Source organism: Corynebacterium guangdongense (genome assembly GCF_030408915.1).
Taxonomy (GTDB): Bacteria; Actinomycetota; Actinomycetes; order Mycobacteriales; family Mycobacteriaceae; genus Corynebacterium; species Corynebacterium guangdongense.
On record NZ_CP047654.1, the window covers coordinates 2210787 to 2267764 of the forward strand.

52 protein-coding genes and 2 tRNA genes (2 of these 54 cut by a window edge) are annotated in these 56978 nt (G+C 68.2%); 33 read left to right on the forward strand and 21 right to left on the reverse strand.

What is annotated here, in order from left to right; all coding sequences use genetic code 11:
- The 3 genes in view from CGUA_RS10390 to CGUA_RS10400 are tightly spaced (at most 19 nt apart) and all read left to right on the forward strand, a layout consistent with a single transcriptional unit that may run on beyond the window.
- Positions 1-604: the 3' portion of an IclR family transcriptional regulator domain-containing protein gene (locus CGUA_RS10390; protein ID WP_290195415.1), read on the forward strand. Its footprint begins 110 nt before the window's first position; 604 of the gene's 714 nt are visible here — the last part of the coding sequence; its start codon lies off the left edge, out of view; its stop codon occupies positions 602-604.
- 19 nt (positions 605-623) lie between these two features.
- Positions 624-1844, forward strand: coding sequence for an acetyl-CoA C-acetyltransferase (locus CGUA_RS10395; RefSeq protein ID WP_290195418.1), 1221 nt, complete (start codon positions 624-626; stop codon positions 1842-1844).
- 2 nt (positions 1845-1846) lie between these two features.
- Positions 1847-2617 carry an alpha/beta fold hydrolase gene (locus tag CGUA_RS10400; RefSeq protein WP_290195420.1) on the forward strand — a complete coding sequence of 257 codons (771 nt, stop codon included), beginning with the start codon at positions 1847-1849 and terminating at the stop codon, positions 2615-2617.
- A 109-nt stretch (positions 2618-2726) separates the two neighbouring features.
- Here CGUA_RS10400 and CGUA_RS10405 read toward each other — a convergent pair whose 3' ends face one another.
- Positions 2727-4193 (reverse strand): aldehyde dehydrogenase family protein, encoded by a 1467-nt coding sequence (locus CGUA_RS10405; RefSeq protein ID WP_290195423.1) that lies wholly within the window; start codon positions 4191-4193, stop codon positions 2727-2729.
- Positions 4194-4301: 108 nt separating this feature from the next.
- Here CGUA_RS10405 and CGUA_RS10410 point away from each other — a divergent pair, with 108 nt between their 5' ends.
- From CGUA_RS10410 to CGUA_RS10455, 10 genes are all read left to right on the forward strand, one after another.
- A complete protein-coding gene (locus tag CGUA_RS10410) occupies positions 4302-6335 on the forward strand; it encodes a LuxR C-terminal-related transcriptional regulator (protein WP_290195425.1) in 2034 nt (677 codons plus the stop codon).
- A 2-nt stretch (positions 6336-6337) separates the two neighbouring features.
- A complete protein-coding gene (locus CGUA_RS10415; protein ID WP_290195427.1) occupies positions 6338-7174 on the forward strand; it encodes an IclR family transcriptional regulator in 837 nt (278 codons plus the stop codon).
- A gap of 158 nt (positions 7175-7332) precedes the next feature.
- Entirely contained in the window at positions 7333-8640 is a 1308-nt protein-coding gene (locus tag CGUA_RS10420; protein ID WP_290195429.1) for a cytochrome P450, read from the forward strand.
- Positions 8641-8652: 12 nt separating this feature from the next.
- Entirely contained in the window at positions 8653-9741 is a 1089-nt protein-coding gene (locus CGUA_RS10425; RefSeq protein ID WP_290195432.1) for a PEP/pyruvate-binding domain-containing protein, read from the forward strand.
- Between the two features lie 29 nt (positions 9742-9770).
- Positions 9771-11633, forward strand: coding sequence for a PEP-utilizing enzyme (locus CGUA_RS10430; RefSeq protein ID WP_290195434.1), 1863 nt, complete (start codon positions 9771-9773; stop codon positions 11631-11633).
- Positions 11634-11657: 24 nt separating this feature from the next.
- Entirely contained in the window at positions 11658-12404 is a 747-nt protein-coding gene (locus CGUA_RS10435; protein ID WP_290195436.1) for an SDR family NAD(P)-dependent oxidoreductase, read from the forward strand.
- A 21-nt stretch (positions 12405-12425) separates the two neighbouring features.
- On the forward strand, positions 12426-12746 hold the full coding sequence (locus CGUA_RS10440; RefSeq protein ID WP_290195438.1) for a 2Fe-2S iron-sulfur cluster-binding protein: 321 nt from the start codon (positions 12426-12428) through the stop codon (positions 12744-12746).
- Positions 12747-12771: 25 nt separating this feature from the next.
- Positions 12772-14040 (forward strand): NAD(P)/FAD-dependent oxidoreductase, encoded by a 1269-nt coding sequence (locus tag CGUA_RS10445; RefSeq protein ID WP_290195440.1) that lies wholly within the window; start codon positions 12772-12774, stop codon positions 14038-14040.
- A complete protein-coding gene (locus CGUA_RS10450; RefSeq protein WP_290195443.1) occupies positions 14037-14780 on the forward strand; it encodes an HD domain-containing protein in 744 nt (247 codons plus the stop codon). Before CGUA_RS10445 ends, CGUA_RS10450 begins: the two co-directional genes overlap by 4 nt.
- On the forward strand, positions 14777-16276 hold the full coding sequence (locus CGUA_RS10455; RefSeq protein ID WP_290195444.1) for an aldehyde dehydrogenase family protein: 1500 nt from the start codon (positions 14777-14779) through the stop codon (positions 16274-16276). Before CGUA_RS10450 ends, CGUA_RS10455 begins: the two co-directional genes overlap by 4 nt.
- A 346-nt stretch (positions 16277-16622) precedes the next feature.
- On the opposite strand, the gene CGUA_RS10460 is transcribed toward CGUA_RS10455, so the two are convergent.
- From CGUA_RS10460 to pcaH, 6 genes are read right to left on the reverse strand one after another with little or no spacing between them, the layout of a single operon-like run.
- Positions 16623-17942 (reverse strand): MFS transporter, encoded by a 1320-nt coding sequence (locus CGUA_RS10460; RefSeq protein WP_290195447.1) that lies wholly within the window; start codon positions 17940-17942, stop codon positions 16623-16625.
- Positions 17943-17948: 6 nt separating this feature from the next.
- On the reverse strand, positions 17949-19139 hold the full coding sequence (locus CGUA_RS10465; protein WP_290195449.1) for a 4-hydroxybenzoate 3-monooxygenase: 1191 nt from the start codon (positions 19137-19139) through the stop codon (positions 17949-17951).
- Between the two features lie 27 nt (positions 19140-19166).
- Positions 19167-19562: a 4-carboxymuconolactone decarboxylase gene (gene pcaC / locus CGUA_RS10470; RefSeq protein ID WP_290195451.1), complete on the reverse strand. Its 396-nt coding sequence runs from the start codon at positions 19560-19562 to the stop codon at positions 19167-19169.
- The gene (locus CGUA_RS10475) at positions 19559-20698 is read right to left on the reverse strand and encodes a lyase family protein (RefSeq protein WP_290195454.1); all 1140 of its coding nucleotides are present in this window, start codon (positions 20696-20698) and stop codon (positions 19559-19561) included. The genes pcaC and CGUA_RS10475 overlap by 4 nt, the downstream gene beginning before the upstream one ends.
- A gap of 11 nt (positions 20699-20709) precedes the next feature.
- Positions 20710-21339 (reverse strand): protocatechuate 3,4-dioxygenase subunit alpha, encoded by a 630-nt coding sequence (gene pcaG, locus CGUA_RS10480; RefSeq protein ID WP_290195456.1) that lies wholly within the window; start codon positions 21337-21339, stop codon positions 20710-20712.
- A gap of 21 nt (positions 21340-21360) precedes the next feature.
- The gene (gene pcaH, locus CGUA_RS10485) at positions 21361-22086 is read right to left on the reverse strand and encodes a protocatechuate 3,4-dioxygenase subunit beta (protein WP_290195458.1); all 726 of its coding nucleotides are present in this window, start codon (positions 22084-22086) and stop codon (positions 21361-21363) included.
- 327 nt (positions 22087-22413) lie between these two features.
- Between pcaH and CGUA_RS10490 the strand changes: the two genes are divergently transcribed.
- Positions 22414-23835 carry an MFS transporter gene (locus CGUA_RS10490; protein WP_290195460.1) on the forward strand — a complete coding sequence of 474 codons (1422 nt, stop codon included), beginning with the start codon at positions 22414-22416 and terminating at the stop codon, positions 23833-23835.
- Positions 23836-23875: 40 nt separating this feature from the next.
- On the opposite strand, the gene CGUA_RS10495 is transcribed toward CGUA_RS10490, so the two are convergent.
- The 4 genes from CGUA_RS10495 to catA form a co-directional block, all read right to left on the reverse strand.
- Entirely contained in the window at positions 23876-24319 is a 444-nt protein-coding gene (locus CGUA_RS10495) for a hypothetical protein (RefSeq protein ID WP_290195462.1), read from the reverse strand.
- Between the two features lie 120 nt (positions 24320-24439).
- On the reverse strand, positions 24440-24733 hold the full coding sequence (catC, locus tag CGUA_RS10500; RefSeq protein ID WP_290195464.1) for a muconolactone Delta-isomerase: 294 nt from the start codon (positions 24731-24733) through the stop codon (positions 24440-24442).
- Between the two features lie 17 nt (positions 24734-24750).
- The gene (locus tag CGUA_RS10505; RefSeq protein ID WP_290195466.1) at positions 24751-25872 is read right to left on the reverse strand and encodes a muconate/chloromuconate family cycloisomerase; all 1122 of its coding nucleotides are present in this window, start codon (positions 25870-25872) and stop codon (positions 24751-24753) included.
- Positions 25873-25962: 90 nt separating this feature from the next.
- Positions 25963-26856, reverse strand: coding sequence for a catechol 1,2-dioxygenase (catA, locus tag CGUA_RS10510; protein ID WP_290195468.1), 894 nt, complete (start codon positions 26854-26856; stop codon positions 25963-25965).
- 582 nt (positions 26857-27438) lie between these two features.
- Between catA and benA the strand changes: the two genes are divergently transcribed.
- The 11 genes from benA to CGUA_RS10565 all read left to right on the forward strand — a co-directional run bounded on the left by benA (position 27439) and on the right by CGUA_RS10565 (position 41296).
- A complete protein-coding gene (gene benA / locus CGUA_RS10515; RefSeq protein WP_290195470.1) occupies positions 27439-28956 on the forward strand; it encodes a benzoate 1,2-dioxygenase large subunit in 1518 nt (505 codons plus the stop codon).
- 33 nt (positions 28957-28989) lie between these two features.
- Positions 28990-29511 carry a benzoate 1,2-dioxygenase small subunit gene (benB, locus tag CGUA_RS10520; protein ID WP_290195472.1) on the forward strand — a complete coding sequence of 174 codons (522 nt, stop codon included), beginning with the start codon at positions 28990-28992 and terminating at the stop codon, positions 29509-29511.
- Between the two features lie 47 nt (positions 29512-29558).
- Entirely contained in the window at positions 29559-31139 is a 1581-nt protein-coding gene (benC, locus tag CGUA_RS10525) for a benzoate 1,2-dioxygenase electron transfer component BenC (RefSeq protein ID WP_290195474.1), read from the forward strand.
- A gap of 5 nt (positions 31140-31144) precedes the next feature.
- The gene (locus tag CGUA_RS10530) at positions 31145-32014 is read left to right on the forward strand and encodes a 1,6-dihydroxycyclohexa-2,4-diene-1-carboxylate dehydrogenase (RefSeq protein WP_290195476.1); all 870 of its coding nucleotides are present in this window, start codon (positions 31145-31147) and stop codon (positions 32012-32014) included.
- A gap of 30 nt (positions 32015-32044) precedes the next feature.
- Complete coding sequence (locus CGUA_RS10535; protein WP_290195478.1) at positions 32045-34696, forward strand: LuxR family transcriptional regulator; 2652 nt, start codon at positions 32045-32047, stop codon at positions 34694-34696.
- A 69-nt stretch (positions 34697-34765) separates the two neighbouring features.
- On the forward strand, positions 34766-35512 hold the full coding sequence (locus CGUA_RS10540; protein WP_290195480.1) for a GntR family transcriptional regulator: 747 nt from the start codon (positions 34766-34768) through the stop codon (positions 35510-35512).
- A 283-nt stretch (positions 35513-35795) separates the two neighbouring features.
- On the forward strand, positions 35796-36779 hold the full coding sequence (locus CGUA_RS10545) for a phosphotriesterase family protein (RefSeq protein WP_290195481.1): 984 nt from the start codon (positions 35796-35798) through the stop codon (positions 36777-36779).
- Positions 36779-37729 carry a phosphotriesterase family protein gene (locus tag CGUA_RS10550; protein ID WP_290195483.1) on the forward strand — a complete coding sequence of 317 codons (951 nt, stop codon included), beginning with the start codon at positions 36779-36781 and terminating at the stop codon, positions 37727-37729. Before CGUA_RS10545 ends, CGUA_RS10550 begins: the two co-directional genes overlap by 1 nt.
- A gap of 15 nt (positions 37730-37744) precedes the next feature.
- On the forward strand, positions 37745-38878 hold the full coding sequence (locus tag CGUA_RS10555; RefSeq protein WP_290195484.1) for an FAD-dependent oxidoreductase: 1134 nt from the start codon (positions 37745-37747) through the stop codon (positions 38876-38878).
- A gap of 56 nt (positions 38879-38934) precedes the next feature.
- Positions 38935-39873 carry an alpha/beta hydrolase gene (locus CGUA_RS10560; RefSeq protein WP_290195486.1) on the forward strand — a complete coding sequence of 313 codons (939 nt, stop codon included), beginning with the start codon at positions 38935-38937 and terminating at the stop codon, positions 39871-39873.
- A gap of 136 nt (positions 39874-40009) precedes the next feature.
- Positions 40010-41296, forward strand: coding sequence for an MFS transporter (locus tag CGUA_RS10565; RefSeq protein WP_290195488.1), 1287 nt, complete (start codon positions 40010-40012; stop codon positions 41294-41296).
- Here the strand turns inward: CGUA_RS10565 and CGUA_RS10570 are convergent.
- Together CGUA_RS10570 and CGUA_RS10575 are read right to left on the reverse strand one after the other, a co-directional pair.
- Entirely contained in the window at positions 41293-42522 is a 1230-nt protein-coding gene (locus CGUA_RS10570) for an MFS transporter (protein WP_290195490.1), read from the reverse strand. The genes CGUA_RS10565 and CGUA_RS10570 overlap by 4 nt on opposite strands.
- A 21-nt stretch (positions 42523-42543) precedes the next feature.
- A complete protein-coding gene (locus CGUA_RS10575; RefSeq protein ID WP_374725044.1) occupies positions 42544-43518 on the reverse strand; it encodes an MBL fold metallo-hydrolase in 975 nt (324 codons plus the stop codon).
- A 196-nt stretch (positions 43519-43714) separates the two neighbouring features.
- Between CGUA_RS10575 and CGUA_RS10580 the strand changes: the two genes are divergently transcribed.
- The 5 genes from CGUA_RS10580 to CGUA_RS10600 all read left to right on the forward strand — a co-directional run bounded on the left by CGUA_RS10580 (position 43715) and on the right by CGUA_RS10600 (position 48919).
- Entirely contained in the window at positions 43715-44554 is an 840-nt protein-coding gene (locus CGUA_RS10580) for a CPBP family intramembrane glutamic endopeptidase (RefSeq protein WP_290195493.1), read from the forward strand.
- 63 nt (positions 44555-44617) lie between these two features.
- Positions 44618-46357 carry a CocE/NonD family hydrolase gene (locus CGUA_RS10585; protein ID WP_290195494.1) on the forward strand — a complete coding sequence of 580 codons (1740 nt, stop codon included), beginning with the start codon at positions 44618-44620 and terminating at the stop codon, positions 46355-46357.
- Between the two features lie 18 nt (positions 46358-46375).
- The gene (locus CGUA_RS10590) at positions 46376-46903 is read left to right on the forward strand and encodes a protein-L-isoaspartate O-methyltransferase family protein (protein ID WP_290195497.1); all 528 of its coding nucleotides are present in this window, start codon (positions 46376-46378) and stop codon (positions 46901-46903) included.
- A 155-nt stretch (positions 46904-47058) separates the two neighbouring features.
- The gene (locus tag CGUA_RS10595) at positions 47059-48408 is read left to right on the forward strand and encodes an MFS transporter (RefSeq protein ID WP_290195499.1); all 1350 of its coding nucleotides are present in this window, start codon (positions 47059-47061) and stop codon (positions 48406-48408) included.
- Positions 48409-48577: 169 nt separating this feature from the next.
- Positions 48578-48919 carry a nuclear transport factor 2 family protein gene (locus tag CGUA_RS10600; RefSeq protein ID WP_290195501.1) on the forward strand — a complete coding sequence of 114 codons (342 nt, stop codon included), beginning with the start codon at positions 48578-48580 and terminating at the stop codon, positions 48917-48919.
- A 59-nt stretch (positions 48920-48978) separates the two neighbouring features.
- On the opposite strand, the gene CGUA_RS10605 is transcribed toward CGUA_RS10600, so the two are convergent.
- The gene (locus CGUA_RS10605) at positions 48979-49602 is read right to left on the reverse strand and encodes an ATP-dependent Clp protease proteolytic subunit (RefSeq protein ID WP_290198376.1); all 624 of its coding nucleotides are present in this window, start codon (positions 49600-49602) and stop codon (positions 48979-48981) included.
- A gap of 24 nt (positions 49603-49626) precedes the next feature.
- A complete protein-coding gene (locus tag CGUA_RS10610; RefSeq protein WP_290195502.1) occupies positions 49627-50226 on the reverse strand; it encodes an ATP-dependent Clp protease proteolytic subunit in 600 nt (199 codons plus the stop codon).
- Between the two features lie 202 nt (positions 50227-50428).
- Between CGUA_RS10610 and CGUA_RS10615 the strand changes: the two genes are divergently transcribed.
- Positions 50429-51379, forward strand: coding sequence for a zinc-binding dehydrogenase (locus CGUA_RS10615; RefSeq protein WP_290195505.1), 951 nt, complete (start codon positions 50429-50431; stop codon positions 51377-51379).
- A gap of 82 nt (positions 51380-51461) precedes the next feature.
- Here the strand turns inward: CGUA_RS10615 and tig are convergent, their stop codons facing one another.
- The 3 genes from tig to CGUA_RS10630 all read right to left on the reverse strand — a co-directional run bounded on the left by tig (position 51462) and on the right by CGUA_RS10630 (position 53221).
- The gene (gene tig / locus CGUA_RS10620) at positions 51462-52850 is read right to left on the reverse strand and encodes a trigger factor (protein ID WP_290195507.1); all 1389 of its coding nucleotides are present in this window, start codon (positions 52848-52850) and stop codon (positions 51462-51464) included.
- Positions 52851-52913: 63 nt separating this feature from the next.
- A tRNA-Pro gene (locus CGUA_RS10625) sits at positions 52914-52987 on the reverse strand.
- A 159-nt stretch (positions 52988-53146) separates the two neighbouring features.
- Positions 53147-53221 (reverse strand) — tRNA-Gly (locus CGUA_RS10630).
- 192 nt (positions 53222-53413) lie between these two features.
- Between CGUA_RS10630 and CGUA_RS10635 the strand changes: the two genes are divergently transcribed.
- Positions 53414-54250: a DUF1542 domain-containing protein gene (locus tag CGUA_RS10635; protein ID WP_290195509.1), complete on the forward strand. Its 837-nt coding sequence runs from the start codon at positions 53414-53416 to the stop codon at positions 54248-54250.
- Positions 54251-54325: 75 nt separating this feature from the next.
- Here CGUA_RS10635 and CGUA_RS10640 read toward each other — a convergent pair whose 3' ends face one another.
- From CGUA_RS10640 to CGUA_RS10650, 3 genes are all read right to left on the reverse strand, one after another.
- Positions 54326-54802: a ribose-5-phosphate isomerase gene (locus CGUA_RS10640; RefSeq protein WP_290195511.1), complete on the reverse strand. Its 477-nt coding sequence runs from the start codon at positions 54800-54802 to the stop codon at positions 54326-54328.
- Positions 54803-54833: 31 nt separating this feature from the next.
- Positions 54834-55112 carry a hypothetical protein gene (locus tag CGUA_RS10645; protein ID WP_290195513.1) on the reverse strand — a complete coding sequence of 93 codons (279 nt, stop codon included), beginning with the start codon at positions 55110-55112 and terminating at the stop codon, positions 54834-54836.
- A gap of 95 nt (positions 55113-55207) precedes the next feature.
- Positions 55208-55822 carry a mycothiol-dependent nitroreductase Rv2466c family protein gene (locus tag CGUA_RS10650; protein ID WP_290195515.1) on the reverse strand — a complete coding sequence of 205 codons (615 nt, stop codon included), beginning with the start codon at positions 55820-55822 and terminating at the stop codon, positions 55208-55210.
- 98 nt (positions 55823-55920) lie between these two features.
- On the opposite strand from CGUA_RS10650, the gene pepN reads away from it, so the two are divergent.
- Positions 55921-56978: the 5' portion of an aminopeptidase N gene (gene pepN / locus CGUA_RS10655; protein ID WP_290195518.1), read on the forward strand. Its footprint extends 1483 nt past the window's final position; only the first 1058 of its 2541 coding nucleotides appear in the window; it begins with the start codon at positions 55921-55923; the stop codon falls past the right edge of the window.

Sequence of the window (56978 nt, forward strand, 5' to 3'; positions counted from 1 at the left end):
CGCCGGCGCCAGCGGTCTGGCCCGGGCCACCGTCCGCCGCCTCCTGCTGACGCTGGTGGACCTCGGTTACGCCGCCACCGACGGCTCGACCTTCTGGCTGACCCCGAGCATCCTGGAGCTGGGCTTCGCCTACGTCTCCTCGCTCCAGCTGCCGGAGATCGCCCAGCCCCACCTGGAGCAGCTCTCCCGCGTGGTCGGCGAGTCCTCGTCGATGTCCATCCTCGACGGCGAGGATATCGTGTACGTCGCCCGCGTGCCGGTCACCCGCATCATGAGCCTGACCATCACGGTCGGCACGCGGCTGCCCGCGGAACCCACGGCGATGGGCCGGGTGCTGCTCGCCGGGCTTGACGACGCCCCCGCCGACCCCCTCCTGGCCGAGATCCGACGGCAGGGCTACGCCGTCGTCGACCAGGAGTTGGAGTCGGGGCTGCGCGCGGTCGCCGCCCCGGTCCTCGACGCCACGGGGGCGACGGTCGCGGCGGTCAACATCGCCACCTCCGCCTCCTCTTACACCCTCACCGAACTGCACGAACGGGTCGCCCCCGCGGTCGTCGAAACGGCCCGGCTCATCAGCCACGACCTCAAGACCACCACCAAGTAACAAGTAAAGGAACATCATCATGACCAGCCCCACCGACATCGTCCTGTGCTCCCCGCTGCGCACCCCCGTCGGCCGTTACGGCGGCGCCCTGACCGCCGTCCCGGTTCAGGATCTGGCCAGCACCGTGGTCAAGGCCCTCATCGAGCGCACCGGCCTGAACCCGACCGACGTCGATGACCTCATCCTCGGCCAGGCGTCCCCGAACGGCGCCGCCCCGGCCCTGGGTCGCGTCGTCGCCCTCGACGCCGGCCTCGGCGAGAGCGTCCCGGGCATGCAGCTCGACCGTCGCTGCGGTTCCGGCCTGCAGGCCATCGCCACCGCCGCCGCCCACATCTCCTCGGGCGCGGCCGATCTCATCATCGCCGGTGGCGCCGAAGCCATGTCGCGCACCGAATACACCGTCGACGCCGACGTCCGCTGGGGCAAGAAGGGCGGCAACATGGTCTTCCGCGACCGTCTCGCCGAGGCCCGCGAGACCGCCGGCGGCAAGAACCATCCGATCCCTGGCGGCATGATCGAGACCGCGGAGAACCTGCGCCGCGACTACTCCATCGAGCGCGAGGCCCAGGACCAGATGGCCTACGAGTCCCACATGCGCGCCGTCGCCGCCCAGGAGAAGGGCCTTTTCGACGCCGAGATCGTCCCGGTCGTCGTGCCGAACCGCAAGGGCGACGTCATCGTCGACAAGGACGAGCATCCGCGTGCGGACACCACCGTCGAGAAGCTCTCGACCCTGCGTCCGATCATGGGCCGCCAGGACGACGAGGCCACCGTCACCGCCGGCAACGCCTCCGGCCAGAACGACGGCGCCGCAGCATGCATCGTCACCACCCGCGCCCGCGCGGAGGAGCTGGGCCTGACCCCGGCGGTCACCCTGCGGGGCTGGGCGGTCGCCGGCGTCGCCCCGGAGCGCATGGGCATCGGGCCGGTCAAGGCCACCGAGAAGCTGTTCAAGCGCCTGGATCTGACCTTCGACGACATCGACCTCATCGAGCTCAACGAGGCCTTCGCCGCCCAGGCCCTGGCCTGCCTCAAGGAGTGGGGCATCTCCGCCGACGACGAGCGGCTCAACCCTGTGGGCTCGGGTATTTCCATGGGCCACCCGGTCGGCGCCACCGGCGCACGTATGGTGGTCACCGCAGCCCACGAGCTCGCCCGTACCGACAAGAACCGCGCACTGGTCACCATGTGCATCGGCGGCGGCCAGGGCCTGGCCGCCGTGATCGAGAAGGAGAACTAGAGATGATTCTGCACCACGTCGAATACCCGTCCCGCGGGGAGGACACCGGCGTCCCGGTCGTCTTCCTCGGCTCCATCGCCTCCACGACGAACATGTGGCTGCCGCAGCTCGACGCCCTGTCCGCGAACCACCGGGTGATCGCCCTCGACCACCCGGGCCACGGCCGCTCCGGCAAGCCGGATCTGCCGGCCGGCGAGGCCACGGTCTCCGACCTGGCGGACAACGTCCTCAAGACGCTGACCCACCTGGGCGTCCAGGAGTTCGCCGTCGTCGGCCTGTCGATGGGCGGCGCCATCGCCCAGTACCTGGCGGCGACCAGCTCCCGCGTGACCCGGGCCGCGTTCCTGTGCACGGCCACCGCCTTCGGCGGCAAGGAGAAGTGGGCCGAGCGCGCCCAGCTCACCCGGGCCAAGGGCACCGAGGCGATGGCCGACGCCGTCGTCAGCCTGTGGCTGTCCGAGGACTACGCCACCACACACCCGGCCACCCGCGACTGGTACCGCTCCATGATCCGCCGCACCAGCGGCGAGGGCTACGCCCACGGCGCCGACGCGCTGGGCTGCTGGGACTTCGCCTCCCGCCTGCACCGCATCACCTGCCCGGTGCTGACGCTGGCCGGGGCCGACGACAAGTCCACTCCCCCGGAGGTCGTCCACGCCATCGCCGAGAAGGTCTCCGGCCCGGCCACGACGGTCACCGTTCCGGGCGGCCACGTGCCGACCCTCGAGTCCGCTGACGCGGTCAACGAGGCGCTCGCCGAGTTCCTGGCGTAGACGCACCACGCCTCCGGCCCGCACAGCTGTGCGGGCCGGAGGCGTTTTCCTGTCCGGCCGCAACCCGCACGCCTGGACCGAAAGACCGGCCGTGCGGGTGTCGTCCGGGCTAGAAGGGGAACTTGTTGAACCCGTCGGTCACGCTGACCCAGTGGTCGGTGGTGAACTCCTCGATGGCCCACTCGCCGTTAAAGCGGCCGACCCCGGAGTTCTTCTCCCCGCCGAACATGACGTGCGCCTCGTCGTTGACGGTGATGTCGTTGACGTGGGTCATGCCGGCCTCGACACGGCGGGCGAAACGCACGCCGCGGGTGAGGTCGCGGGTGAACACGGCCGAGGAAAGGCCGAACTCGGTGTCGTTGGCCAGTTCGAGGGCGTGCTCCTCGTCGTTGGCCCGGGCGATGCCCACGACGGGGCCGAAGATTTCCTCGCGGAAGAGCTCCATGTCCGGGGTGACGTCGGCGAAAACGTGCGGCGGGATGACGCGGCCCTCGATCGGGTTGGCGACGATCTCGCGGGCGCCCTCGGCGCGCGCCCTCTCGATCTTGGCGGACACGGATTCCAGCTGGCTGTCGTTGACGACGGGGCCGACGATGGTGGCGTCGTCAAGCTGGCTCCCGTAGGTGACCCCGCGCACCCGCTCGCCGTAGCGCTCGACGAACTCGTCGTAGACGTCGGTGTGGACGATGATGCGGTTGATGGACATGCAGATCTGGCCCTGGTGGAGGAACTTGCCCATGGTGGCCGCGCCGACGGCGAGGTCGAGGTCGGCGTCGTCGAGCACGACCATCGGGGCGTTGCCGCCGAGCTCCAGGGCGACCTGCTTGATGTGCTCGCCGCCCAGCGCCTTGGCGCCGATCTGCCTGCCGACGGGCGTGGAACCGGTGAAGGAGATGAGCGAGGGAACCTCGGATTCGACGAAGTGGTCGCCGATCTCGGAACCGGCGCCGACGACGACGCCGAGCACGCCGGACGGCAGGCCGGCCGCCTCAAAGATGTGGGCCAGCAGCGTGCCTCCGGTGATCGGGGTGTCACTGGCGGGCTTGAGCACCACGGCGTTGCCGCAGGCCAGCGCGGGCGCGACCGAGCGCATCGACAGGGTGAAGGGGAAGTTCCAGGGGCTGATGACGCCCACGACGCCGCGCGGCTCACGGAAGACGAAGTTCGTCTTGCCCGGGGTGTTGGAGGGGTGGATGCCGCCGTGGATTCGGGTCGGGAAAGTGGCCGCCTCCTTCAGCGAGCCCAGCACCAGGCCGACCTCGACGTTGGCCTTGATCCCCGAGGAGCCGGACTCCGCGCGGATCAGCGCGACGATGGCGTCACGGTTCTCGGTGATGAACTGCGCGGCCTGCTCCATCACCTCGGAGCGCTTCCGCGGGGGCAGCGCCGCCCACTCGACCTGGGCCTTCGCCGCGGCCGCGTAGGCGTCGTCGACGTCCTCCTTGGACGCCTGGCGGATGGTGACGATGTCGGCGTCGTCGAAGGGGTTGCGGTCGGTGGCGACACGCTCGGAGCGCCCCTCCCGCCATCCCTCGATGAAGATCTTGTCGGACACCAGATGGGAGTAGTCGGTCATGGCCGGGACCCTTTCAGATTGTGACGTAGACGAGCCCCATCTTGCCCACGAGATAACCCCCACACAACGGCCGCCCGCCCGGTCACCCCCGCTGCTAGGTTCACTAGCATGCGCCACCGCCTCATCAGCCGGATCACCCACAGCATCACGGCCCGCGAACCCGGGGAGGGGCACCTGGTCCTCATCCTCGCGGACACCGCCGCCGACCCGGCCGCATTCCTCAGCGAACTCAGCCATTCCCTCTCCTCAGAGAAGGTCCACCGGATCAGCTTCCTCGCCGCCAACCGGGAACAGCCCGGTTCCCTGAGCACGCTTCTCGACGCCTCCCCCGACTCCCGCCGCAGTGACGTCCTGCTCATCGACGACCTGCACTTCGCCGACGAGGAGTCGGTGCGCGTCCTGCTCACCGCCGTCACCCAGGGGCCGCGGCCGCGCAAGACAGTCGTGGCGACCATCGCCCACGATCCCGGCATCAGCGCGGCCACACTCATCCACCTGCCGCCGATGACCCTGGCCGAGACGGCCGCGTACGTGCGCGACCACCACGGTTTCTCCCTGCCGGCGGCCACCGCCGAGTCCGTCCACCGCGCGTCCTCGGGCTCCCGGCGCGGGGTCGACGCCCTCATCGCCCAGCGGCCCACGGACCAGTGGCTCAGCGACACCGCCCCCACCGGGGACTCCCTGCGCGTCGCCGCCGAGCACGCCGCCGCCGGCCGTTTCGACGCCGCGTCCGTCTACCTGGCGGACGCGCCCGCCCCCGGGGAGGCGCCCGGGGTGCGTGAGGCCTTGTCGACCTACCTGGCCCTCTACGCCGGCAACCGGCGACAGGCCCTCGACTATGTCCGGGAGACGGCCCAGCGTGAGTCCACCGCCGCGCTCCTGGTGCGCAGCGCCATGATCCACCTCGCCGACTGGCGGCTGGAGGAGGCGGCGACGCTGGCCGGGCGGGCCCGGGGGCTGGCCGTACCCGGTGCCGCCGACGCCGACGAGGCGCTCGTCCTCTCCGAGTTCGCCCGGACCGCGCTCGGCGCCCACCAGGGGCGGCCGTTCCCGGATCTGGACACGGCCACCCCGGTGGGCGCCCAGCGCCACCGCCTCTTTCGGGGCTGGACGGCGCTGGCGCAGGACGATCCGCTACGCGCCCGGGAGGATCTGCGCATCCTCTCCACGGACACCCCGGTGCTGCGGCTGTGGCAGGACGCGTGGTTGGCCCGCACCCTCTACGTTCTCGGTGACCTGGCCGGCGCCGCCGAGGCGGTCGAGCGGGGCCTGTCTTCCGCCGAGGTTCGCGGCGTCGAGCTGCTCACCCCGCTGCTGCTGTGGACCGGGGCGCAGACGGCGTCGATGCGCGGCGACGACGCGCTGACCCGCTACTACCTGGCCCGTGCCGTCCTGCCCGACGACTCTTTCCTCCTGCAGACCCTGCCCGCGGCCATGGGCCGGATGATCGTGACGGCCTCGACCACCGACCAGTCGCTGGCGCTGCGCGCCGGCGACCATCTCAGCTCCGTCGCCTCCTCGGCGAACATCGGCCAGCCCGGCTACTGGGTGTGGGAGGACATCTACGCGCAGACGCTGCTGCGGGCCGGGCGCATCGAGGAAGCCGACGAGGTCATCGGCGTGGCCGAGGTTGCCCAGCGGGGCGCGGGCCTGGCCTCGGTCCACGCCCGCACGGCGATGGTGCGCGCCGGCATCCAGCTGCAGCGCGGCGACAAGACCCGGGGGTTCCGCACCTTCGAGGACGCCATCGACTCGCTGCGTGACCTGTCCATGCCGACGTACCTGGCCCGCGTGCTCTTCCAGTTCGGCCAGGCGCTGCGCCGCTACGGCCGGCGTTCGCAGGCGGACGAGATCTTCGCCTGGGCCGCAGAGACCTACCAGACCATCGGCGCCCCGGCCCGGGTGCGGGAGTGCCGGGCCGAGCGCCGGGTCAGCGGCGTCGGCGGGCATGCCCTGACCCGCACCGGGCTGACCCCGCAGGAGGAGCAGATCGTGCGCCTGGTCGTCGACGGCGCGACCAACCGGACCATCGCCACCGAGCTGACGCTGTCGACCAAGACCGTCGAGTACCACCTGACCAGCGTGTACCGGAAGCTCGGGGTGCAGGGACGGCAGGAACTCAAAGCAAGGATCGGGGGCTAGGGGTGGCGGGCAACAACCGGACCCCGGGGCGCTCGGTGATCAGCAAGGTCTCCGCGGTGCTGCGCAGCTTCGAACTGGCGAAGCACCCGCAGACCCTGGGCGGCATAGCCGAGTCCGCCGATCTCCCGCTCAGCTCGGCGCACCGCATCGTCTCCGAACTGGTCGACGAGGAGATCCTGTCCAAGATGAGCGACGGGCGCTACACCATCAACCTGCGCCTGTGGAGCCTGAGCCAGTCGGTGGGCCAGCAGATCAGGACCGCGGCGCACCCCTTCGTGCAGGACCTCTACTCGCTGACCGGGCACACCTCCCACCTGGCGGTGCGCTACGGGCGCGACAGCCTCTACGTCATCCGCCTCTACGGTTCCCAGCGCGTCCCGCGCACCTCCTGGGCCGGCAGCCGGCAGCCGCTGCACTCCACCGCCGTGGGCAAGGTGCTGCTGGCCTACTCCAGCACGTGGATGTGGGACGCCTACATCGACGGCGGCATGGAGGCCTTCACGCCGCTGACCATCCAGCGGCCCGAGCGGCTGAAGGAGGAGCTGCGTGCGGTGCGCGCCCACGGCTGGGCCACCACGCACCAGGAGCAGCGGCTGGGCACCTCCTCGATCGCGGTGCCGGTCTTCCACCAGGGCGACATCGGGGCGGCGATCGGCGTGGTGGCGCCGGCGGACGCGTACAGGGAGCTCCGGCGCCACGTGCCCGCCATGCAGCAGCTGGCGCTCAAGATCGAGGCGGCGACGAACCACATTCCTCTGGAAACGCTCATTTCCTTCTATCCGGACGGCCCGGAGGACCCGGATCACGAGCACAACGGCAGCTCAGAGTACCCCTACTAATCCACTTCCACTGAGTGGAAGTTACGGGTCGCCTTTGGGCCGTCCGGCACGCACCATGTACCCCAGGTCACACAGTGACAGGCATCACCCGCACGAGCATCGATGGTCCCGGTCTCGCCCGGCCACAGGCTCACAGCAACCTGGAGGAGCACCACCCCATGAGCGCCACGACCCAGACCCAGACTGACAGCACCACCCAGCAGACCACCGGCGGCTGCCCCTTCGGCCACGGCGCCGAGGCCGCCACCGACCACCACGGCTATGAGCCGTTCAACCAGAAGAACCCCTTCCCGGCCTACGCCGAGCTCCGCAAGGAGGAGCCGGTCATGTTCGACGAGCGCATCGGCTACTGGGTCGTCTCCCGCTACGACGACATCAAGGAGGTCTTCGGCGACTGGGAGACCTTCTCCTCCGAGAACGCCCAGGCGCCGGTCCGGGAGCGCGGGCCGCAGGCCACCAAGATCATGAAGGACGGCGGCTTCACCGCCTACTCCGGCCTCTCCGCCCGCGTTCCCCCGGAGCACACCCGCATCCGCGAGATCGCCCAGAAGGCCTTCACCCCGCGCCGCTACAAGGCGCTGGAGCCGGACATCCGCGCCGGCGTCGTCGAGCGGCTGGAAACCATGCTCGCCCGCCGGGAGCGCACCGGCGACATCTTCACGGACCTGGCCTACGACATCCCCACCATCACCATCCTCACGCTGATGGGCGCCGACACCGCCAAGATCGACACCTTCAAGCAGTGGAGCGACTCCCGCGCCGCGATGACCTGGGGGGATCTCTCCGACGAGGAGCAGATCCCGCACGCCCACAACCTGGTCGCCTACTGGCAGGAATGCCAGCGCCTGGTCGCCGACGCCAAGGCCAACGGCGGGGACAACCTCACCGCCGACCTGGTCCGCTTCCAGGCCGAGGGCGGCGAGATCTCCGACCACGAGATCGCCTCCCTGCTCTACTCCCTGCTCTTCGCCGGCCACGAGACCACCACGACCCTGATCTCCAACACCTTCCGCGTCCTGCTGGCGCACCGGGATCAGTGGCAGGCCATCGTCGAGGACCCGAAGAAGATCCCCGCCGCCGTCGACGAGACGCTGCGCTACTCCGGCTCCATCGTCGGCTGGCGTCGCAAAGCGCTCAAGGACACCACCGTCGGCGGCGTGGAGATCAAGGCCGGCGACGGACTGCTCCTGCTCATGGGCTCCGCCAACCGCGACGAGGACCGCTTCGACGACGGCGAGTCCTTCGACATCACCCGCACCAACGCCCGCGAGCACCTCTCCTTCGGCTACGGCATCCACTACTGCCTCGGCAACATGCTCGCCAAGCTGCAGGCCAAGATCTGCCTCGAGGAGGCCGTGAAGCTGGCCCCGAGCCTGCGGCTGCGCGGCGACGGCCACGACATCGACTTCCGCGAGAACCTCTCTTTCCGCGTCCCCACCTCCGTCCCGGTCACCTGGGACAACTAGAAGGAGCGAACAATGACTGAGCACAACCCGTACATCCAGACCTTCGACGACCCGCGCGAGCCGCTGCTCGAGGACCTCGGCGGCAAGGGCGCGTCCCTGGTCTCGATGACCGCCGCCGGCATGCCGGTCCCCCCGGGCTTCGTGGTCACCACGAAGAACTACCTCGACTTCATCGAGGGCTCCGGCATCAGCGCCAAGATCGACGAGCACCTGGCCACCATCGACCCGGACGACGTCGCCGCCATCGACGTGCTGGCCGGCAAGATCCGCGACGCGCTGCTCAACCGCCCGATCGCCGAGACCCAGCGCATCGTGCTCAAGGAGGCCTACGAGGACCTCATGGCCCGCTGCGGCGGCGGGGACGTCCCCGTGGCCGTGCGCTCCTCCGCCACCGCCGAGGACCTGCCGGAGGCCTCCTTCGCCGGCCAGCAGGACACCTACCTCTGGGTCACCGGCTACGAGGACGTCCGCGAGCACATCCGCATGTGCTGGGCCTCGTTGTTCACCACCCGCGCCATCACCTACCGCCTGAAGAACAACATCCCCACCGACGGCCTCGGCATGGCCGTGGTGGTGCAGAAGATGGTCAACGCGCGCGTCGCCGGCGTGGCGATGACCCTGAACCCGAACAACGGCGACCGCTCCAAGATCGCCGTGGACTCCTCCTGGGGCGTCGGCGAGATGGTCGTCTCCGGCGAGGTCACCCCGGATCACATCCTCCTGGACAAGATCACCCTGCAGGTCGTCACCGAGCACCTCGGGGACAAGCACGCCGAACTCGTCCCTGACGCGGAGGCCGGCACGCTGGTCCAGCGCGAGGTCGAGCCGGAACGCGCGCAGCGACGCTCGCTCACCGACGCCGAGCTCGAGGCCGTCGCCCGGATGGCCAAGCGCGCCGAGAAGCACTACAAGAGCCCGCAGGACATCGAGTGGGCGCTCGACGCCGACCTGCCCGACGGCGAGAACCTCCTACTGCTGCAGTCGCGCCCGGAGACGGTCCACTCCAACCTCACCCAGGAACCCGAGAAGGCCACACCCGCCTCCCCCGCCGGCGGCGCCTTCGACCTCTCCTCCCTCACCTCCGCCTTCCTTCCCAGCTAGTCCCCTCCCCCTCCTCAAGGAGTCCCCTCATGACCACCACCGCCACCCCCTCCCACGTCAAGGCCGGCACCCGCACCTCCTTCCCCAAGCCCTCCGACATCCCGGTCCCCGCCGGCGCCGAGAACTGGCGGGAGCTCTACCCCTACTACCTCGTGCCGCAGCCGGGGATGGAAGAGAAGGACGACGAGAAGTTCTGGTTCTGCGAGTACCAGCACTGGCCGAGCGTCGTGAAGCCCTTCGAGACCATCGGCGTGGAGTACGCCGACAAGTGCCTGGGCCAGTACAACGCCCGCCACCTCATGGTCCCGACCGCCAAGGGCATCGAGTTCCGCATCCACCAGGGCTTCGTCTACAACTCCCCCATCGCCGTCCCGGACGAGGAGGTCGCCGCCCGCGTCCCCGAGTTCCAGGCCCGCCTGGCCCACTACTTCCAGAACTGGGAGCCGATGCTCGCCGACTGGAAGAAGAAGGTCCGCGCCACCATCGACGAGCTCGAGTCCCTCGAGTTCCAGCCGCTGCCCGAGATCGTCCCCATGGCGGACATCACCTCCGGCAAGGGGATGGACGGCTCCGAGGTCCTGCTGGAGAACTACGACCGCCTGATCAACCTGGCGTACCGCAACTGGCAGTACCACTTCGAGTTCCTCAACCTCGGCTACATCGCCTACCTGGACTTCTTCAACTTCTGCAAGGAGGTCTTCCCGGACATCCCCGACCAGTCCATCGCGACGATGGTCCAGGGCGTGGACATGGAGCTGTTCAAACCGGACGACGAGCTCAAGGAACTGGCGCTGCTGGCCGTCGAGCTTGGCCTGCAGCCGCACTTCGCCAACCCGGACGACGCCGAGGCCACCCTCGCCGCCATCGCCGGCGCCGACGGCGGCGAGCGCTGGCTCGCCCGCTGGGAGGAGGCCAAGGACCCGTGGTTCAACTTCACCACCGGCAACGGCTTCTACGGTCACGACCGCTACTGGATCGACCACCTCGACATCCCGCTGAACTTCATCCAGGACTACATCCGCCGCCTGGACGACGGCCAGATCATCAAACGCCCGACCGAGGAGCTCGTCGCCGAGCGCGACCGCATCATCGAGGAATACCGCGAGCTGCTCAGCGCCGAGAACGCGGCCACCTTCGACGCCAAGCGCGGTCTGGCGGCCACCGCCTACCCCTACGTCGAGAACCACAACTTCTACATCGAGCACTGGACCATGGGCGTGTTCTGGCGCAAGGTGCGCGAGCTCTCCCGGCTCTTCCACTCCCTGGGTTTCTGGCCGGAGGAGGACGACCTGCTCTACCTCCAGCGCAACGAGGTCCGGGACGCGATCTTCGACTACGTCACCGCCCACGGCATCGGCTCCCCGGACGGCCCGGTCGGCCCCGTCTACTGGCCGAAGGTCGTCGAGCGCCGCAAGGGCATCGTCGCGGCGCTGAAGACCGCTCGCCCGCAGCCGGCCCTGAACACCCCGCCGGCGTCGATCACCGAGCCCTTCACCCGCATGCTCTGGGGCATCACCACCGAGCAGGTCGAGTCCTGGCTGGGCGCCGACGACACGGACGACAGCGGAACGCTCAAGGGCATGGCCGCCTCCGCCGGCGTCGTCGAGGGTGTCGCCCGCGTCATCTTCGACGCCGACCAGCTCAATGAGATTCAGCCGGGCGACATCCTCGTCGCCCCGGTCACCGCCCCGTCCTGGGGCCCGGTGTTCGGCAGGCTCGGCGCCGCGGTCACCGACATCGGCGGAATGATGAGCCACGCCGCCATCGTCTGCCGCGAGTACGCCCTGCCCGCCGTCACCGGCACCGGCAGCGCCTCCAGCGTCATCAAAACCGGCATGCGCCTGCGCGTCGACGGCACCGCGGGCACCGTCGAAATCCTCGAGACCGTCTAACCCACCGAAAGGACCCACGACACCATGTCGACCCCACGCACCGTCCTCGTCACCGGCGCCGCCGGAGGGCTGGGCAAGGCCTTCGCCGAAGGTTTCGCCTCCCGCGGTGACCGAGTCGCCGTCGCCGACATCAACATCGACGGCGCCGCCGCCACCGCCCGCGAGCTTTCCGACGCCGGCCACGAGGCCGCCGCGTTCCAGGTCGACGTGACCGATCCGGACTCCACCGCCGCCCTGGCGAAGTCCGTGGCCGAGTTCGGCGGCGGCACCATCGACGTCCTGGTCAACAACGCCGCCATCTACGCCACCGTCACCCGCTCCCCGCTGGAGGAGATCGACCCGGCCGAGTGGGACCAGGTCATGGCCGTCAACCTCAAGGGCCCCTGGCTGGTCACCCGCGCGCTCAGCCCCTGGCTGGCCACCGGCGGCCGCGTGGTCAACCTCTCCTCCGCCACCGTGTTCTCCGGCTCGGCGCACTGGGCGCACTACGTCGCGTCCAAGGGCGGGGTCATCGCCCTGACCCGCGTCATGGCCAAGGAGCTCGGCGCCCGGGGGATCACCGTCAACGCCATCGCGCCGGGCTTCACCCTCACCGAGGCCAGCTACGGCCTCATGGACGACGCCGAGAGCTACGGCGTCGACCGCGGCTCCATCAAGCGGGCCAGCCAGCCGCAGGACATCGTCGGCGCGGCACTCTTCCTCGCCGGCGAGGACGCCGGCTACGTCACCGGCCAGACCCTCGTCGTCGACGGCGGCCGACAGTTCATCTAACCCCCACAAGGAGAAGAAACAATGCCCCAGGTCCACTTCAGCAACGCTTCCGGCGCCACCCGCACCATCGACGCCAACGTCGGCGACTCCGTCATGGAGACCGCCGTGCGCAACGGCGTGTCCGAGATCGTCGCCGAGTGCGGCGGCTCGCTGTCCTGCGCCACCTGCCACGTCTTCGTCGATGAATCCCAGCTCGACGCCCTCCCGCCCATGTCCGACATGGAGGACGAGATGCTCTACGGCACCGCCGTCGACCGCCAGGAGAACTCCCGCCTGTCCTGCCAGATCACGGTCACCGAGGACACCGACCTGCGCGTGACCACCCCAGAGACCCAGGTCTAGGCCCGGGACCAGAAAGGAGCGCGCCATGTTAGCCCCCACCCAATCCACCGGAATGCTCGTCATCGGCGCCAGCCAGGCCGGCGTGCAGCTGGCGATCTCCCTGCGCGGCGTCGGCTACGACGAGCACATCACCCTGATCAGCGACGAGGACCACCGCCCCTACCAGCGCCCGGCCCTGTCCAAGGAGTACCTCCAGGGCACCCACGACAAGGAGCGCCTCATCTTCCGGACGCCGGAGTACTGGGAGGAGAACAACATCACCGTGCGCCAGGGCGTGCGCATCGTCCACCTCGACAAGAACGAGGACGGCTCCGGCGTGGCGGTGACGTCCACGGGCGAGAACATCGCTTATCGACGCCTGGCGCTCGCCGTCGGCGCGCGGGCCCGCCGCCTGGAGATTCCCGGCGCGGACCTGCCGGGCGTGCTCTACCTGCGCAACGCCGACGACGCCCTCGCCCTGCGGGCGACGGTCGATCACATCCGGGACGTCGTCGTCATCGGCGGCGGATTCATCGGCCTGGAGGCCGCGGCGTCCCTGAAGAAAATGGGCAAGAACGTCACCGTCGTCGAGGCCGGGCCGCGTCTGATCGGCCGCGCCGTCGGCGAGGAGACCGCCGACTACTTCCTCGACGCGCACCGCACACGCGGGATCAACGTCCTGCTCAACTCCGCCGTCAGCGAGCTGCGCTCCGAGCGCGGCCGCGTCTCTGAGGCCGTCCTCTCCGACGGCACGTCCATCCCCGCTCAACTGGTGCTCATCGGCATCGGGGTCATCCCCAACACCGAGCTCGCCGAGCAGATGGGCCTGGAAGTCAACAACGGCATCGTCGTCGACCGCCATGCCCTGGCCTCCGACGGCACCACCGTCGCCGTCGGTGACGTCGCCAACCAGCCCAACCCCCTGGCCCCCGACGAGCGCATCCGCCTCGAGAGCGTCAACAACGCCATCGAGCACGCCAAGGTCGCCGCCTACTCCCTGGTCGGCCAGCGCGAGGACTACGCCGGCATCCCCTGGTTCTGGTCGAACCAGGACAACCTCAAACTGCAGATCGCCGGCCTGTCGAACAATCACGACCAGACCGTCCTGCGCCGGGGCGACGACCCCGACAGGTACACGCTGCTCTACTACCGCGAGGGCCAGATCATCGCGGCGGACTGCGTGAACAACCCGCTCGATTTCATGGCCGTGCGCAACGCGCTGGCCAAAAACCAGAACATCCCGGCCGAGCAGGCCGGGGACCCGACGATCGCGCTCAAGAGCATCGCTGTTGAACTGGAGGCCGCATCATCATGACCAACAACCCCCCAGCGCCCGCCTGGGCCCCGGCGCCCACCGCCGAGGAGCAGCGCGCCGACCCCCGCGCCATCGGCTTCGCGCAGCGCTACCCCGCCCGGCCCATCCCCACCGAGCACGAGGTCGACACCGGCCCCATCTGCCTGACGCCCGCCAGCGGCCTCGACGAGCTGTGGCGATCGATCGTCCCGGAGACCCGGACCCGCGCCAACGACCTGCACCTGCCGATGGTCGTCGCCTACGCCGAACGCCTCTGCGCGGCCTACCCGCAGGCCGACCGCGAACTGGTGCTGGTCGCCGTGGCCCTGCACGACACCGGCTGGGCCCACGTCGACGAGTCCCGCATCATCTCCGAGGGTTTCAGCGGCGACTGGCGCAAGGCCAACATCCGCTACGAGCACGAGGCCGAGGGAGTCAACGTCGCGCGCCGGGTCCTGCCCGGCCTGGGCTACGACGAGGAGTTCGTCGAGAAGGTCTGCGAGATCATCGACGGCCACGACACCCGCCCCGTCGCCTATTCGCTCGAGGACGCCCTGGTCCGCGACTGCGACCGCCTGTGGCGCTTCGACCGCGCCGGCATCGCGATGTCGACCTCCTGGTTCGGCATGCCGGCCAGCGACTACGTCGACCGCCTGGCCCGCGAGATCATCCCCGAGCTCATCACCGACGCCGCCCACCGGATCGCCGAGGCCGACCTCGAGCGTTCCCGCCGACTCTTCCGCACGGAGGTCATCCGATGACACAGACACTCAGCGACGCCCGCGCGCGTCGACAGGCCCTGAACCTGCCCTACACCCACGTCAACGACTTCTTCATCGGCGGCAAGTGGGTCCCCGCCCGCGGCGAGGAACGCCGCGACGTCACCGACCCGGCGACCAACGAGGTCTGGGGCTCGGTCCCGTCGATCACCACGCCCGAGCTTGACGACGCCGTCGCCGCCGCCCGCTCCGCCCTGCCGGAGTGGTCCGCGCTCAGCGGCGCCCAGCGCGCGGAGTACCTGCTGCGCATCGCCGACGAGATCGAGGCGCGCGCCGACGTGCTCGCGGCGACCAACACCCGCGAGAACGGCTCCCCCATCTCCGAGACCCGCGGCGCCGCGGCCAACGCCGCCGGGATCTTCCGCTACTTCGCCACGCTCGCCTCCTGGCTCGACGCCGAGGACGTGCGCCCCTTCCCCGCCGGCGGCGCGGAGTCCCTGGTGGAGAAGGACCCGATCGGGGTCTGCGGACTGATCGCACCGTGGAACTTCCCGATCAACCTGGTCGTGATCAAGCTGGCCCCGGCGCTGCTGGCGGGCTCCACGGTGGTGATCAAGCCCGCCTCCCCGACCCCGCTGTCCATCCGCTTCATCATCGAGGCCGTCGCCGCCGCCGGCGTCCCGGCGGGCGTGGTCAACCTCATCACCGGCCCGGGCAGCTCGGGTGACGCGCTGGTGCGCCACCCGGACGTGAACAAGATCGCCTTCACCGGCTCCACCCCGGTGGGCCGCACGATCGCCGCCGCCTGCGGCGAGCTGCTGCGTCCGGTCACCCTCGAGCTCGGCGGCAAGTCCTCGGCCATCGTGCTTCCCGACGCCGACCTTGACGCCATGAGCTCCGTGCTCATCCGCTCCTGCATGCGCAACACCGGCCAGACCTGCTACATCTCCACCCGCATCCTCGCCCCGGCCTCACGTTACGAGGAGATCGTGCAGATGGTCGGCGACACCATCGTCGCCGCGCCCCAGGGCGACCCGCTCGACGAGACCACCGTCTTCGGCCCCGTCGCCACCCGCGCCCAGTACGACACGGTCATGGGCTATCTGGAATCGGCGCGGGAGGAAGGCGCCCGCATCGTCACCGGCGGGGGACGCGCCTCCGGCTTTACGGACGGGGAGTTCATCGAGCCCACGGTGCTCGCCGACGTCACCCCCGAGATGACCGTCGCCCGCGAGGAGATCTTCGGGCCCGTCATCACCATCCTGCGCTACGACGACTCCGACGGCACCGCCGACGAGGCGATCGCGCTGGCCAACAACACCGAGTTCGGCCTCGGGGGCCTGGTGTTCGGGGCGGACGAGGACACCGCTCTGGACGTGGCCAAGCGGGTGGACTCCGGCTCCGTCGGCATCAACTTCTTCGGCTCCAACCACGCCGCCCCCTTCGGCGGGCGCCACGACTCCGGCATGGGCGTCGAGTACGGCATCGAGGGCCTGAGCGCCTACCTGTCGTACAAGTCGATTCACCGGAAAGTGTAATTCCCGCCCCCGAGCAGCTCCCCGACCATGTGGTCGGGGAGTTTTCGCATGTGCGGGCGCGGCGGCTGCCCCGCCTGCCCCCTCTTCCCCGTGACACCCGCGTTCGCGGCCCCGGTGCCGGGCCGGTTCACCGCTCTGCCGGAGGAGCTCCCGCTGGCGGGTCCTCCCGGCCGTGTCCTCATCGCACGCAACCCCCGGAACCCAGGGTGACAACCCCAGGGTCAGTGGTGACCCACGGATTCAGGGTCCAAAATAGCCTGACCCTGGGGTTGTCACCCTGGGTTCTGGAAAATGCGCGACCGCCTCCCCGTCGGCGCAGGACGGGAAGGCGGTCGTCGTGGGGAGGTCAGGATATCGGGGCCGGGGCGGGCTCCGCGATCGAGACACGACCGGACTTCGCATTCAGGGAGCGGGTCCCGGCGAAAAGCACCGCACCCAGGAATCCGACCGCCGCGTAGGCGAAGAATCCCCACGGGTGCGCCATGCCCAGCGAGAGCAGCACGCCACCGATCAGCGGACCGGAGATGGCACCCAGGCGGCCGACGCCGGCGGCGCCGCCCATGGCCGTGGCACGCAGCGCCGAGGGGTGGTTGGCGCCGACGAAGCCGTAGACCAGGTTCTGCGCCGAGAAGACGAAGATGCCGGTCATGAAGACGACACCGTAGAGGGCGAGAATCGGCATCTTGATCGCCATGAGCGCCAGGAAGACGCCGGAGAGCACGAACCACAGGATGCCGGTGGAACGCGGGTTGGTGCGGTCCGAGATGCCGCCGGCGATGACCAGGCCGACGACGGCGCCGGCGTTGAGCACGAGCAGGAAGCCGATGGCGTTGCCCATGTCGTAGTCGGCGGCACGCATGATCTGCGGCAGCCAGGTGTTGAGGCCGTAGACCAGGAGCAGGCCCATGAAGGAGGTGGCCCAGATGAACAGGGTGTTGCGGCGGTACTTCGGTGCGAGCAGCGCGGAGTAGCCCTTCTTCTTCTCGTCGGCGGCGGAGCGGTCGACGGCGTCGTCGAGCTCGATGCCGTACTCGGCGGCGATCCGGCGGGCCTTCCCGGTCTCGCCCTGGGACAGCAGGTACTGCGGGGACTCCGGCAGGAGGAAGTACATGACCGGGGTGATGACCAGGCCGGCGACGCCGCCGGCGATGAACAGCGAGTGCCAGCCGAAGGGCTGGATCATGACCAGGCCGAGTAGCGCGGTCAGGACGGCGCCGACGTGGTAACCGGAGGTCGTCAGGGTGGCCGAGGAGCCCGCCTTCCGGCGGCCGCGGAATTCCGTGACCATGGAGATCGCCGTCGGCATGCAGCCGCCGAGGCCGACGCCGGCGAGGAAGCGCAGGATGAGGAACAGGGTGACGTTGTCCACCCAGCCCAGGGCGATGGTCAGGACGGAGAAGCCGAACACGGAGCCGATCATCACCCAGCGGCGGCCGACCAGGTCGGTCAGACGGCCGATGGACAGGGCGCCGATCATCATGCCGAACAGGCCGGCGGTGGAGATCTGGGTTCCCTCGGCGGCGGTCAGTTCCCACTTGGGGTCCTCCATCATGGAGGGCAGGACGACGCCGAGGACGACCATGTCGAAGCCGTCGAGAAGCACGGCGACCCAGCACAGCGCCGCGACGATGAGCGGGCTCCTGGTGGCGAGAGTGGTGGTGTTCACGGCGGCTTAGATCTCGAATTTCGGCAGGTCGAGGCCGACGTACTGCTCGGCCTGGTAGCGGCGGCCGGCCTCGGAGGAGAGCATGGCCTCCAGCTCGGCGAGGCGGCGGCGGTGCTGGAAGTAGCCCTGCGAGGGGACGGAGTGGAGCATGGAGCTCATCCAGTAGGAGAAGTGCTGGGCGCGCCAGATGCGCGGGACGGCGAGCTCGGAGTACTTGGTGAGCAGGTCGTCGTTGCCTTTGGTCAGGGCGCGGGCCAGGCCCGGGGCGAGGACGGCGACGTCGGCGACAGCGAGGTTGAGGCCCTTGGCGCCGGTCGGGGGGACGGTGTGGGCGGAGTCGCCGGCCAGGAAGAGGCGGCCGCGCTGCATCGGGTCGGTGACGGCGGAGCGGAACTTCAGGACGGACTTGTCGAAGATTTCGCCCTCCTGCACGGCCAGGCCGTTGCCGTCGACGCGGGTGTGCAGCTGCTCCCAGATGCGTTCGTCGGACCACTGCTCGACGGTGTCGTTGGGGTCGCACTGCAGGTAGTAGCGCTGGACGTCCTTGGTGCGGGTGGAGATGAGCGCGAAGCCCTCCTCGTGGGTGGCGTAGATCAGCTCCTTCTGGGTCTGCGGGCCGTTGACGAGGATGCCGAACCAGGCGTACTCGTACTCGTGGCGGGCGCGGACGGCGCCGTCGAGCTCGAGGATGGGTGCGCGGTAGGGGGACTTCGAGCCGTCGGCGGCGATGATGTAGTCCGCGGTCATGGTCTCGTGGGTGCCGTCGGCGTTGGTGTAGTTGATGACGACCTTGTCGCCGTCCCAACCCTCGGCGTCGTCGACGCTGGTCTCGAAGAGGATGGTGCCGCCGTCGGCGAGTCGGCGGGCGATGAAGTCCTTGAGGTACTCGTGCTGCGGCCAGACCGCCATCTGGTGGCCGGTCAGGGCCTTGAGGTCGATGCGGGTGCGGGCGCCGTTGATGGAGATGTCGATGGCGTCGTCGATGTCGGCATCGCGGTCCATGCGCTCACCGACGCCGGTCTCGCGCATCATGTTGATCACGCCCTGCTCGAGCACGCCGGCGCGGACGGTCTCCTCCACCTCGGCACGGGAGCGGCTCTCGAAGACGACGGACTCCACGCCGTACTGGTGGAGCAAGTGGGACAGGGTCAGGCCCGCGGGGCCGGCGCCGACGATGGCGACTGGGGTGTGGGTCATGCTGACTATTCTCCTTGAGTGCGGGGGTTACTTCGAGTGCTTGTCGACGGCGGCGTCGAGGAGCTTGAAGGCGTGGTTGGAATTCGGGACGCCCGCATAGATGGCGGTGTGCAGCAGCACCTCGCCGATCGTCTCGGGGTCGACGCCGGCGCGGACGGCGGCGTTGATGTGCATGTCGAGCTCGCCGTCGTTGCCCACGGCGGTCAGGACCGCGATGGTGAGCAGGCGGCGCTCGGTGTGGTCCAGTCCCTCGCGGTTCCAGACGTCGCCCCAGGCGGTGCGGGTGATGAAGTCCTGGAACTTCTCCGTCACCGGTGACTTCTTCGCTTCGGCGGCGTCGACGTGGGTGTCGCCGAGCACGGCACGGCGGTTGCGCATGCCGGTCTCGAACGCCGCTGCGCGGCCGTCTTCGTACAAACTCATGATTCTCCTTGCTGAAGGGTCGCGTCGATGATGGCCTCGGCCTGGCCGGTGTCGGCGGTGGCCGCGTCGTGCCCGCTGAGCGTCATGTTGCGGGCCATGGCCTCGGCGTCGACGACGATGCCGTCGAGGCTGGCGTGCAGCCGCGAGGTCGCGGATGCGGTGAGGCTGAGCAGGTCGCGGAGGGTCTGCCACTCCGCGTGCCAGGAGCCGATGCCCCGCTGGGAGCGCGAGTCCAGGCTGTCGAGCATGGTGGCGGCCAGGGCCGGGGTGCGGCGGGCGTAGCCGTCGCAGGCGATGGCGGCCGCCGGGTTCGCCTTGTGGGGCATGGAGGAGGAGCCGCCCGGGGTGGCCTCGCGCAGCTCCCCGACCTCGGTCGCGGAGTGGACGACCACGTCGCCGGCGATCTTGCGCATCGCCCCGGCCAGGCGCGCCGCCGCCAGGGCGACCGCGACGAAGGGCTGGCGGTCGGTGTGCCAGACCAGGGGCCGGTCGGCGAGGCCGAGTTCGGTGGCGAGGGCGTCGTGAAGCGCGATGCCCTCGTTCCCCACCGCCCTGAGGTTGCCGGCGGCGCCGGCGTACTGCACCGGCAGCGCCCCGACGGCGTCGGCCAGCGCCGCGTGGGCGGTGGCCACCCCCTGCCACCAGCCGGCGGCGATGAGCCCGAAGGTGGTGGGCTCGGCTTGCTGGCCCAGGGTGCGGGCCATGACCGGGGTGGAGCGGTGGGCGTCGGCAAGCCCGGTGAGCTGGTCCTCGACTGCGGCGACCAGACTGGCGAGCTGCCCCCAGGCACGGAGAAGAACCAGCGAGAGCGCGGAGTCGATGACGTCCTGGCTGGTCGCCCCGAGATGGACCGCAGCCGGGTCATCCGCGGCCCGCTTCAGTTCCCGGGCCAGCGGAATCGCCGGGTTGGCCCCGGCCGCCGAGTCGCGGGCGAGGCGGGGTACGTCGACGTCCTCGCGGAGGCGGTCGACCGCCCTGAGCGCGCTGTCGCGCTGTGCCTCGGTGACCAGGCCGACGGTGCAGGCGGACCGGGCGATGGCGTCCTCGACGTCCAGGAGCGCGGCCACCCAGGCCTCGTCGGACAGTTCGGCGGCGACGGCTTCGCCGGGGCCGCCGGCGGCGAGTTGGTCGTACATGTCCCCCACCCCTACAGCTGGAAGAACGGGGTCTCGGAGGCCGGATCCTCGTGCTGGACGTTGACGGTCAGGCGGTAGCCGGCGTCGGTCTGCTCGGCGACGAGCAGGTGGCGGCGGGACTCGCCCACCGACGCCAGGACCGGGTCGGCGGCGTTGGCCTCGAGTTCTTCCGGGAAGTAGAGGCGGGTGTAGAGGCGCTCCAGCATGCCGCGGGCGAAGACGCTCAGGTTGAGGTGGGGGGCCTGGCCGTCGAAGGCGCCGGGCAGCAGGGTGGTGAAGCGCGCCGTGCCGGTCTCGTCGGCCATGGCGCGGCCGAGACCGCGGAAGCCCTCGACGGTGGCGGCGGCGCCGGTGCGCGGATCGTTGGGCGCATTGAAGGTGCCGTCGGGGCGGGCCTGCCAGATCTCCACCATGGCGTCGGCGATGGGGGTGCCGTCGCCGTCGATGACCTGGACGGCGACCTCGACCGCGCCCTCCTCGGCGGGGTCGGCGATCTTGTCGGAATCCTCGAGGGTCAGTCCGATGTGGACGTAGGGGCCGACGGTCTGGGAGGGGGTGATGCCGGGCCGGGCCTCGTCCTGGTCGTTGATGGCGGAGACCTCGTAGCGGAATTCGCCGGTCTTACCGGTGTCGATGTGCATGATGCTTACTCCTTCAGAGTCTTATTCGAACGGGGTCTGCTCGCGTCCACGCAGGACGATGTCGAATTTGTAGCCGACCGCGAAGTTCGGGCGGGTCTCGTCGTAGTCGAAGACCGCGATCATGCGCTCGCGGGCGCCCTCCGGAACCGAGTTGTAGATCGGGTCCTGGAAGAAGAAGGGGTCGTTCGGAAAATACATCTGGGTGACCAGCCGCTCGCTGAACTGACGTCCGTACAGCGAGAAGTGGATGTGGGCGGGGCGCCAGGCGTTGTGGTGGTTGCCCCAGGGGTAGGCGCCCGGCATGACGGTGTAGAAGCCGTACTTGCCGTCCTTGTCGGTCAGCGTGCGGGCCACGCCGTTGAAGTGCGGGTCCAGCGGGGCCGGCCAGGAGTCGTTCTTGTGTCGGTAGCGGCCGGCGGAGTTGGCCTGCCACACTTCCAGCAGGGTCTCGGGGACGGGCTTGCCGTCCCAGCCGAGGACGCGGCCGTGGACGTAGATGCGCTGGCCGATCGCCTCGCCGCCGTTGGCCTGGGTCATGTCGTTGTCGACGTCACCGAAGTCGCGCTCGCCGAAGACCGGCCCGGTGAGCTCGCCGAGGCGTTCGGGCATCATGATGAGCTCGTTGGTGGGGTTGCGCTTGATCGTCGTGCGGTAGTCGGGGAAGTGCAGCGGGGACCACTGGCCCTCGGTGGGGGCGGTGAACGGGTCGTGGGCGCCGCCGTCCTGGCCCGGGAGATAAAGCGACATGATCTGGTGTCCCTTCGGTGTCGGTTCATGAAACCCACTGAGACGCGAACCACAGTGAGTGATGGGGTTCACGATATGGATTCCCCGTGACTGATAGCAATGACCGGGCCCTTCCACGTCGATCCACCGCCCCGGCCAGCATGTTTGAACCCAGGGTTTAGTTAGGGGGGTAGACCAGGGTCGGGTGGCGCGGGCCCTGGCCCCTAGCCCCCTAAACTTCTCGACCCCCTAGTCGAGGCTAGGAGATCACCTGATTACGTAACCCGGGCCAGCGGGTTGTATTGCACATCACAACCCGTGCATCAGAGCAGAACAGGACACCCCCGCATGAGCACCGCAACCAGCACCTCCGCCGACACCACGTGGCAGTCGCCCCGGCACCGCCGCACCGTCTACATGATCCTCGCGATCGTCGGCATCTCCATTCTCTTCGACGGTTACGACCTCGTCGTCTATGGCGCCGTGCTCTCCGACCTCCTCGACAACCCCCACCACATCGGCCAGCTCTCCCCGGCCGTCGCCGGCACCCTGGGTTCCTGGGCCATGATCGGCGTCATGATCGGGGCCCTCTCCGCCGGCGCCGTCGGCGACCGCCTCGGTCGACGCAAGGTGATGATCACCGCAATCATCTGGTTCTCCCTCGGCATGGCGGCCACCGCCATGGCGACCTCCATCCTCGCCTTCGGCGCGCTGCGCTTCGCCACCGGACTGGGCGTGGGCATGATCGTCGCCACCGGCGGCGCCATCATCGCCGAGTTTGCTCCGGCGGGACGCCGCAACCTCTTCAACGCCATCGTCTACTCCGGCGTCCCGGCCGGCGGCGTCATGGCCACCGTCCTCGCCCTGCTGCTTCACGACGCCATCGGCTGGCGCGGCCTCTTCCTCATCGGCGGTTCCCCCCTCCTCTTCCTGCTGCCGCTGGCCTTCTTCGCCCTGCCGGAGTCCCCGCGCTGGCTGATGAGCCGTGGCCGCACGGCCGAGGCCGCCGCCGAGTGCGCCCGCTTCGGCCTGCCGGAGTCCCAGTTCCTGGCCGAGCCGAAGGTCATTGAGGACAGCGCCCGCGGCGTCGAGCCGACCGCCCAGGAAAAGACCGGCTTCGCCGCCATCTTCTCCAACAAGTACCTGCGCGGCACCCTGCTCATCGGCATCATGAGCTTCATCGGTCTGCTGGCCACCTACGGACTGAACACCTGGCTGCCGACCATCCGCGAGGCCGCCGGCGCAACCCCGGACTCCGCCCTCTACTCCCTCCTGGCGCTCAACGGCTCCGCGGTCGTCGGCGGCCTGATCGCCTCCTGGTTCGCCGACCGAATCGGCGCCAAGAAGGTCATCACCACCACCTTCGTCATGGCCGCCATCTCCCTGACGCTGCTGCCCTTCACCACCAACATGGCGATGGTCTACCTGCTCACCGGCGTCACCGGCATCGGCATCATCGGCACCCAGGTCCTGACCTACGGCCTGTCCTCCAACTTCTACGGCACCTCCGCCCGCGCCGCCGGCGTCGCCTGGTGCGCCGGCTTCGGTCGCATCGGTGGCATCGCGGGCCCCGCCCTCGGCGGCCTCATCATCGGCATGGGCCTGGCCGGCGCCGACGCCCTGTTCCTCTTCGCCGGCGCCGCGGTGGTCGGCGCCATCGCCACCGCGCTCATCCCGCGTTCCCCGGCTGAGACACGCATCATTGAGACTGTCCCCGCCGCGCAGGAGCCGGCCATGGCCCGCCCTGCGCCGGTCGCCGAGCGCAGTTAACTCCGCTCCCGCGTCAGGGCCGTCCCCACGGGGCGGCCCGTCAGCCGTTTTCCGGCCGGCAGAGCAGCACCTGGTCGATCAGTTCCCGGGGCGCCCCTTCCGCCCGCAGGATCGACTCGTCATAACAGACGTACCCGGTGGCGCTGGAGCGGCCGTCGTGCGGATGCTGGCGCCACCGTTCCCCCTCGAGGCGGTACAGGAGCACGTGATCTGTCTGGGCCTGGCCCGCCCGCGCCCAGCCCCCGGCGCAGAACAACACCACGGGCTCAGTGAAGTCGGCGACAAATGCCGCGGGCTGGCAGGGGTCCGTCGCCGGGGCCGTGCCGGGGCTGGCCGGCCCGGTGACGCTAACGGTGACGGTCAGCGTCGAGGACTCGGCTTCGGTGAGCGTGGGGGTCGTCGGGGTCTGCGCGCCTCCGCCGCAGGCGCCGAGCAGCACCGCCGCCCCACTCGCCAGCACGGCGGCCGCGCGTCGGGAACGCATCGCATCCTCCCCTCCGTCAGTGACCTGTGTCACCGATTCTACGCCGCCACCCCGAAAGAGCCGTCCCCGCCGTCTCCGGGACAGGGCCCGGGAACGGCGGGGACGGCGGGAACGAGTCGACTAGCCCTTCAGGTAGTAGTCCAGCGCGTTCGGATGCTTGGCCAGCGGGGTGACCTTGACGTCCATGTAGGCGAACATGGGGAAGCCGGCGAAGATCGCGTGCAGCTCGTCGTGGTCGCTGACGTCGTAGACGGAGTAGTTGGCGTATTCGCCGACCACGCGCCAGATGGCCTTCATGATGCCCCGCTCCTGCAGGTCAGCGGAATAGGCCTTTTCACGCTTCTGGAAGTCGGCCATGACCTCCGGATCCATGTCGACGGGGAAATTGACGTCCATGCGGGCAAGAAACAGCATGTGTGACTCCTTGGTAATTAGTCGCGGGTGAAGAAGTTGACCTTGTCCCAGTCCGGCTCCAGGCCGGTGCCCGGGCCTTCCGGAACAATGACCTTGCCGTCCCGGTAGACGATGTCCTCGGTAACGTAGGTTTCCTTGAGCAGCAGCGGGCCGAAGAGCTCGGTGCCGTAGGTGACCGCCGGGGTCGACGCCGCGAAGTGCAGCGACGCGGCGGTGCCGAACGGGCCTTCCAGAGAGGTGGCGCCGTGGCAGGCCAGGCCGGCGGCCTCGGCGATGGCGGCGGTCTTCTTCGACTCGATGAGACCGCCGAGCTTCGTGGTCTTGATGGCGATGACGTCGGCGGCCTGCTTCTTGGCGACGGCCAGCGCATCGGCCGGAGAGCAGACCGACTCGTCGGCCATGACCGGGACGCCGATGCGGCTGGTGATTTCGCGCAGGGTGTCGAGATCGTCGGCCGGGGTGGGCTGCTCAAAGAGCTGGATGCCGGCGTCGGCGAGCTTCGGCAGCCAGGTCAGGGAGGTGAGGCGGTCCCAGCGGGCGTTGATGTCGATCCGGTAGGACAGGTCCACGTCGGTGTTCGCGATGAGGTCGGCGATGCGGCCGGTGTCGACCTTCGGGTCGCCGGACCCCATCTTGAGCTTGAAGGCGCGGGTGCCCATCATTTCCTGGCGCTCGTTGACCTCGGCGATGGCCTCCTCCAGCGGCAGCACGCCGAGCGCCCAGACGCAGTCGAGCTCGGAGCGGAACTGGCCGCCGAGCAGGTGCGCGAGGGGGACGTCGAGGGCGCGGGCCCAGGCGTCGTGAAGCGCGATCTCCAGCGCCGCCTTGGCGAAGCGCATGTTGGCCACACTGCGCTCCCAGTCGGCGACGATGCCGGACAGCTCGGTGACCTCCCTACCGAGGGTGGCGGGCGTCAGATGCTTGTCGACGATGACCTTCATAGTGTCCGCGGACTCGCCGCCCCACCACGGCCCGCCCGGGACCACACCCTCGCCGTAGCCGGTCACGCCGCCTTCGAGGGTGACACTGACCAGCAGAATGGGCTGCGAGGTGGCGGTGTAGGTGGCGAAACCGTGGGGACGGAACAGGGGAACGTCCAGCACGCGGGTGTCGATGGACGCGATGCGTAAATCGCTCATAATTCTTTTCCTTAACTATTGGGACATACACACCAGAACCCCGCCCCCGCTCAGGCAGCGGTGACGGGGTGGGCGTGGACGAACTAGAGCCTAGTCTTCCTTGTCCAGCTTGAAGTCGTAGACGACCTCGTTGTTGCCGGTCTCCTCGTTCTTCTTCGGATCCAGGATGAGCTCCGGCTTGACGGCGGTCGCCACGTCGGTCTCGACCCACTCGCCGCCCTTGAAGTAGAGCTGGGTGGTGATCAGACGGTAGCCCGGTGCGGTGACCTTGAGGTGCAGGTGGGCCGGACGCCACGGGTGGCCGTCGTAGGACTTGATGAACCAACCGGTCGGGCCGTCAGACGGGATCTGGTACGGCTCCGGCTGGATGGTCTTGACCGCGTACTCGCCGTTCTCGTTCGGGACGATGGTCGCGCGCAGGTTCCACTCCGGGATGCCCGGGGCGAACTGGGAGTACAGGCCGTCATCGTCGGCGTGCCACAGCTCGACGGTGGCGCCCTCGATGGCGTTGCCCTCCAGGTCGGTGACGCGGCCCTGGAAGATCAGCGGGGTGACCTCGCGGTCCTGGTCGCGCATCGGCATCTCGGCGTCCCAGGCGATCTTCGGGGAGTTCGGGATGTAGTACGGGCCCTCGATGGAGCCCTTGGTGCCGGAGTACTCGTGGCGGTTGTAGTTGGCCTCTTCGATGTCGTGCTCGACGAAGACGTCCAGCCACAGCGGCCACTCGCCGTACTCGCCGACGCTGATGAGCCAGGACTTGAGGACGTTGTACTCCTCGTAGGTGATCTGGTGCTTGTTGATGATGTCGCGGAAGGCGGCGAAGAGATCATCGTAGATCGCGCGGGCGCGCTCCGGGGTGGTGTCGGCGCTGACCTGTGCGGTCTTGAAGCGGTCGGTTGCTGCGTTGCCGGAACCCTTGGCGGTCGCCTCGCCCTCCTGGGCGGCGAGTCCGGTGTTGTAAGCCTCGGTGGTGGTCTCGGTCATGGACCTGCTCCTTAACTATTGTTCTACGGTGACGGTGATCGGTTCGCGCCGATCAACTCCGTGAAGTGTGGAAGTTGTGCCGTGTCCCGACGTCACCGCCGGGAACTCCAGGCGCCGCCCGCCCTGCCGAGTGGCGCGATGCTTGGATTGAATAGAGTGTGGCGCAGCACACTGGTGCATGCAAGACCGGCACCCTGCGACCGTGCCCACCCCCTTTCGGGGCCGGATTCCGGCCATTCCCACATCCGCGCCGGTCACCGCCCCCAACCCTCACCCCACTTAGGCGACCCTCACTACGTAGACACCCTGATTCAAGCCTAGGGATTACCCTAGGAGGACTCCGACCCCCTTCGACTCCCCCTAGGCCCTCCCGGACCTTCCCTAGGTGACGGAAATAACCCTCGGCACCTGCGCAAACCTTTATTTACCTGCAAAAAGCCGTTAAATCGAACCGGTAACCCCTAGGCCAGCGCTAGGGTAAACCCTGATACCTAAACGCCGGGGAGCGTGTCAGCATGGGTCATCACTCACTTCTGGTGAGCACGATCACCTAAGTATCCCCTTCCGCGAATGGAGCACTCTATGTCCACGCCTACGGCTGACACCCGCGAACTTCTCTCCCGCGCTCTCGAGAACCGCCCCGAGGAGGGCATCGTCCGCGTCAACCGCGAAGTTTTCACCGACCAGGAGCTCTTCGACCTGGAGATGAAGTACATCTTCGAGGGCAACTGGATCTTCCTCGCCCACGAGTCCCAGATCCCCAACGTCGGCGACTACTTCACCACCAACATCGGTCGCCAGCCGGTCATGATCACCCGCTCCAAGGACGGCAACCTCAACTGCCTGATCAACTCCTGCTCCCACCGTGGCGCCATGCTGTGCCGCAAGAAGACGGACAACCGCACCACCCTGACCTGCCCGTTCCACGGTTGGACCTTCTCCAACGACGGCTCCCTGCTCAAGGCCAAGGACGAGGCCAACGGCGCGTACCCGGAGAACTTCAACACCAACGGCTCCCACAACCTGCGTCGCGTCCCGAAGTTCGAGTCCTACCGCGGTTTCCTCTTCGGTTCCCTCAACGCCGACGTCGAGCCGCTCGAGGACTTCCTGGGTGACACCCGCGTCGTCATCGACATGCTCATCGACCAGTCCCCGGAGGGCCTCGAGGTCCTGCGCGGCGCGTCCACCTACACCTACGACGGCAACTGGAAGCTGCAGGCCGAGAACGGCGCCGACGGCTACCACGTCTCCTCCGTCCACTGGAACTACGCCGCCACCACCTCACGCCGCGGCACCGGTGAGTCCGCCAACGAGACCAAGGCCATGGACGCCGGCTCCTGGGGCGAGCAGGAGGGCGGCTACTTCTCCTACCCGAACGGCCACCTGCTGCTGTGGCAGGAGTGGGGCAACCCGGAGGACCGTCCGGTCTACGACCGCCTCGACGAGCTCAAGGAGCTGCACGGCGAGGAGCGCGCCAACTTCATGGTGGGCGTCTCCCGCAACCTCTGTCTGTACCCGAACGTGTACATCATGGACCAGTTCTCCACCCAGATCCGTCGTCTGGAGCCGGTCAGCGTCGACAAGACCGAGGTGACGATCTACTGCATCGCGCCGAAGGGTGAGTCCGCGGAGAACCGCGCGGCACGTATCCGCCAGTACGAGGACTTCTTCAACGCCACCGGCATGGCGACCCCGGATGACCTGGAGGAGTTCCGCTCCTGCCAGAAGACCTACCAGGCCTCCGCCTTCCCGTGGAACGACATGACCCGTGGCCTGGGCCACCAGATCAACGGCGTCAGCGAGCGCGCGAAGGCCCTGGGCATGAACGAGGTGCTCTCCTCCGGCGTCCGCACCGAGGACGAGGGTCTCTACCCGATTCAGCACGGCTACTGGGAGTCCGTGATGGAGAAGGCCGTCGACCAGGAGGACGCGGACCTTGCGGCCCGCACCCACAAGCATGTCCGTGACGAGGCGCAGTCCACCGCCGTCACCCAGGAGCACGCCGTGGCGAAGGCCGAGGCCAAGGCAGCGACCGCGTCGGCGTCGGCAGGCGGAGAGGGCGAGTCGGGCGGCCGTCGTCGCCGTCGTCGCGCCAAGTAACCCCACCACCCTCACACAGGAAGAGAGACCCCCATGACCACCTCACTCAACCGTGCCGGCGCCATCACCCGCGACGAGGTCGCCGACTTCATCTTCAAGGAGAACCGCCTTCTCGACGACCGCAAGTTCGAGGAGTGGCTCGAGTGCTACCGCGAGGACGCCGAGTACTGGATGCCGGCCTGGGACGTCGATGACGAGCTCACCGTCGATCCGCAGAACGAGATCTCGTTGATCTACTACCCCTCCCGCGCCGGCCTGGCCGACCGCGTCTTCCGCATCCGCACCGAGCGTTCGGCCGCGACCTCCATCCCGGAGCCACGCACCAACCACCATTCCACCAACATCGAGATCATCTCCCGCGACGAGGAGACGAACCAGGTCGAGGTCCGCTACAACTGGATTTCCTACTACTTCCGGTACAACACGACCGACCACTACTTCGGCACCACCTGGCTGACCCTGGACCTCTCCGGCGATGAGCCGCTGATCGCCAAGAAGAAGATCGTGCTGAAGAACGACTACATCCACCACGTCGTCGATATCTACATGGTCTAGCCGCACCAGGCAGACCAGCGCTCACGAGAACCGGGAAGGACCCCTTAATGACAACAGCAGCCGAGACCCAGCGCGTCGCCCTCTCCTTCGAGGACGGCATCACCCGCTTCATCGAGGTCGAGGAAGACCAGACCATCGTCGATGCCGCGTACAAGGCACGCATCAACATCCCCTTCGACTGCCGTGACGGCGCCTGCGGAACTTGCAAGGCCTTCTGCGAGTCGGGCGAATACGAGGAGGGCGACTACATTGATGAGGCCCTGACCGACGCCGAGGCCGACGAGGGATACATCCTCTGCTGTCAGACCTACCCGCTCTCCGAGATGCTGGTCAACGTGCCGATCACCTCGGCCGCGGCCAAGACCGGCGCGGCGACCCTGATCGGCACCATCACCGAGCTCGAGCAGCTCAGCCCGTCCACGATCCGCTTCGCGGTGGAGATCAAGGACCGCGAGTCCCTGACCTACCTGCCGGGCCAGTACATGAACATCGCCCCGCCGAACGCGGACTTCCACCGCTCCTACTCCTTCTCCTCCGGCCCCTCGGACGACATCGTCACCTTCCTGGTCAAGTACACCCCGGGCGGCCTCATGACCACCTACCTCACCGAGCAGGCCAAGGTCGGCGACGAGCTCAACCTGACCGGCCCGATGGGCTCGTTCTTCCTGCGTGAGCCGAACTCCCCCCTCCTGCTGCTCGCCGGCGGCACCGGCCTGGCCCCGATCCTGGCCATCCTGGAGCGCCTGGCGGAACTGGAGGACTACGACAAGCCGGTCCGGCTGGTCTTCGGCGCCACCAAGAACCACGACATCGTCGAGGTCGAGCGTCTGAACTCCTACAAGGACAAGCTCAAGGACTTCGACTGGTTCACCGTCGTCTCCGACCCGGCGGAGGAGCACGAGCGCAAGGGCTACGTCACCGATCACCTCGATCCGGACGAGCACCTGCACAACGGCGACGCCGACGTCTACCTCTGCGGCCCGCCGCCGATGGTCGAGGCGGTGCGCACCTACCTGGGCGCGCTGGACAACCCGCCGACGAACTTCTACTACGAGAAGTTCACCCCGCAGGGCACCGGCGACGGCGGCACCGAGAAGGTCACCGTCACCCGCGAGTCCGACGAGACCTCGCGCACCCTCACCGTCGAGTCCTCCCAGGTCGAGTCCGGCCAGGTCCACAGCCGCGTCGCCGACTCCGAAGCCCAGTTCCAGGCGCTCAACGCCCTCGAGGTCGGCGTGGCCTCGCTGGTCATCGACCTTCTCGATGAGGAGGATTTCGAGGAGATGACCCGTCTGGCCGAGGAGGCCAACCGGCACATCGACGGGTCCGTCATCGCCGACGCCGACGGTTTCATCACCGCGAACACCGCCTTCCATGAGTTCCTCTTCCGCCGCAGCGGCAACGAGGCGATGCTCCAGGCCTACCGTTCCCTGCGTACCGAGGAAGTCATGGTCCGCGACCTGCAGGACGGTTCCCAGATTGAGCCGGAGATCCCCTCCGACCACCTGAAGTTCATCGAAGCCCTGCGCTCCCGCGACATGGCCGCCGTCCGCGAGGTCGTCGGCCACCACACCGAGATCGCCGTTTCCACGATGAGCACCGCCATCCGCGCGCAGTCCGGGGAGTAGCGACGATGGTGGAAGCAGCAGACAAGAACATCTTCGGCAGCATGCCCACCGGGCAGGGCATCGAGGACCTGGCGACTCCCCCGTCGCTGGTCACCCCGGGGCGCTTCAAGGGCGTGCGCGTCCTGATCACCGGCGCGGCCCAGGGCATCGGCCTGGCCGTGGCCCACCGCATCGCGCACGAGAGCGGCTCCATCTTCCTCGTGGACCGTTCCGAGCACGTCCACGCCGTCGCGGACAAGTTCTGCGAGGTCACCTGTGGCGGGGTGGGCTCGGCGACCGCCGACCTCGAGACCTGGGAGGGCGCCGAGTCCATGGTCGCCGCGTGCCACGAGGCGCTCGACGGTTTCGACGTCGCCATCAACGTGGTCGGCGGGACCATCTGGGCCAAGCCCTTCGAGCACTACGCTCCGGCCGAGATCGAGGCCGAGGTGCGCCGCTCGCTGTTCACCACCCTGTGGTCGGTGCGCGCGCAGCTTCCCTCCCTGGTTGACCAGGGCGGCGGCACCATCGTCAACGTCTCCTCCGTCGCCACCCGCGGCGTCAACCGCATCCCCTACGCCGCGTCCAAGGGCGGGGTCAACGCCCTGACCGCGGCCCTGGCCAAGGAGGCCGCCCCGAAGAACGTGCGCGTGGTGGCCACGGCACCGGGCGGCACCCTGGCGCCTGAGCGCCAGATCAAGCGTGGCCCGGGACCGGAGGGCGAGCAGGAAAAGAAGTGGTACCAGGAGATCGTCGATCAGACGATCGAGTCCTCCGAATTCAAGCGCTACGGGACTCTTGAGGAGCAGGCCGCCCCGATCGTGTTCCTCGCCTCCCGCGAGGCCGGCTACATCACCGGATCGGTGCTGCCAGTCGCGGGCGGAGACCAGGGTTAACCCCGGGGACTGACCAGGTATTCTGCGTTCATGCCCACTTTCCGGACCCCCCCGTTCGCCTCGCGTTCACTCACCTCCACGGCGCACCGTCTCATCGGCGCCATCGAGGAACTGAAGGCGGGGCGCGGGGGGCTTTTCGTCGTCACGGGTTCCAACGGGTCCGGGAAGACCGAGCTGGCCGATGAGATCACCCGCCATCTCAACGGCTGGACCGTCGCCCAGTCGACGGCGCTGTCCTGGCACGTCCACTCCGACAACCGCGTCATCACCCACCTGCGCCGCCAGATCGGCGGTTCCGATCTGCGGAGCATGACCGACCGCCCCAACACCTCGGTGGTGATGATCGTCGACGACGCCCACTGGTGCGACGGCGCGTCGCTGCGCAAGCTCGTGGAGATGGTCACCTCGATGACCGCCGGGCGCCTGGCCGTCGTGCTCATGGCGGCCGACGGGGAGGACGGCGTGGGCGAACCGAGCATGTCCCAGCTGCGGGCGCTCTCGCACGCGTCGCTGGGCCTGGCGCCGTTCACGGTCGACGACATCCGCGCCTTCGGACTGTCCCACGCCGGCATTCCGCTCGGCCCCCACACCGCCCGCTCGATTCAGCTCATCAGCGGCGGGCGGCCCGGCCGGGTCCGGGAGGTGCTCGACACCGTGCCGCGCGAGCACTGGTTCGAGGAGCACCCGACGGTGCCGGTGCCGAAGGTGTGGCTGACCTCCTTCGACCGCCGGGTCACCGATCCTGAGCTCATCCCGGCGCTGCAGGCCGCGGCCGTCGCCCCGCCCTTCTACCACAACCCGCCCGCGCTGGTCCTGCATCTGCTCGACGGCGACTCCGACCCGCTGGAGAAGGCCTTCGAGGCCGGCTTCCTGCGCCGGCGCACCACCAACAACGACGAGTCCATCGTCTTTCCGAACCGCACCGACCGCGCCGTGGTCCTCGCCCGGATGAGCCCGGTCCGGCACAACCGGCTGCACCGCGCGGCCGCCGAGTTCTACCGGGGCCAGGGCGACGAGACCCGGGCCCTGCTTTACGACGCCCGCGGGCTGCCCGGCCCGGACGAGCACGTCGCCGCCGCCCTGGCCACCCACGGCGACGCCAGCGGCAAGGAGGGCCGCTGGGGGGACGCGGCCGAGAACTACTTCCACGCGGCCCGGATCTCGCCGGATCCGGCGGTGCGCAACCAGCGCCAGCTCGCCAGCATCGAGGCGCTGATCGCGGCCTCCAACAACCCGCTGGCCCGCCAGTACGCCGAGGCCTTCAGCGGTGATTCCGGCACCCCGGCCGTCGACGTCATGCTCGGTTATCTGGCGCTGCAGGAGGGCCGTCGTAATGAGGCGACCGAGCACCTGGATCGGGCCTGGCGCCGCCTCGGCGACGCCGACGACGCCATGCTGCGCTCCCGCATCGCGTCCCGGCTGATGCTGCTGGCGGTCGCGGAGTGGAAGCCGGAGCGCATCATCCACTGGTTCCGGGAGGCCACCCGGGAGCCGGTCGACGGGGCCCCGCACCTGGTCGAGACCTACTCCATGGCGCAGCTGGGCCACGCCGCCACCGCGGCCTCCCCGGCCACCTCCAGCCACCCGACCGACATTCCGCTGCCGCTGGTGCGCCGTCATGACATGGTCAACGGGTGGCTGGCGATGATCACCGACGACCTGGCCGGCGCCCGCAACCTGCTCGGTCGGCCGACGTCGAGCGAGGGCTCGGAGCGCATCAACACCTGGATCGACGCCTGGCTGGCGCAGACCCATCTGCTCATGGGCGAGCTCTCCCAGGCGCTCACGGTGGCCGAGCGCGGCCTCTCCCGCGTGGAGAACTTCCACCTCGACCTGCTCGAACCGCTGCTGCTGCGCACGTGCATCCACGTCTGTCACCTCACCGGGGAGACCGCGCGGGCGCTGGAGTACCAGAACCGGCTGACGGTCTCCTCCGAGTCCTTCATGGTGCAGCGCATCCCCAGCGCCATCGCCCGCCTGGAGGCGGCGGTCTACGTCAATGATCCGGAGGCCACCAACCGCGCCGGCGCGGATCTGACCGCGCTGGCCGCCCACCACGACTTCAGCCAGCCGGGGTTCTGGCCGTGGATGGATCTGTGGATCAACCACCTCATTCAGAGCGACCGCGCCGACGAGGCGGAACCGCTCCTGGAGGCCGCCGAGGCCCGCGTCGCGAACTCCGGCATCGCCAGCCTGCAGGCCCGCCTCATGGCCTCGCGGGGACGCCTGCTCATCCAGCGCGGGGACCTGGACGGCGGCATCAGGCTTTTCGACGCCGCTCTCGCCCACATTTCCAACACCTCCCTGCCCCTGCTCCACGCGTCACTGCTCTACGACTACGGCCGCATCATCCGGAGGGCGGGCCGACGCGCGCACGCCGACGCCCTGCTGGCCCAGGCCGAGGAGCGTTTCGCCTCGATGAACGCCAGCGCCTTCGTGGAGCACGCCCGGCGCGAGCGCCGCGCCGGCGGCGTGGGCGTGCACACCCCGCAGCCCGAAGGCGTGCTCACCGCCCAGGAGCACGAGATCGCGCTGCTGGTGGCCGGGGGCGCGACCAACCAGGAGGCCGCGCAGCGGCTCTTCCTCTCCGCCAAGACCATCGAGTACCACCTCACCCGCGTGTACCGGAAGCTCGGCATCCGCAAGCGCGCGGAACTGGCCACGGCGCTCGCCAGGATCTGACGCGGGGAGGGCTTCTCGGCTTATGCTCGTTGGATGGCAGACAGGAAACGGAAAGGCGCGGCCGGCGACATGACTTCTGCGCAGGAGCTGAGCCCCTCCTCCGGCACGCCCTTGTACCGGCAGATCAAGGAGATCCTGCGCCAGGAGATCCTCTCCGGCGTCGCCTCCCCCGACCGGCCGTTGACCGAGGCGAAGCTGCTGGAACGTTTCGGGGTGTCCCGGGCCCCCATCCGGCAGGCTCTCGGTGAGCTCGCCGACGAAGGCTACGTCTACCGCAAGCAGGGCCGCGGCACCTTCCCGGTGGAGTCGCCGCAGATTCAGCGGCCCGCGGGGGTGCGCGCCGGCGGTCTGCAGCGCTTCCTCTCGAGCCAGGGGTTGAAGGCGTCGTCCTCGGTCCGCAATGTCGCCCGGGTCGAGCCACCCGCCCGTATCCGGGCGCGGTTGTCGCTGGCCAACGGCGAGGAACTGCTGCACTTTGAGCGACTCATCTTCGTCGACGGTGTTCCCCTGGCGCTCGCCACGATGTACATGGTCACCCCGCCGGGCTTCTCCCCCTCCGCCCCCGAGCTGGAGGCGGCCGGCGCGGCGTTTGAGCTGCTGGAGACGTCCCACGGCATCCGGCTGGAGAGCGCGGAACACGAGGCCTGGGCAACGACCGCCACCGCCGGGCAGGCCGCCGATCTCGACGTCGGGGAAGGCGACGCGCTGTTCGCCCTCGAGACCGTCTTCTACACCACCGGCGGTGTTCCCGCAGGCCACCGTCTTGCACTGCACCGCGCGGACGATTTCCGCTACCGCTTCGCCGAGAGCTACTGACGCCGGTCCGCCACCCCCGCATCACTAACCCGTCAATGGTTACACCTTCTCTAGTTTCGTTGACTTTGGCATAACAATGTGTGAGTCTAGACGCGGAACGTAAGAGAGGTCACACCCCCTCCACTTAGTGCTGCGGGTCGCGTCGGCGGAGGCGACCTTCCTGGCCGTCCGATCCGCCACCCGGCACGCGCCGCCCCGCACGGGCAGGACGCCGGGTGTCCCCACACCAGCATTCGCGGACTCCGGATCGTCACCGGACGCCCGCTGAGCAGGAGGAGTATCCATGTCACAGGAACCCCCGGCAACTGCCGCATTGCGGCCCGGCACCGTCAACACGGTGCTCGGGCCGGTGCCCGCCGAGGAACTGGGCGTCATCGCCGCCCATGACGCGCTACTGTCCATCTACCCCGGCGCCCAGTACGGCTACGACGTCGTCATCAACCGCGCCGACATCTTCGCCACCCTCAAGCACAAGCTCGAGCGATTCCGGGACGCAGGCGGCTCCACCGTCGTCGATTCCACCGGCATGTTCCACGGCCGCGACGTCTACCTCTACGAATCCCTGCAGAAGGCCACCGGCGTCAACATCGTCGCCTCCACCGGCCAGGGACCGGAAGCCCTGCTCGGCGGCTACTTCCTCACCCCGCAGACCAACCCGCCGACCCCGTGGCCGGCGGAGAAGTTCGCTGAGCTCTTCAGCGCGGAAGTCACCGAAGGCATGGTGGTCGACCGCATCGAGCGACGCCACGGCGCCGGCCTCATCACCACCGCCGGCACCCGCTCCGGGCTCACCCCGACCGACGGGTCCCTCTTCCAGGGCGCGGCCCGGGCGGCGCGGGACACCGGAGCCCCGGTCTCCTTCCGCTTCGGCGCGGACCCGGTCACGGAGCTGGAAACCATGCTCGCCGAAGGCCTCGACGCCTCCCGCGTGCTGGTCGCGGGACTGGGCCGTGCGGACACCGAAGCCGTCAACGCCGTCGCCGCGGCGGGCGCCTACGTCGGCCTGGACACCATCGGCGCCGACAAGGGCGCCCACGACGATGACACCGTGGCCACGATCCGCGCGCTCGTCGACGCCGGCCACCGCGACCGCGTCATCATCGCCTCCTCCTCGACCGCCTACGCGATCGCGCATGAGACCACCGGGGTCCCGCTGACCTACCTTCTCGAGGTCTTCGTGCCGAAGCTTCGCGACGCCGGCCTCTCCGACGCCGACGTCACCGCACTGACCGCCACCAACCCGCAAGCCTGGCTAGGAGCGAAATAATGACCCATGTCAACACCGTCCTCGGTCCGGTCGCCCCGGAAATGCTGGGCTACGTCGCCATCCACGAGCACATCGGCTACGGTATGCCGGGCTCCGAGCTGGACACCACGTTCTGGAAGGATCCGCTGGTCCGCTACGAGGAGACCGTACCCAAGCTGCAGAAGTTCGCCTCCTACGGCGGCCGCACCTTCGTCGACGCCACGGGCATCTGCAACGGCCGCGACATCGACTACTACAAGTCGCTCTCGGCCAAGACCGGCGTCCACATCGTGGCCTGCACCGGCTTCGTCGGCGGCAACACCGCCCTGCCCTTCTTCGTCGACGCCACCGTGGACTACCTGTACCGCCAGTTCATGCACGAGATCACCGTGGGCATCGGCGGCACCGGCGCCAAGGCCGGCATCATCAAGGTCGGGGTCTCCCGCGGCGGCAGGATGACCGAGCTGGACAAGCGCATTTACCGCGCCGCCGCCCGCGCCGCCGTCCACACCGGCGTGCCCATCTTCACCCACCTGGCCATCGACCCGAAGCCGGCCGTCGAAATCTTCCACGACGAGGGTCTGTCCCTCGACCGGGTGCTGTTCGGCCACGTCGACGACGGCATCAACCACGGCAACACCCCGGACGAGTGGATCGTCTCCCAGGGCGGCATCCTCGGTTTCGACACCTTCGGCTACGAGACCCAGCTGCCGAACCCGCCGTTCTGGGCACGAGACCGCAACGACCGCCTGGGCCACTTCATGCGCTGGGTCAACCAGGACGTCGACGCCGTCCTCGCCTCCGCCGACGCCAACTGCTCCGCCCTCGGCTGGCCCGGCCAGGAGGGGCACACGATCAACTACATCTTCGAAGACCTCATCCCGGACATGAAGGCCGAGGGCGCCTCCGACGAGACCGTCGAGCGCATCTTCGTCACCAACCCCGCCAAGTTCCTCACCCTCACCGTCTAGACAAGGACACGCACCATGAAGACCGACGACATCAAGAACCTCAGGATCGGCGTCATCGGCGGCGGCTTCGCCGGCGCGACCGCGGGCCTGGCGCTGTCCCAGATCGGCGCCCAGGTCAAGGTCTACGAGCAGGCCAAGCAGGTCGGCGAGGTCGGCGCGGGCATCGGCCTGCGCCCGGCCACCGTCAAGCTGTTCAAGCGACTGGGCGTCTTCCCCGCCATCGAGGCCGTCACCTCCCCGTCCGACTACTTCGAGATTCTCGACGAGAAGGGCAACGTCATCACCCGCGAGCAGTGGCCGCACCTGGAGGAGGACGGTCAACGCCACAACACCCGCATGATTCACCGCCACGACTTCGTCGTCGCGCTGACCGGCCAGCTTCCGGAGGGCGTTCTCCAACTCGGCCACCGCGCCGTCGAGATCACCGACAACGGCGACTCCGCCACCGTGAAGTTCGACAACGGGGTCGAGGAAACCTTCGACATCCTCGTCGGGGCCGACGGCATCAAGTCCAGGGTCCGCGCCCTGTGGTCCGATTCCCAGCCGGTCCCGGCCAACGCCCACGCCTACCGCGCGGTCATCGACGGCTCCGAAGGCGAGGGCATGCTCGTCGACGACAACCTGCGTCTCTACCTGCAGGGCGAGACCGGCCGGATGATCTACTTCCTGCCGCTGCGCCACCGCGGCCCGAACGGCCAGATTTCCTTCGACATCACCGTCCCCCACCCGGACACCACCTGGAACCCGCAGGTCCCCAAGGAGGAGGTCCTGGAGATGCTCAAGGACTTCGACCCGCGCCTGCTGAGCATCGTCGAGAAGCTGGACTGGGACAAGGTCAACCAGCGCGCCGCCGCCGACCTGGATCCGCAGGACAAGTGGAACTCCGACGCCGTCGTCCTCATCGGCGACGCGGCCCACGCCATGCTGCACCACCAGGGCCAGGGCGCCAACTCCGCCGTCCTCGACGCCGGTGCGCTTGCCGACGCCCTCACGGACCCCGCCAACGAGACCGTCGCCGAGGCGCTCAACGCCTACACCGCCGAGCGCCAGGGCCCGGTCCAGGAACTCCAGCGCATCTCCCGCGAGTCCTGGAACGCCGAGTCCGCGGGCAAGACCGCGTTCCCGGAGAAGGAGTCCATCGACTACTGATCGCCGTCTTGACGGGGCCGGAAAGACCGGCGCCCACCGTAGCCAGAAGGAGACACATGACTGACAAGCAGCCCATCCACCCGGACATCCAGAAGATCCTGGACCTGATCCCACCGGCCTCGACCACTCCGCCGGATCCCGCCGCCCACCGTGCGGAGGAAGCCGCCCGCGTCGCGCCCGTCGAGGAGCGCCAACCGCAGCTCGATTCCGTCGAGGATCTCACCGCGGTCACCGGGGTCGGTGATGTCCCGATCCGCATCTACACCGCCGACGCGGGCGCCTCCGAGTACGGCGTGATCGTCTACTTCCACGGCGGCGCCTTCTTCTCCGGTTCACTGGACACCCACGACCACGTGGCCCGTGCGCTGGCGAAGGAGACCGGCGCAAAGGTCATCTCCGTGGGCTACTCGCTGGCGCCGGAAGCCGCTTTCCCGCAGGCGATCAACGAGTGCTACGGCGTCGTCCGCTGGGTCGTCCAGCACGCGCTGGACCTCAGGTGGGACGAGAAGACGCTGGCTCTCGCCGGCGACTCCTCCGGCGCGAATTTCGTCGCCGCCGTGACCTTCCTGGCCCAGGACGACGAGTTCGAGCGCATCACCCACCAGATTCTCTATTACCCCTCGGTGGACCTCGACTTCGACACGTCCCGCTGGCCGTCACTGACGGAGAACGCCGCGGGCTACGGGCTGGAGTACAACGGCCTGGCTCCCTTCAACTCCTTCTACCTCGACAACGGGGCCGTCCCCTCCGATCCGCTGGTCTCGCCCATCAAGCGCGCGGATCTCTCGGGTCTGCCCAGCGCCCTTGTCGTCACCGCCGCCTACGACCCGCTCCGCGACGAGGGGATCGCCTACGCGCAGAAGCTGGCCGAGGCCGGCGTCGCCGTCGAGCATCTCCACGTCGACAACGCCAACCACGGCTTCCTCGTCAACTTTTCCTGGATTCCGGAGTTCCACGAGATTTTCAGCACCACCGCGGAGTTCCTGAACAGGTAATTCCTCCCGCCCCGCGACCGCACCCCACGCGGTCTCTGCCGGGGTGCGGTCATCACCCACACCCGAAAACGTCCCCGTCACGCAGAGACATGCGGACCGCATGCGACTGCACATGAGTATCTCAAGGGAGATCGCCATGTCACGTCCCACCACGACCCAGCCCCAGTCCGCCCCCTCCCCGGCGCAGACCGGTTTCTGGACCTACGAGAACAAGCTCGTCCTGCTCTTCTTCTTCGCCGTCGGCATCGTCTTCTTCGACCGCCTGGCCATCAATTTCCTCATGCCCTTCATCCAGGCCGACCTCGGCCTGAACAACGCGCAGGTGGGTATGCTGGCCGGCGCCGCGGCCCTGACCTGGTCGATCTCCTCGGTCATCGGCGGCCGCCTCTCGGACAAGGTGAAGTCCAAGAGGATGTTCCTGGTCACCCTCATCCTCACCTTCTCCGTTGCCTCGATGCTGCAGGGGCTGGTGGGCACCTTCACCCAGCTGGTCGTCCTGCGCCTGCTCATGGGCATGTTCGAGGGGCCGGCGATCCCCACCTCTCAATCCGTGCTGGCGATCGAGTCCTCCCCGCACCGGCGCGGCTTCAACCTGGGTCTGACCATGAACACGGCCAACGGTCTGTTCGGCTCCATCCTCGCCCCGGTCGTCATCGTCGCCCTGGCGCAGACCTTCGATTGGCGCGTGGCCTTCTTCTTCACCGTTGTCCCGGGTCTGATCATCGCCTTCTTCGTCTGGAAGGTCATGCGCGAGCCGCAGGCCCGGGACGACGACGGCCAGGCCTACGTCGACGAGCTGGCGGAGCCGCACTCCCGTGGTGAGATCCGGCAGGTGCTCGGCAACCGCAACGTCATCCTCTCGGTCATCATGTTCGGCGGCTTCATGGTCTATCTCATCGTCCTGCAGGTCTACGGCCCGCTGCTGATGACCAACATGCGCGGTATGTCGCCGACCACGATGTCCCTGGTGATGTCCGCGTTCGGCCTGGGCACCGCGCTCTGGGGCTTCATCGTCCCGATGTTGTCGGACAGGTTCGGCCGCAAACCAATTTCGGTGGCCTTCGGTCTGCTCTCGGTGTTGGCCCCGCTATCCATCGTGTTCATCCAGAACACAGCGGTGCTGGCCCTCGCTGTGTTTGTCTTCGCCGCAGGCATGGGCGTCGGCGGGCTCGCGATGTCCGTCATCCCGGCCGAGTCCGTTCCCCCGGCGATGGCCGGTCTGGCCGTCGGCATTCCGACCGGTCTCGGCGAGTTCATCGGCGGCTTCCTCTCCCCGGTCGTCGCCGGCGTCGTCGCCGACGCCCAGGGCCTGCCCGCCGCCCTGTTCATCTCCGCCGGCGGCGCCCTCATCGCCTCGCTGACCGCGCTCTTCCTCAAGGAGACCGCGCCGGCGGTCGTCGAAAAGCGGGTTCGGGCGTCCTAGTTCCTCAGGTGAGTTTCGTACATGCGCAGGTGCACGATCACGGCCGCCACCGCGCTGATCACCATGGCGGACCAGACCGCTGCGTCAAGGCCCGCCAGGTCAGCCACCACGCCCCCGACGAGTGCGCCGGCGACGTACCCGAGATCCCGCCAGACGCGGTAGACGCCGACTGCCCGCCCCCGCTGGGCGGGATGGGAGACGTCCCCGATGACCGCCAGCAGCGTCGGGTACACCAGCGCCGTTCCCGCCCCCAGGACCGCGGCCCCGAGCGCCCAGCCCGCGAAACCGCCGCTGAACGCGACGATTCCCAGGCCCAGCGCCTGTACCGCCATGCCGACGGTGATGAAAGGCTTGCGCCCGTACCTGTCCGAGGCGGCTCCGGTGAACAGCTGGCCGAGGCCCCACACCGCGGGGTAGACGGCGAAGAGCACGCCGATCTGCGACAGGCTCAGGTCGGCGCTGGCGAAGAGCAGCGGGAACACTCCCCAGGACAGCCCGAAGTTGAGGTTGTTGACCAGGCCCGCGGCGCTCGCCGTCGACAGGGCGGGCTCACGCAGGCTGACGTCGAGGAAGACGTCCCTGCTGCTGCGCTTCGGCGGTTCAACCCCGGAGCCCTCCAGCGCGGCATGCCCCCTGGTTTCCCGGACGAAGACGACACTGAGTCCCAGCGCGACGACGGCGTAGGCCAACCCCAGCAGGAACGGGGCGGGCCGCAGGCCGTAGTTCGCGGCGAGCTGTCCCGCCAGGAAGGACGTGAGCGCCACGGCTGCGTACCCGGCCGCTTCGTTGAGTCCCATCGCCAGTCCCCGCCGCGCGGGGCCGGCCAGGTCTATCTTCATGACCACGGTGGTCGACCAGGTCAGGCCCTGGTTGACGCCGAGCAGGAGATTGGCAGCCACCACCCATCCCCAGCTCGGGGCGAGGATGAGCATGATCGGCACCGGCAGGGCGATGAGCCAGCCCACGATGAGGATCGGCTTGCGCCCGTACCGGTCCGACAGGGCGCCGGCGAACCAGTTCGCGATGACTTTCGCCAGGCCGAACACCCCGATGTAGGTGAAGACCAGCGTGTAACCGGTCATCCCGAACTCCTCGCGCGCCAGGAGTGGCAGCACGGCCTGCTGCTGGCCGACCATTCCGCCGACCAGGGCGTTCACCAGCACGAGGAGGCTGAATTGGGCGGCGTTGACCCGCAGGCCGAGTCGTGGTGCGGTGGTGAGGCTCATGGGGCTCCCGGGGAGGTGGCGTCAGATGTCCCGACCATCCTCCCATATACCCCTAGGGGTATCAAGCGGATGCTCTTCCGGAGCGTAGATCCTGCGGTAACCGTCGAGCGTCGTGAAGAAAGGCGAGGGTTCCAGCGTCGGGTCGCCGGTGTAGCCCAGCTGGGCCGCAATGGCGGTGAAAGGGGCATAGGGCGCGGTGGCGTCGGCGTGCCCCTGCTCGAGCACGGTGCGCGCGACGGCGTGGATGCGGTCCTCGATGGCGATGGACTCCTCGATGGCTCGCATGGCCGTCGGGGCGTCCTGGTCCACCGGGTACGGTTCCCCCTCGGCGGTACGGTACGGGTGCCCCATGAACATGCGGGTGGGGGCCAGGCCCCTGATGCGGTGCAGGGAGGACCGGTAGGCGCCGGGATCCTCGTAGCCCGGAAATCCGTTGGCCGCGCCGTGGACCTGGACGGCGTCACCGACGAAGACCTCGCCGGTGTTGACGCGGTACGCGACGGAGCCCATGGAATGCCCCGGCACGTGGATGACCTCCACGCTCACCCCGCCACCGAGGTCGATGAGCTCCCCGCCATGGACGACCAGGTGCGCGTCCATCTCGCCGCTGATGGCGGTGGCGGCCATCGCGGTCTGCTCCGCTTCCGCGTTCGGGTTGTCGATGTAGTTGTCCCGCAGCCCAAGGTAGTTGTCCACATGCGCGCGGCGGGCCTGCAGGTACTTGAGGTCGTCGGCGTGAATGACGACCTTCGCCCTTCTTCCGGTCATCTCCCAGAGGGCGTGGGCGCCACCGAGATGGTCGATGTGGCCGTGGGTGAGCAGGATGTACTCGATGTCCTCGACCCTCTCCCCCAGCTTCGCCAGCTCCGGCCTGATGCCCTCCGCCGGGGTGCTCGCGACACCCGTGTCGACGACGGCGGGACTGGGGGCGTCGATGAAGAACGTGTAGAGATGGAAGCGCCCCCAGGGGGCGATGAGCGGGTTGATCGTGGTCATGATGCTGCTCCTCGGGTCGGTGGTTCCGCGGCAGCCGGGCGCCGCCCATTTGGCATAACAATATGCGCAAATCCTTGACTCGGCCAGACCCCCTCCCCGCCCCCGGTGCGGGACACCCCCGATCTTTGCCGGGGTTCGCCCTGACTTCCCCCAGCTCAGAGACGGTGGCCCGGACCCCGGCCCTAGCGTCGGCGCCATGACGACAAGCTGCACAAGCTACAACCGCCCGTTCACATTCTTCGCGCTCGCGACCGCCCTCCCCTGGGCCCTCTGGCTCCTCGGCGGCTGGCTCAGTCACCGCGACCAGCCCCTCGCCGCGTCACTGCTGGCCCTGGCGGGGCTGACGGCTCCGCTCGCCGTCGTCGCCTGGGTCACCCGCGACGCCCCGGACGTCCGCGCCGACATGTGGCGGCGCCTCGGGAATTTCCGGGAGAGTCAGCGTCGCTGGCCGGTGCTGGCGGTGCTGCTGATGCCCGGCGCGGTGCTGGCGGCGACGGCCATCTCCCTCGCATTCGGCTACCCCGTCGAGCAGTTCCTGCCGCGTGGCGGGACGACGTTTTCCGTGGGCGTCTTCTCCGGCTGGTTCGTCCTCGTCGCCGGCGCGGTGATCGAGGAGCTCGCGTGGCACTCCTACGGCACCGACGCGCTGCGCAGTCGCCTCACCCTGTTCACCACCTCACTGATCTTCGCCGGGATCTGGGCGTTCTGGCATGTGCCGCTGGCATTCTTCGACGGCTCCGCGCAGGCGCAGACCGTCGACCAGGGGGCGATCCACGCCCTCAACTTTCCCCTCAGCCTGCTGCCCTTCGTCCTCCTGATGAACTGGATTTACTGCCGGGGCCACCGGAACATCATGCTCGCCGTTCTTTTCCACCTGGGCGCAAACCTGAGCACCCAGGTGCTGGCGACGCATCCGGACACCGAGATCATCGCCACCGGGGTGCTGCTCGCGGTAACCGCCGCCGTCCTGTGGTTCGAACGGGAGCTCTTTTTCCGGCGGGGGCACCACCCCCTTGCCGGGCCAACTTTGTCATAATAAACTCACGTCCATCACCTGTGGCATGCTCCACAGTCACCCCCAGACGAAAGGACGCCCACGTTGTCCGACGCTTATCCCCAGTTCCCCGCCGAGTCCACCGAGACCATCACCAGCGGTGGCAACGCCATCACCGTCCGCAAGAACCTCCGCGTCCCCATGCGCGACGGCGTCAACCTCGCCGCCGACGCGTACCACAAACCGGGCGACCAGCCCCGCCCCGCACTGATCGCGCTGTCCCCCTACGGCAAGGAGCTGCAGGCCTACTCGCTGACCATGCCGGGCCAGTACCGTCCGTCCGTGACCTGGGACGGCTGCATCGAAGCCGGTGACATCGCCCGCGTCGTTGCGGAGGACTACGTGCACGTCATCGGCGATCTGCGCGGTTCCGGCTACTCGGAGGGAACCCACTCCGGCAACTACAACGCCGGCGGCGTCCCGCTCGGCGAGGACGCCCACGACTTCATCCAGTGGGTCGCGGAGCAGCCGTGGTGCGACGGCAACGTCGGCATGATCGGCACCTCCTATTTCGGGTCGATGTCGGTGCTCGCCGCGGCGGAGCGGCCCCCGGCCCTCAAGGCCATCTTCGTCAATGGCGGCCACTACGACTTCTACGAGACCACCTACCACGGCGGCGTCATGTGGCTGATGCCGCGCGCCGCCCGGGAGGGCCGCGGCGGCGACTCCGGCTGGGCCTTCACCGACCGCGTCACCTCCCGGGTGCTCGACGAGTACTCCCCGGCCGAGGTCGAGAGGATGGTCGAGGAGCGCCTCAAGGACGCCGACGTCTCCGCCTGGCCCAACATGTTCCATGTGCTCAGGTACCCGAAACACCACGAGGCCTGGTTCGACATCGTCCTCAACGACCTTGACGGCGAGTGGTACCAGGATCGCAACCCCAACGAGCTGGCCCACCGGATCGAGGTGCCGGCCTATTTCCAGATCGCCCAGGGCCGCGGCTGGACCATGGACGGGACCATCGAGATGTTCGAGAAGGTCTCCGGCGTGAAGAAGCTCGACATCCTCGCCTACCCGCCGATGAACTCCCGCCCCTTCGTCGACGCCCACGACGAGATGTTCCGCTGGTACGACTACTGGCTCAAGGGCGTCGACAACGGCGTGATGGACGAGCCGGCCGTCACCGTCCACGTCGAAGGTTCGGGCTCCATCCGAACGGGAGACCGATTCCCCACCGGGGAGATCGAGCACAGGCCGCTCTACCTGCGCCCACGCCACCTCCTCGCCGACCGCCCGGAACCCCTCGGCCCCGAATACGCCGTACCCGAGGCAATGACGCAGATGCCGATGATGCTCACCAACGAAGTCGCGACGCTGACCTGGTCCACCCCGGCGTTCACCGAGCCGACCGAGTTCCAGGGCACGGGCGCCGCGCACCTCCACATCGCCATCGACCAGGACGACACGAATTTCATTCTGCGCTTCTGGGACGCGGCGCCGAACGGCAAGCGTCAGTTGCTGACGACGGGCTACCTCAAGGCCAACCAGGCGGAGCTCTCCCCGGAGTCCACGCCCGGCAACCCGGTGCACCCGCACAGCCGGAAGATCCCGGTCGTCCCGGGCGAGATCAACGAGTACGTCATCCGCGTCTACCCCTTCGCCGCGACGCTCCTGCCGGGCCACCGGCTCATCGTCGAGCTCTCCAACAACGAGCCCGTCTCCGACGAGCACAACGCCATGTTGCCGCCGGACGCCTTTCACCTGCCGATCGGCCGCAAGACCACCACCACGGTCTACCGCGACGCCACCCACCAGTCGCACATTCTGCTGCCGTACGTGAAGTAGGGTGCCTAGGCTGGGGTCATGATCGACCGTCGAGATTTTCTCCCGGAGTCCGCCCGCCGCCACGCACTCGCCGACGCCCCGCTCTCCATCGGCCACGGCCAGACCAACTCGCAGCCCACCACCGTCGACAACATGCTCGAGCTTCTCGACGCCCGACCCGGCCACCGCGTCCTCGACGTGGGCTCCGGCTCCGCCTGGTCCACCGCCCGCCTCGCGGAGATCGTCGGCCCCTCCGGCCGGGTCTTCGGCGTCGAGCGCGTCCCCGAACTGGTGGAGTTCGGCCGAACCAACCTGGCCAAATACGACTTCCCCTGGGCCAGCATCCACCAGGCGGGCACAACCCTCGGCCTGCCCGAGGAGGCCCCCTTCGACCGTATCCTCGTCTCCGCCATGGCCGAGAAACTGCCGCAGGATCTCGTGGCACAGCTCGCCCCCGAGGGCGTCATGGTGATCCCGGTCGCGGGCCGGATGCTGCGGGTCGACGCCGCGGGCGGGGCGACCGCCCACGGCGACTATCTCTTCGTCCCGCTGATCACGGGTGAATGAAAATTTTCCTGGAGTAGACCGCTTGGGCTACTATTCACCTTCGTCCGCAACATCAGAGAGCCCTCACCGCTGCGGTGACCCCCAACTCCTGCGTTGCTCCGGAGCCCCGGAAAGCGATGTGCAGCCTTTCTTCGAATTCTGAAGGTTATTAATCCATGCACACTTCGACTTCCCTTCGGCCCACTTTCCGTGAGGCCATCGACAACTCCCCCATGAGCGCCCGCCAGTGGCTGATCATCGCCATCGCCGCGTTCATCAACATGCTCGACGGGTACGACCTCGTCACCATGGCGTTCACCGCCACCGCCGTGTCCGAGGACTTCGGGCTCACCGGCTCCCAGCTCGGCTGGCTGCTCTCCTCGGCCCTGCTGGGTATCGGCATCGGCTCCATTCTGCTCGGCCCGCTCGCCGACCGCTTCGGCCGCCGTCGTCTCATCATCGTGGCCCTGGTCATCGACCTCATCGGCCTGACCATGACCTCCCTGTCCGACAGCCTCGGCGAGCTGCTGCTGTGGCGAGTCATCACGGGCATCGGCGTCGGCGGCATCCTCGCCTGCGTGACCGTCCTGGTCAGCGAGTTCTCCAACCTGCGCTTCCGGGGACTGGCCATGTCCATCTACTCCTCCGGCTACGGCATCGGTGCCGCCGTCTGCGGCATCCTCGCCGCCCGCACCATCCCGACGCAGGGTTGGCAGACCGTCTTCATCGCCGGCGCCGTGCTCACCGCGGTCGCCCTTGTCGTCACCGTCTTCCTCGTCCCCGAGACCGCCGAAGTCCATGCGGGCAAGGGTCGCCAGGACAGGATCGTCGACCTCGCCCGCACCCTGGGCAAGGAGACCGACCTGGCCCCGACCGTGATCAACGCCGCCGCCAAGCCCTCCATCAGCGCCGTGCTGCGCAGCGACATGCTCAAGGTCACCCTCCGTCTCTGGATCGCCTTCTCCCTGATCAACTTCGCCTTCACCTTCGCCAACCAGTGGACCCCGAAGCTGCTGACCGAGGCGGGCCTCTCCACCCAGCAGGGCATCATCGGCGGCATCATGCTCTCCTTCGGCGGCACCATCGGATCCCTGATCTACGGCGCCCTGACGACGAAGATCGACGCCCGCAAGCTCCTCATCGCCGTGAGCCTGCTGGCCACGCTCGTTCTCGTCGCGTTCATTTACTCCGCCGGCCTGCCGACGCTGATGTTCGCGCTCGGCGTCGGGGTGGGCATGCTGCTCAACGCGGGTGTGACCGGCATGTACACCATCACCCCGCAGGCCTACCCGGCCTGGCTGCGCACCACCGGCGTCGGCACCGCGATCGGCGTCTCCCGCGTCGGTTCCGTCACCGCCCCGATCGTCGTGGGCTACCTGGTCGACGCCGGCTGGTCCCCCGCCAGCCTCTACGTGGGCGCGGGCCTCATCGTCGGCCTGACCGCGCTGGCGCTGATCGGGGTCCGCGAGTACTCCGAACCCAAGCAGGACGCCGCCCCGAGCCCGAGCCCGGCCCTGGCCGGATAGGACCCGGGCCAGGCGCGCCAGATTCGACGCGATGGTCCCTCGTGGCCTTCGCGCTGCCGCGGTGGCGACTCGGGTTGTCCACCGCCGTACTCGCTCACGACGGCAACATTTTTCTCCCGAGCAGCGGCCTCTTCTGAAGCCGCCCGGAATCAGGTTTATCGTGGGAGGCATGGATTCAGAGCTTGAACACGTCCTGCACCTGGAACGGGAACTGCAGACCCCGTCCGTCCGGCGTGACCGCGAGCGGTTGACGGAGCTGCTCCACCCGGACTTCGTGGAGTTCGGGGCGTCAGGCAGGCGCTGGGACCGCGACGCCATGCTCGACGACGTCGAGCGTGATCGACGGGTCATCCACATCAAGAAGCTTGAGGCCCGGACGCTGGCCGAAGACCTCATCCAGGTGTTCTGGCAGTCGAAGATCAACGAGCACAGGGCCCGACGATCCTCGCTGTGGAAGCGCACGGGCGGAACGTGGCGGATCATTCACCATCAGGCAACGCCCCTGACATGACGACGGCGCCCCACCTTCATGGGAAGGTGGGGCGCCGCTGTGTCGCGTCGACAAGCGCTTTAGCCGTTGAGCTTACGGTAGTCGAAGACCTGGTCGACGATGCCGTACTCGACGGCTGCCTCGGCGGTGAGGATCTTGTCGCGGTCGGTGTCCTCGCGGACCTGCTGCGGGGTCTTTCCGGTGTGGCGTGCCAGGGTCTCCTCCATCTGGTGGCGCATCCGCTCGATTTCAGCGGCCTGGATCTCCAGGTCGGAGACCTGGCCCTGGGTCCCCTGGGTGGACGGCTGGTGGATCAGCACACGGGAGTTCGGCAGCAGGGCGCGCTTGCCCGGGGCGCCGGCCGCGAGGATGACGGCGGCGGCGGAGGCGGCCTGGCCCAGGCAGACGGTGGCGACGTCGGGACGGACGTACTGCATGGTGTCGTAGATCGCCATCAGCGCCGTGAAGGAACCGCCCGGCGAGTTGATGTACATGGTGATGTCGCGGTCCGGGTCCTGGGACTCGAGGACCAGCAGCTGGGCCATGATGTCGTTCGCGGAGGTGTCGTCGACCTGGGTGCCCAGGAAGATGATGCGCTCCTCGAAGAGCTTGGAGTACGGGTTGGTTTCCTTGGTGCCGTAGGACGACTGCTCGATAAACGACGGCAGGACGTAACGCGACTGCGGCATCTGCGGGGTGTTCATGGTGTTCATTTTCCTCTCTATCCCTTAGTTACCGACGGAGCCCTGGGCGTGCTCGATCACGTGATCGACGATGCCGTACTCCTTGGCTTCCTGAGCGGTGAACCAGCGGTCGCGGTCCGAGTCCTTGGTCACCTGCTCGAAGGTCTGGCCGGTGTGCTCCGCGATGAGCTCGGCCATCTCGCGCTTGGTGGCGGCGAACTGCTCGGCCTGGATGGAAATGTCGGCGGCGGTGCCACCGATGCCGGCGGAAGGCTGGTGCATCATGATGCGGGAATGCGGCAGGGCGTAACGCTTGCCCCTGGTGCCGCCCGACAGGAGGAACTGGCCCATGGAGGCGGCCAGGCCCATGCCGTAGGTGGCGACGTCGTTCGGGACGAACTTCATCGTGTCGTAGATGGCCATGCCCGCGGTGACGGATCCGCCCGGGGAGTTGATGTACAGCGAGATGTCGCGGTTCGGATCCTCGGCGGCCAGCAGCAGGATCTGCGCGCAGAGCTTGTTGGCGATCTCGTCGTCGACCTGCTGGCCGAGGAAGATGATGCGCTCGCGCAGCAGACGCTCGTAAACGGAATCACCGAGGTTCATGCCTCCGCCCGGGGAGGTCATGGAGAGCTTGTCAGTCATGTTCGTGGACACTCCTGTTTGTGTAAATCTGTCTTTGGCTTTCAATGACACCACCCTACTAGCGTCCCCGCCCCAGCCGCCCTTCTGTTCGCTGACAGCGTCGCAACACAAACATTGATACTACCTTTTTGGGCGGGAAATCATTTCCGGGCGTAAGATCGAAAATGTACCTACAAAAACTCAACCGAAAGGTGGACCTTCCATGAAGGCCTGGCAATTCACCACCACCCACGAACCACTCGTTCTCACAGAAGTTCCGGAGCCGAGCGCCGCTGCCGGTGAGGTCGTCCTCGACATGAAGGCCGCGGGCCTGTGCCACTCCGACGTCGGCCTCCTGGAGGACGAGGGCTGGCTGGCCCTTCTGGCCAAGCAGCCGATCACGATCGGCCATGAGAACGCGGGCGTCGTGGCCGAGGTCGGTGAGGGCGTCACCGATTTCAAGGTCGGCGACCGGGTCGGCGTCTGTCCGACAGCGGAAGGCGTCGGCGCTCCGGGTTACGCGTTTGACGGCGGATTCGCCCCGAAGATGGCTGTTCCCGCCGCCGCACTGGTACCGCTGCCGGACGAGGTCGACTTCCGCAACGGTGCCGCCGCCACCGACGCGGGCATGACCTCCTACCACGCGATGGTCACCCGCGGCGGCGCCAAGGAGGGCGACAAGGTCGGCGTCATCGGCCTCGGCGGCCTGGGCCAACTGGGTGCCCGCGCCGCTGTTCTGCTGGGCGCGGAGGTGTATGTCGCGGAAGTCAACGAGAAGGTGTGGCCGCTGGCCACTGAGATCGGCGCCACGGACGTCAAGGCGGCGATCACCGACTTCGAGGACGTGGAGTTCGACGTCATCGTCGATTACGCCGGCTTCGGGACCACCACCGATCAGGCGATCAGCGCCGTCCGACCGGGCGGCACCGTCGTCCAGGTCGGAATGGGCAAGCTTGAGGCCACCATCAACACCCGTAACCTGATCACCAAGGCCGTCAACCTGCTCGGTTCCGTCGGCGGCACCAAGGAGGACGTCGCCGGCGTCTACGCGCTCATGGCCACCGGAAAGATGAACCCGACCATCACCACCATCAGCTTCGACGAGATTCCGGAGGGGCTGGAGAAGCTCCACCGCGGCGAGATCGTCGGCCGCCTGGTCGCCTCCTACGAGTAGCCCCCGGCGACACACACCGGAAACGACGGACCCCGCCACGCGCTGCGCGTGGCGGGGTTCTCGTTTGCGGGGAGAGGGCCGCTTACTTCTCGCTGGCCTCGTCCTCGGAGGTGGTGACGTCCTGATCGGTCAGCTCAGCGTTCTCATCCTCGATCTCGCCGAAGTACTCGTTCGGGTCGACCTCGTTGCCCTCGTCGTCCGTGACGGAGACGCGGGTGATGGCGGTGGCCAGGGCCTTGCCGCGGCGGACGTCGGCGAACAGGTTGCCGATCTGGTTGGCCTGCTGCAGCTGCTGGACGAACTGGCCCGGGTCCATGCCGTAGGACTGCGCGGTGAAGAGGATGTGGTCGGTGAGCTCCTGCTGGGAGACCTCCGGGGACTCCTCGTCAGCGACGGCGTCCAGGAACAGCTGGGTGCGGACGGACTCTTCGGCCTGCTCGCGGGACTTCTGGTCGAACTCCTCGCGGGTGGTGCCCTGAGCCTCGAGCAGCTGGGCCAGGGCCTTCTCGTCGTGAGCCATCTGACCCAGGAGCTGGTGCAGCTGGGAGTGGACCTGCTCGTCGACGATGGACTCCGGCAGAGCGAAGTCGGCCTCGGCCAGGGCGGCCTTGAGGACCTCGTCGCGGATGTCGCCGGCCTGCTGGCCCTTCTTCTGCTCGGCGAGCTGCGCCTTGGTGCTCTCGCGGAGCTCCTCGACGGTGTCGAACTCGGAGGCCATCTGAGCGAAGTCGTCGTCGAGCTCCGGGAGCTTGCGCTCCTTGGTCTGCTGGACGTGGACCTTTATGGTGGCCTCCTGGCCCGCGTACTCGCCGGACTCGATCGTGGAGGTGAACTCGCCGTCCTCGTCGGTCTTCAGGCCGCGCAGAGCGGTGTCGAGGCCCTTGATCAGGGAGTCGTCGCCGATCTGGTAGGACAGGCCCTCGGTGGAGGCTTCCTCGATCTTCTTGCCGTCGATCTCCGCCTCGAGGTCGATGATGGCGAAGTCGCCGGTCTTCAGCTTGCGCTTGGTGTCCTTGAGCTCACCGAAACGCTCACGCAGCTTGTCCAGCTCCTCGTTGACCGCGTCCTCGTCGACCTTGATGGCCGGGACGGTGACGTCGAAGGAGGCGAAGTCCGGGACGGTGATCTCCGGGCGGATGTCGACCTCGGCGGTGAACTCGACGAAGTCGTTGTCCTCGATCTTGGAAATGTCGATCTGCGGCTGGGAGATGACCTTGAGGTCGTTCTCCTCGCACGCCTGCTCGTACTTGGTCGGGAGCATGTCGTTGATGACCTGCTCCAGGATCTGGCCGCGACCGAAGCGGGCGTCGATAAGCTGGCGCGGCGCCTTGCCCTTACGGAAACCCGGGAGGGTGACCTGCGCCCCGACCGTCTTGTACGCCTGGTCGATTTCCTTGTCGAGTTCGCTGAACGGAACGTTGACGGTCAGCTTCACGCGGGTGTCGCTGAGCTTCTCGACGGAAGTCTTCACGGGATACTCTCCTGGTCGTTTTGTCTTCTAATAGTCCGACGGAGTCCCGGAGGACCCCTTGAGTCGGGGCGACAGGATTTGAACCTGCGACCCCCTGCTCCCAAAGCAGGTGCGCTACCAAACTGCGCCACGCCCCGTACACGCCAGTTGGTCTGGTCCGCATACGAGAGGCCACTTTACAGCCTCTGTTTCACCAGCCGGATCATCGGGTCCTGATTAACCCGAAATTCACGCCCGGTCCCAACAAAACAGCACCGCCGCCAGCAGTTCATGCCGACGGCGGTGCACTCCGTTGGTGGAGGGGATGACGGGAATCGAACCCGCGTCTTCAGCTTGGAAGGCTGAGGTATTAGCCACTATACGACATCCCCAGTCGCCTCAGATTGCTCTGCGACAATCAGCCATCCTAGTGCAGATCACCGCGGATCCCCAAAACACCCTCCCCACATGCCCGATTGCGTCCAGCGCGGGAACACAGCGGGAGCAGCGGCCGTTGAACCAGTCAGTAGGGTTGGTGGCATCACCCGCCCGACGCCCGGTATCGACGAAGGACCCTGTCACCCATGATTGAACTGCTGCTCATCCTCGCCATCCTCGGTGGTGGCGCCTACCTGCTGGCCAGCCGGCAGACGAATAATAAGAACGCCCAGCTCGAGCAGGTTCAGCTTGCCGACGCCCAGGCCGACGCCCGCCGATGGATTGAGCGGCTGGGCAACCAGGTCCTGACGATTTCCGGCACCGACACCGCCTCCACCCAGGCCATGGCCGACGCCTCCGAACGCTACAATTCCGCGGCCTCCGCAATCTCCACGGCCACCACCGTGAAGCAGGCCCAGCTGGCACGCGAGTCCGCCCTGGAAGGCATGCATTACGTCAACGCCGCCCGCGAGATCATGGGCATGCCGGCCGGCCCGGAAATTCCGCCACTGGCGGGTCAGCGCAACGCGGGCCGGGTCACCGAGCGCCGCACCATCGAGCACGAGGGGCAGACGCTGACCGCCTCCCCGGTGGCCACCGACGAGACCCCCAATTACTATCCGGGCGGCAACGTCGCTGGCCGTCCGGTCCCGGCCGGCTGGTACTCCTCCCCGTGGTGGGCCTCGGCCATGATGTCGGGCATGTGGACCATGAGCTCGATGATGATGTTCTCCGCGATGTTCTCGGGCATGAGCGGCGTCGGGTACGGGCAGGACGCCTGGGCCGCCGGTTACGGCGAGGGCCTCGAGGATGGCGCGGCCGGTGACCTCGGCGGCGAAGACATGGGCGGCGACATGGGAGAGATGGGCGGCGAAGACATGGGCGGTGACGGCGGCGGATTCTTCGGCGGCGACGGCGGCCTCTTCGGCGGTGGCGGTGACGGCGGCGGAATGGACTTCGGCTTCGACTTCGGTTTCGACTAGCCGGCCCCTGGCCCGGCGCCACCGCGGGAAAAGCAGGGCACCGGTGCGTCGGGCACCGGTGCGGGACGAGACGGGCTAGTTCTGGGCCGGGACCTCCGGCGCGACGCCGGAGTTCTCGTATTCGGAGATGATGTCGATGCGGCGCTGGTGGCGCTCGGTACCTTCCCACTCGCCGGCGAGGAAGGCGTCCACGATGGCCTTGGCCTCCTCCTCGGAGTGCATGCGGCCGCCGATGCCAATCAGCTGGGCGTTGTTGTGCTGGCGGGCCAGGCTGGCGGTCTCCGGGGACCAGGCCAGGGCGCAGCGGGCGCCCGGGACCTTGTTCGCGGCGATCTGCTCTCCGTTGCCGGAACCGCCGAACACGAGGCCGAGGGAACCCGGATCGTTGACGGTGCGGGAGGCTGCTTCAATGCAGAAGGCCGGGTAGTCGTCGGCGGCGTCGTAGACGTGGGCGCCGCAGTCGATGGCTTCGTGGCCGAGGGACTCGAGGTGCTCCTTGATGACGTTCTTCATCTCAAAACCGGCGTGGTCTGCTCCGAGGTAAATGCGCATGACTGTGAGTCTAGCCTGACCCGTTGCCCCGCTACTTGACCTCCCTGAAGCTTCGGGTCGGGGTGCGTTCCGCGTCCTCCCGGGTGACGTTGCGGTAGATCAGCCAGACGCCGAGGGCCAGCAGCGCCAGGGGCAGGAGCTTGAACAGCACACCCAGCGCCCAGAGGAACGCCCCGAGGACGCCGAGCGCTCCGGCGAGGGCGGTGAGGGCGGCCAGCCCCAGGGACAGGGTCTTGTTCGAACTCCAGGCGGTATGGGCGCCGAGGCCCGCGACCACGGCGATGACGATGGCGGTGACGGTGAAACTCATGTGCCCCACTGTAGGGACGTCACTGGCCCCGGTCCCGGAAAAGCACGGAGCCCCCAGCCAATGCGTAGCGCATGGCCAGGGGCCTGTGGAACGGGTTAGTTCTGCGGGTTCTCGAAGCGGTGGCGCTTGGCCTCGAAGAAGTAGGGGTAGGCGGCGAGCGTGGCGTAGGCGTCGAAAAGCTCTCCGGACTCCTCCCCCTCCGGGTAGCGGGTGATGACCGGGCCGAAGAAGGCGTTGTCCTCGACCTGGACGACCGGGGTGCCGGCGTCCGAGCCGACGGCGTCCTGGCCGGCCTGGTGGTAGGCGCGCAGGTCGGCGTCCATTTCCTCGGTGTTGGCGACCTCCGCGTAGGAGGCGTCCAGCCCGACCTTCGCCAGGGCGTCCTTGATGATCTCGTCGTAGGCGCCGAAGTCGGACTTGCCCGCCTGGTCCTGGGTATGGAGGATCTCACCCATCGCGGTGTAGAGCTCGTCGACCTTCTCCGGCTGCTCGTTCTTGACCTTCGCGAAGACGCGTGCCGGGCCCCAGTTGGCCTTCATCTTTTCGGCGTAGTCGGCCGGGATGTCGGCGTTCTCGTTGAGGACGGACAGCGACATCGGGATGAACTCGAGGTCGATCTCGCGGTGCTTCTCGACCTCCTTGATCCAGCGGGAGGTCTTCCATGCGAACGGGCAGGAGACGTCGAACCAGAATTTCACGCGGGTAGCCATGAATCAGAGCCTTTCATTTTAAATTTCATCTAATTGATGCGTGTGGCCCAGCATAGCCGAAAATCCGCGCCCCGCCAGCCCGGTCTACCCTGGCGGGCATGACATCGATCAATCTCACTCAGGCCGAGGCCGAGGCACGTGCCGAGCTCATCGACGCCGTCCACTACAACGTCACCCTCGACGTCACCGGCGAGGAGCGCTTCTCGACGACCACCGTCGTCTCCTTCACCACCCGCGGCGCGGGCTCCACCTTCATCGACCTGCGCACCGACCGTCTCGATTCCGCGCTTCTCGACGGCGCCCCGCTCGACGTCAGCGGCTACGAGGCCGAGCACGGCATCCCGCTCACCGACCTAGACCCGGGCGAGCACATTCTCCAGGTCGTGGCGACGGCGCCCTACTCCCGCACCGGTGAGGGCCTGCACCGCGCGGTCGACGCTTCCGACGGCCGGGCATACCTTTACACCCAGTTCGAGACCGCCGACGCCAAGCGCGTCTTCGCCTGCTTCGACCAGCCCGACATCAAGGCCACCTACGACTTCAAGGTGACCACCCGCACCGGGGACGTGCTCATCACCAACGAGCCGGTCAACTACTTCGCCGCCGAGGACGACACCGTCGAGCACCACTCGAGCATCGATTACCCGCTGTCGACCTACCTGATCGCCTTCTGCGTCGGCCCCTACACCCAGGTCAACGACACCTGGCGCGGCCGCCTCACCCTCCACCCGGAGACCCCGTCCGACTTCAGCCAGATCGAGGGCAAGGAGATCGAGATTCCGCTCTCGATCTACACCCGCGCCTCCGTCGCCGACTCCCTGGACGCCGAGCGCCTGTTCACCGAGACCAAGCAGGGCTTCGACTTCTTTCACCGCAACTTCGGCGTGCCCTACCCCTTCACCAAGTACGACCAGGTCTTCGTCCCGGAATTCAACGCCGGCGCCATGGAGAACGCGGGCTGCGTGACCATCCGCGACGAGTACGTCTTCACCTCCGACGCCACCCACTACCAGTACGAGCGCCGCGCCGAGACCATCCTCCACGAGATGGCGCACATGTGGTTCGGCGACCTGGTCACCATGGAATGGTGGGGTGATCTCTGGCTCAACGAGTCCTTCGCCACCTGGTCCGCCGCCATCTCCCAGGCCGAGCAGAC

Coding starts and splice junctions, on each gene's coding strand:
- CGUA_RS10455 (WP_290195444.1), top strand. CDS start 14,777: ATGACACAGACACTCAGCGACGCCCGCGCGCGTCGACAGGCCCTGAAC.
- CGUA_RS10410 (WP_290195425.1), top strand. CDS start 4,302: ATGCGCCACCGCCTCATCAGCCGGATCACCCACAGCATCACGGCCCGC.
- CGUA_RS10575 (WP_374725044.1), bottom strand. CDS start 43,518: ATGACCACGATCAACCCGCTCATCGCCCCCTGGGGGCGCTTCCATCTC.
- CGUA_RS10430 (WP_290195434.1), top strand. CDS start 9,771: ATGACCACCACCGCCACCCCCTCCCACGTCAAGGCCGGCACCCGCACC.
- pcaG (WP_290195456.1), bottom strand. CDS start 21,339: ATGCACATCGACACCGGTAAGACCGGCGAATTCCGCTACGAGGTCTCC.
- CGUA_RS10640 (WP_290195511.1), bottom strand. CDS start 54,802: ATGCGCATTTACCTCGGAGCAGACCACGCCGGTTTTGAGATGAAGAAC.
- CGUA_RS10615 (WP_290195505.1), top strand. CDS start 50,429: ATGAAGGCCTGGCAATTCACCACCACCCACGAACCACTCGTTCTCACA.
- CGUA_RS10490 (WP_290195460.1), top strand. CDS start 22,414: ATGAGCACCGCAACCAGCACCTCCGCCGACACCACGTGGCAGTCGCCC.
- CGUA_RS10420 (WP_290195429.1), top strand. CDS start 7,333: ATGAGCGCCACGACCCAGACCCAGACTGACAGCACCACCCAGCAGACC.
- CGUA_RS10545 (WP_290195481.1), top strand. CDS start 35,796: ATGTCACAGGAACCCCCGGCAACTGCCGCATTGCGGCCCGGCACCGTC.
- CGUA_RS10540 (WP_290195480.1), top strand. CDS start 34,766: ATGACTTCTGCGCAGGAGCTGAGCCCCTCCTCCGGCACGCCCTTGTAC.
- CGUA_RS10645 (WP_290195513.1), bottom strand. CDS start 55,112: ATGAGTTTCACCGTCACCGCCATCGTCATCGCCGTGGTCGCGGGCCTC.
- benC (WP_290195474.1), top strand. CDS start 29,559: ATGACAACAGCAGCCGAGACCCAGCGCGTCGCCCTCTCCTTCGAGGAC.
- CGUA_RS10600 (WP_290195501.1), top strand. CDS start 48,578: ATGGATTCAGAGCTTGAACACGTCCTGCACCTGGAACGGGAACTGCAG.
- CGUA_RS10400 (WP_290195420.1), top strand. CDS start 1,847: ATGATTCTGCACCACGTCGAATACCCGTCCCGCGGGGAGGACACCGGC.
- CGUA_RS10635 (WP_290195509.1), top strand. CDS start 53,414: ATGATTGAACTGCTGCTCATCCTCGCCATCCTCGGTGGTGGCGCCTAC.
- CGUA_RS10495 (WP_290195462.1), bottom strand. CDS start 24,319: ATGCGTTCCCGACGCGCGGCCGCCGTGCTGGCGAGTGGGGCGGCGGTG.
- CGUA_RS10440 (WP_290195438.1), top strand. CDS start 12,426: ATGCCCCAGGTCCACTTCAGCAACGCTTCCGGCGCCACCCGCACCATC.
- CGUA_RS10595 (WP_290195499.1), top strand. CDS start 47,059: ATGCACACTTCGACTTCCCTTCGGCCCACTTTCCGTGAGGCCATCGAC.
- CGUA_RS10565 (WP_290195488.1), top strand. CDS start 40,010: ATGTCACGTCCCACCACGACCCAGCCCCAGTCCGCCCCCTCCCCGGCG.
- catA (WP_290195468.1), bottom strand. CDS start 26,856: ATGACCGAGACCACCACCGAGGCTTACAACACCGGACTCGCCGCCCAG.
- CGUA_RS10505 (WP_290195466.1), bottom strand. CDS start 25,872: ATGAGCGATTTACGCATCGCGTCCATCGACACCCGCGTGCTGGACGTT.
- CGUA_RS10560 (WP_290195486.1), top strand. CDS start 38,935: ATGACTGACAAGCAGCCCATCCACCCGGACATCCAGAAGATCCTGGAC.
- CGUA_RS10535 (WP_290195478.1), top strand. CDS start 32,045: ATGCCCACTTTCCGGACCCCCCCGTTCGCCTCGCGTTCACTCACCTCC.
- CGUA_RS10570 (WP_290195490.1), bottom strand. CDS start 42,522: ATGAGCCTCACCACCGCACCACGACTCGGCCTGCGGGTCAACGCCGCC.
- catC (WP_290195464.1), bottom strand. CDS start 24,733: ATGCTGTTTCTTGCCCGCATGGACGTCAATTTCCCCGTCGACATGGAT.
- CGUA_RS10650 (WP_290195515.1), bottom strand. CDS start 55,822: ATGGCTACCCGCGTGAAATTCTGGTTCGACGTCTCCTGCCCGTTCGCA.
- CGUA_RS10555 (WP_290195484.1), top strand. CDS start 37,745: ATGAAGACCGACGACATCAAGAACCTCAGGATCGGCGTCATCGGCGGC.
- CGUA_RS10450 (WP_290195443.1), top strand. CDS start 14,037: ATGACCAACAACCCCCCAGCGCCCGCCTGGGCCCCGGCGCCCACCGCC.
- CGUA_RS10590 (WP_290195497.1), top strand. CDS start 46,376: ATGATCGACCGTCGAGATTTTCTCCCGGAGTCCGCCCGCCGCCACGCA.
- CGUA_RS10435 (WP_290195436.1), top strand. CDS start 11,658: ATGTCGACCCCACGCACCGTCCTCGTCACCGGCGCCGCCGGAGGGCTG.
- CGUA_RS10425 (WP_290195432.1), top strand. CDS start 8,653: ATGACTGAGCACAACCCGTACATCCAGACCTTCGACGACCCGCGCGAG.
- CGUA_RS10580 (WP_290195493.1), top strand. CDS start 43,715: ATGACGACAAGCTGCACAAGCTACAACCGCCCGTTCACATTCTTCGCG.
- CGUA_RS10405 (WP_290195423.1), bottom strand. CDS start 4,193: ATGACCGACTACTCCCATCTGGTGTCCGACAAGATCTTCATCGAGGGA.
- CGUA_RS10605 (WP_290198376.1), bottom strand. CDS start 49,602: ATGAACACCCCGCAGATGCCGCAGTCGCGTTACGTCCTGCCGTCGTTT.
- pcaC (WP_290195451.1), bottom strand. CDS start 19,562: ATGAGTTTGTACGAAGACGGCCGCGCAGCGGCGTTCGAGACCGGCATG.
- CGUA_RS10445 (WP_290195440.1), top strand. CDS start 12,772: ATGTTAGCCCCCACCCAATCCACCGGAATGCTCGTCATCGGCGCCAGC.
- pcaH (WP_290195458.1), bottom strand. CDS start 22,086: ATGTCGCTTTATCTCCCGGGCCAGGACGGCGGCGCCCACGACCCGTTC.
- CGUA_RS10395 (WP_290195418.1), top strand. CDS start 624: ATGACCAGCCCCACCGACATCGTCCTGTGCTCCCCGCTGCGCACCCCC.
- CGUA_RS10465 (WP_290195449.1), bottom strand. CDS start 19,139: ATGACCCACACCCCAGTCGCCATCGTCGGCGCCGGCCCCGCGGGCCTG.
- benA (WP_290195470.1), top strand. CDS start 27,439: ATGTCCACGCCTACGGCTGACACCCGCGAACTTCTCTCCCGCGCTCTC.
- CGUA_RS10530 (WP_290195476.1), top strand. CDS start 31,145: ATGGTGGAAGCAGCAGACAAGAACATCTTCGGCAGCATGCCCACCGGG.
- CGUA_RS10550 (WP_290195483.1), top strand. CDS start 36,779: ATGACCCATGTCAACACCGTCCTCGGTCCGGTCGCCCCGGAAATGCTG.
- CGUA_RS10475 (WP_290195454.1), bottom strand. CDS start 20,698: ATGTACGACCAACTCGCCGCCGGCGGCCCCGGCGAAGCCGTCGCCGCC.
- CGUA_RS10610 (WP_290195502.1), bottom strand. CDS start 50,226: ATGACTGACAAGCTCTCCATGACCTCCCCGGGCGGAGGCATGAACCTC.
- benB (WP_290195472.1), top strand. CDS start 28,990: ATGACCACCTCACTCAACCGTGCCGGCGCCATCACCCGCGACGAGGTC.